General features: G+C 55.2%; 47 protein-coding genes (1 of these 47 running past the window's edge). 30 read left to right on the top strand and 17 right to left on the bottom strand.

Annotated elements, in window-relative coordinates; all coding sequences use genetic code 11:
- The 7 genes from EXE48_RS18485 to EXE48_RS14240 all read left to right on the top strand — a co-directional run.
- A partial coding sequence (locus tag EXE48_RS18485) for a hypothetical protein (RefSeq protein WP_158295135.1) occupies positions 1-399 on the top strand: 399 nt, incomplete at its 5' end.
- 521 nt (positions 400-920) lie between these two features.
- On the top strand, positions 921-1,799 hold the full coding sequence (locus tag EXE48_RS14220) for a hypothetical protein (protein ID WP_137711871.1): 879 nt from the start codon (positions 921-923) through the stop codon (positions 1,797-1,799).
- A gap of 312 nt (positions 1,800-2,111) precedes the next feature.
- The gene (locus EXE48_RS14225) at positions 2,112-3,404 is read left to right on the top strand and encodes an RNA-guided endonuclease TnpB family protein (RefSeq protein WP_137711872.1); all 1,293 of its coding nucleotides are present in this window, start codon (positions 2,112-2,114) and stop codon (positions 3,402-3,404) included.
- Positions 3,405-3,511: 107 nt separating this feature from the next.
- On the top strand, positions 3,512-3,673 hold the full coding sequence (locus EXE48_RS18490; protein WP_158295136.1) for a hypothetical protein: 162 nt from the start codon (positions 3,512-3,514) through the stop codon (positions 3,671-3,673).
- Between the two features lie 1,009 nt (positions 3,674-4,682).
- Entirely contained in the window at positions 4,683-5,024 is a 342-nt protein-coding gene (locus tag EXE48_RS14230) for a DUF7344 domain-containing protein (protein ID WP_137711937.1), read from the top strand.
- On the top strand, positions 5,024-5,710 hold the full coding sequence (locus EXE48_RS19150) for a hypothetical protein (protein ID WP_241992017.1): 687 nt from the start codon (positions 5,024-5,026) through the stop codon (positions 5,708-5,710). Before EXE48_RS14230 ends, EXE48_RS19150 begins: the two co-directional genes overlap by 1 nt.
- Complete coding sequence (locus tag EXE48_RS14240; RefSeq protein ID WP_137711873.1) at positions 5,707-6,753, top strand: restriction endonuclease; 1,047 nt, start codon at positions 5,707-5,709, stop codon at positions 6,751-6,753. The genes EXE48_RS19150 and EXE48_RS14240 overlap by 4 nt, the downstream gene beginning before the upstream one ends.
- Positions 6,754-6,798: 45 nt before the next feature.
- On the opposite strand, the gene EXE48_RS14245 is transcribed toward EXE48_RS14240, so the two are convergent.
- Complete coding sequence (locus tag EXE48_RS14245; RefSeq protein ID WP_122106947.1) at positions 6,799-7,080, bottom strand: helix-turn-helix transcriptional regulator; 282 nt, start codon at positions 7,078-7,080, stop codon at positions 6,799-6,801.
- 248 nt (positions 7,081-7,328) lie between these two features.
- Here EXE48_RS14245 and EXE48_RS14250 point away from each other — a divergent pair, with 248 nt between their 5' ends.
- Positions 7,329-7,721 carry a hypothetical protein gene (locus EXE48_RS14250; RefSeq protein WP_137711874.1) on the top strand — a complete coding sequence of 131 codons (393 nt, stop codon included), beginning with the start codon at positions 7,329-7,331 and terminating at the stop codon, positions 7,719-7,721.
- Positions 7,718-8,605, top strand: coding sequence for an SDR family NAD(P)-dependent oxidoreductase (locus EXE48_RS14255; RefSeq protein ID WP_137711875.1), 888 nt, complete (start codon positions 7,718-7,720; stop codon positions 8,603-8,605). The genes EXE48_RS14250 and EXE48_RS14255 overlap by 4 nt, the downstream gene beginning before the upstream one ends.
- A 227-nt stretch (positions 8,606-8,832) precedes the next feature.
- Here the strand turns inward: EXE48_RS14255 and EXE48_RS14260 are convergent, their stop codons facing one another.
- Both EXE48_RS14260 and EXE48_RS18830 read right to left on the bottom strand, forming a co-directional pair.
- Positions 8,833-9,246, bottom strand: a complete 414-nt coding sequence (locus EXE48_RS14260) for a TRAM domain-containing protein (RefSeq protein WP_394348059.1) — start codon at positions 9,244-9,246, stop codon at positions 8,833-8,835.
- Positions 9,247-9,299: 53 nt separating this feature from the next.
- Positions 9,300-9,452, bottom strand: a complete 153-nt coding sequence (locus EXE48_RS18830) for a DUF7837 family putative zinc-binding protein (RefSeq protein ID WP_199236403.1) — start codon at positions 9,450-9,452, stop codon at positions 9,300-9,302.
- A gap of 263 nt (positions 9,453-9,715) precedes the next feature.
- Between EXE48_RS18830 and EXE48_RS14265 the strand changes: the two genes are divergently transcribed.
- Entirely contained in the window at positions 9,716-10,600 is an 885-nt protein-coding gene (locus tag EXE48_RS14265; protein WP_137711876.1) for a hypothetical protein, read from the top strand.
- 1 nt (position 10,601) lies between these two features.
- Here the strand turns inward: EXE48_RS14265 and EXE48_RS14270 are convergent, their stop codons facing one another.
- Together EXE48_RS14270 and EXE48_RS14275 are read right to left on the bottom strand one after the other, a co-directional pair.
- Complete coding sequence (locus EXE48_RS14270) at positions 10,602-10,901, bottom strand: DUF3006 domain-containing protein (RefSeq protein ID WP_137711877.1); 300 nt, start codon at positions 10,899-10,901, stop codon at positions 10,602-10,604.
- Positions 10,898-12,328 carry a lamin tail domain-containing protein gene (locus tag EXE48_RS14275; protein ID WP_137711878.1) on the bottom strand — a complete coding sequence of 477 codons (1,431 nt, stop codon included), beginning with the start codon at positions 12,326-12,328 and terminating at the stop codon, positions 10,898-10,900. The genes EXE48_RS14270 and EXE48_RS14275 overlap by 4 nt, the downstream gene beginning before the upstream one ends.
- Before the next feature lie 247 nt (positions 12,329-12,575).
- Here EXE48_RS14275 and EXE48_RS14280 point away from each other — a divergent pair, with 247 nt between their 5' ends.
- Entirely contained in the window at positions 12,576-13,820 is a 1,245-nt protein-coding gene (locus EXE48_RS14280; protein WP_137711879.1) for a hypothetical protein, read from the top strand.
- Positions 13,821-13,859: 39 nt separating this feature from the next.
- Here EXE48_RS14280 and EXE48_RS14285 read toward each other — a convergent pair whose 3' ends face one another.
- The 5 genes from EXE48_RS14285 to EXE48_RS14305 form a co-directional block, all read right to left on the bottom strand.
- A complete protein-coding gene (locus EXE48_RS14285; protein WP_241992018.1) occupies positions 13,860-15,881 on the bottom strand; it encodes a tRNA-guanine transglycosylase in 2,022 nt (673 codons plus the stop codon).
- A gap of 73 nt (positions 15,882-15,954) precedes the next feature.
- Complete coding sequence (locus EXE48_RS14290) at positions 15,955-17,505, bottom strand: ATP-binding protein (protein WP_241992019.1); 1,551 nt, start codon at positions 17,503-17,505, stop codon at positions 15,955-15,957.
- A complete protein-coding gene (locus EXE48_RS14295) occupies positions 17,506-18,747 on the bottom strand; it encodes a tRNA-guanine transglycosylase (protein WP_241992020.1) in 1,242 nt (413 codons plus the stop codon).
- Complete coding sequence (locus tag EXE48_RS14300; protein ID WP_137711880.1) at positions 18,747-19,205, bottom strand: DUF6884 domain-containing protein; 459 nt, start codon at positions 19,203-19,205, stop codon at positions 18,747-18,749. The genes EXE48_RS14295 and EXE48_RS14300 overlap by 1 nt, the downstream gene beginning before the upstream one ends.
- Before the next feature lie 471 nt (positions 19,206-19,676).
- On the bottom strand, positions 19,677-20,309 hold the full coding sequence (locus EXE48_RS14305; protein ID WP_137711881.1) for a vWA domain-containing protein: 633 nt from the start codon (positions 20,307-20,309) through the stop codon (positions 19,677-19,679).
- Positions 20,310-20,660: 351 nt separating this feature from the next.
- Here EXE48_RS14305 and EXE48_RS14310 point away from each other — a divergent pair, with 351 nt between their 5' ends.
- The 9 genes from EXE48_RS14310 to EXE48_RS14350 all read left to right on the top strand — a co-directional run bounded on the left by EXE48_RS14310 (position 20,661) and on the right by EXE48_RS14350 (position 41,067).
- The gene (locus EXE48_RS14310) at positions 20,661-21,686 is read left to right on the top strand and encodes a PDDEXK family nuclease (protein WP_137711882.1); all 1,026 of its coding nucleotides are present in this window, start codon (positions 20,661-20,663) and stop codon (positions 21,684-21,686) included.
- 69 nt (positions 21,687-21,755) lie between these two features.
- On the top strand, positions 21,756-26,381 hold the full coding sequence (locus EXE48_RS14315) for a homing endonuclease associated repeat-containing protein (RefSeq protein WP_137711883.1): 4,626 nt from the start codon (positions 21,756-21,758) through the stop codon (positions 26,379-26,381).
- A gap of 132 nt (positions 26,382-26,513) precedes the next feature.
- Positions 26,514-31,172, top strand: coding sequence for a DEAD/DEAH box helicase (locus EXE48_RS14320; RefSeq protein WP_137711884.1), 4,659 nt, complete (start codon positions 26,514-26,516; stop codon positions 31,170-31,172).
- Entirely contained in the window at positions 31,169-32,101 is a 933-nt protein-coding gene (locus EXE48_RS14325; RefSeq protein ID WP_137711885.1) for a hypothetical protein, read from the top strand. Before EXE48_RS14320 ends, EXE48_RS14325 begins: the two co-directional genes overlap by 4 nt.
- The gene (locus EXE48_RS14330; protein WP_137711886.1) at positions 32,098-32,937 is read left to right on the top strand and encodes a hypothetical protein; all 840 of its coding nucleotides are present in this window, start codon (positions 32,098-32,100) and stop codon (positions 32,935-32,937) included. The genes EXE48_RS14325 and EXE48_RS14330 overlap by 4 nt, the downstream gene beginning before the upstream one ends.
- A gap of 1 nt (position 32,938) precedes the next feature.
- The gene (locus tag EXE48_RS14335) at positions 32,939-35,824 is read left to right on the top strand and encodes a P-loop NTPase family protein (protein WP_137711887.1); all 2,886 of its coding nucleotides are present in this window, start codon (positions 32,939-32,941) and stop codon (positions 35,822-35,824) included.
- A complete protein-coding gene (locus EXE48_RS14340; protein WP_137711888.1) occupies positions 35,814-36,494 on the top strand; it encodes a hypothetical protein in 681 nt (226 codons plus the stop codon). The genes EXE48_RS14335 and EXE48_RS14340 overlap by 11 nt, the downstream gene beginning before the upstream one ends.
- Before the next feature lie 81 nt (positions 36,495-36,575).
- Complete coding sequence (locus EXE48_RS14345) at positions 36,576-40,652, top strand: DEAD/DEAH box helicase (protein WP_137711889.1); 4,077 nt, start codon at positions 36,576-36,578, stop codon at positions 40,650-40,652.
- Complete coding sequence (locus EXE48_RS14350) at positions 40,624-41,067, top strand: phospholipase D-like domain-containing protein (protein ID WP_241992021.1); 444 nt, start codon at positions 40,624-40,626, stop codon at positions 41,065-41,067. The genes EXE48_RS14345 and EXE48_RS14350 overlap by 29 nt, the downstream gene beginning before the upstream one ends.
- A 130-nt stretch (positions 41,068-41,197) precedes the next feature.
- Here EXE48_RS14350 and EXE48_RS14355 read toward each other — a convergent pair whose 3' ends face one another.
- From EXE48_RS14355 to EXE48_RS14365, 3 genes are all read right to left on the bottom strand, one after another.
- Positions 41,198-41,824, bottom strand: coding sequence for a hypothetical protein (locus EXE48_RS14355; protein ID WP_137711890.1), 627 nt, complete (start codon positions 41,822-41,824; stop codon positions 41,198-41,200).
- Between the two features lie 65 nt (positions 41,825-41,889).
- On the bottom strand, positions 41,890-42,615 hold the full coding sequence (locus tag EXE48_RS14360; RefSeq protein WP_137711891.1) for a DUF8169 family protein: 726 nt from the start codon (positions 42,613-42,615) through the stop codon (positions 41,890-41,892).
- A 6-nt stretch (positions 42,616-42,621) separates the two neighbouring features.
- Positions 42,622-43,680, bottom strand: coding sequence for a DUF8098 family protein (locus tag EXE48_RS14365; protein ID WP_137711892.1), 1,059 nt, complete (start codon positions 43,678-43,680; stop codon positions 42,622-42,624).
- Between the two features lie 225 nt (positions 43,681-43,905).
- Between EXE48_RS14365 and EXE48_RS14370 the strand changes: the two genes are divergently transcribed.
- The 5 genes from EXE48_RS14370 to EXE48_RS14390 all read left to right on the top strand — a co-directional run bounded on the left by EXE48_RS14370 (position 43,906) and on the right by EXE48_RS14390 (position 51,407).
- Positions 43,906-44,589 (top strand): hypothetical protein, encoded by a 684-nt coding sequence (locus EXE48_RS14370; protein ID WP_137711893.1) that lies wholly within the window; start codon positions 43,906-43,908, stop codon positions 44,587-44,589.
- A gap of 450 nt (positions 44,590-45,039) precedes the next feature.
- A complete protein-coding gene (locus tag EXE48_RS19290; RefSeq protein WP_158295137.1) occupies positions 45,040-45,708 on the top strand; it encodes a transcription initiation factor IIB family protein in 669 nt (222 codons plus the stop codon).
- 83 nt (positions 45,709-45,791) lie between these two features.
- Complete coding sequence (locus EXE48_RS14380; RefSeq protein WP_137711894.1) at positions 45,792-46,301, top strand: hypothetical protein; 510 nt, start codon at positions 45,792-45,794, stop codon at positions 46,299-46,301.
- Positions 46,302-46,427: 126 nt separating this feature from the next.
- A complete protein-coding gene (locus EXE48_RS14385; RefSeq protein ID WP_158295138.1) occupies positions 46,428-50,786 on the top strand; it encodes an AAA family ATPase in 4,359 nt (1,452 codons plus the stop codon).
- Positions 50,787-50,981: 195 nt separating this feature from the next.
- On the top strand, positions 50,982-51,407 hold the full coding sequence (locus tag EXE48_RS14390) for a hypothetical protein (RefSeq protein ID WP_137711896.1): 426 nt from the start codon (positions 50,982-50,984) through the stop codon (positions 51,405-51,407).
- A gap of 163 nt (positions 51,408-51,570) precedes the next feature.
- Here the strand turns inward: EXE48_RS14390 and EXE48_RS14395 are convergent, their stop codons facing one another.
- Entirely contained in the window at positions 51,571-52,230 is a 660-nt protein-coding gene (locus tag EXE48_RS14395) for a queuosine precursor transporter (RefSeq protein WP_137711897.1), read from the bottom strand.
- A gap of 180 nt (positions 52,231-52,410) precedes the next feature.
- Between EXE48_RS14395 and EXE48_RS14400 the strand changes: the two genes are divergently transcribed.
- The 3 genes from EXE48_RS14400 to queC all read left to right on the top strand — a co-directional run bounded on the left by EXE48_RS14400 (position 52,411) and on the right by queC (position 54,450).
- Positions 52,411-52,872 (top strand): 6-pyruvoyl trahydropterin synthase family protein, encoded by a 462-nt coding sequence (locus EXE48_RS14400; protein WP_137707636.1) that lies wholly within the window; start codon positions 52,411-52,413, stop codon positions 52,870-52,872.
- Positions 52,872-53,648, top strand: a complete 777-nt coding sequence (locus EXE48_RS14405) for a 7-carboxy-7-deazaguanine synthase QueE (RefSeq protein WP_137707637.1) — start codon at positions 52,872-52,874, stop codon at positions 53,646-53,648. Before EXE48_RS14400 ends, EXE48_RS14405 begins: the two co-directional genes overlap by 1 nt.
- 112 nt (positions 53,649-53,760) lie before the next feature.
- Entirely contained in the window at positions 53,761-54,450 is a 690-nt protein-coding gene (gene queC, locus EXE48_RS14410) for a 7-cyano-7-deazaguanine synthase QueC (RefSeq protein WP_137711898.1), read from the top strand.
- 47 nt (positions 54,451-54,497) lie between these two features.
- On the opposite strand, the gene EXE48_RS14415 is transcribed toward queC, so the two are convergent.
- Positions 54,498-54,827: a hypothetical protein gene (locus tag EXE48_RS14415; protein WP_137711899.1), complete on the bottom strand. Its 330-nt coding sequence runs from the start codon at positions 54,825-54,827 to the stop codon at positions 54,498-54,500.
- Between the two features lie 244 nt (positions 54,828-55,071).
- Here EXE48_RS14415 and EXE48_RS14420 point away from each other — a divergent pair, with 244 nt between their 5' ends.
- Positions 55,072-55,254: a ribbon-helix-helix domain-containing protein gene (locus tag EXE48_RS14420; protein ID WP_080508614.1), complete on the top strand. Its 183-nt coding sequence runs from the start codon at positions 55,072-55,074 to the stop codon at positions 55,252-55,254.
- Positions 55,255-55,310: 56 nt separating this feature from the next.
- Here EXE48_RS14420 and EXE48_RS14425 read toward each other — a convergent pair whose 3' ends face one another.
- Together EXE48_RS14425 and EXE48_RS14430 are read right to left on the bottom strand one after the other, a co-directional pair.
- Positions 55,311-56,291 (bottom strand): ADP-ribosylglycohydrolase family protein, encoded by a 981-nt coding sequence (locus EXE48_RS14425; protein ID WP_137711900.1) that lies wholly within the window; start codon positions 56,289-56,291, stop codon positions 55,311-55,313.
- 387 nt (positions 56,292-56,678) lie between these two features.
- The gene (locus EXE48_RS14430) at positions 56,679-57,500 is read right to left on the bottom strand and encodes a CBS domain-containing protein (RefSeq protein ID WP_049932903.1); all 822 of its coding nucleotides are present in this window, start codon (positions 57,498-57,500) and stop codon (positions 56,679-56,681) included.
- A gap of 114 nt (positions 57,501-57,614) precedes the next feature.
- Here EXE48_RS14430 and EXE48_RS14435 point away from each other — a divergent pair, with 114 nt between their 5' ends.
- Positions 57,615-57,671: the 5' end (the start) of a DUF8165 family protein gene (locus tag EXE48_RS14435; RefSeq protein ID WP_137711901.1), read on the top strand. Its footprint extends 300 nt past the window's final position; 57 of the gene's 357 nt are visible here — the first part of the coding sequence; it begins with the start codon at positions 57,615-57,617; its stop codon lies off the right edge, out of view.

Here is a 57,671-nt window from a genome sequence, read left to right on the forward strand (position 1 = left end):
CGTCACATCCAGACAGGCCTCCAGCGCAGCCGAGCGAAGCACGCTTCGCTCGGCTGCGCTGGAGGCCTGTCTGGATGTGACGGACGAGTTGGAGCTCACGGAAGACGGAGAGATGCGCCCCGCAGAGAGTTTCTACTCTCCGTTTTCGAGTGGAGAGAGATAGACAAAATGCGTGGTACATATCCCCTTGATCAACCGGAGTCCGCAGCAGCGGCGCGAGAAAGCGCGGACTACGGGGCCTTCGAGGTCGTCGTCCTCGACGCAGATGGCAACGAACTCGGAACGCTGGATCGAACGTTCTCCAACGACTTCGACGCGACGATGGCGGCGCGCGAAGCCGAAATCCCCGACATCGGCGTCACAACGGAGATCCGAGACACCGCGGGCGAAACGTACTGAGGGAACTCGTCTTGTCAATTATTTCAACGCAGACGGTCGGTGCGATTGACAAGACGGAACGAGTAGCGCACTGGCTGGATGTCCAGCTGGGCGCACAGCCGGGGAGTTTCTATTTCCCGGAGGAAGTGAAGGAGAATCAGAGGCAGGCACTCAGGGAGGTGTCCAACTTGGCTCGTCGAGAGCTGGGAATGAGCACATCCCGCCTGTCTCCCCTTCGAGCGTCCGACCTGCGAGGTTTGTATTCCTCGGGGGTGGGCGAAGGGGAACTCGGATTCTCTTCGATCAACGGTGTTCATGTCGTCGTCTGCGGTGAGGATGACAGCGAGCGCCGCCGCGTACCCTCTGTCCAGGTGCGTGGGTTGGGGAATTTATATACCCAATTTGGGGTAGGGGGAGAAGAAATCGAGGCAGTCCAGACAGACTGTCTCGGTGCGAATCCCCAAACGGCAGATGCGGTTGCGGTCGACAAAAAATTCTAGTGATACACAATGTCCACAGAAGCATCCCAGAACGGCGGTAGCATGGCTGAGACGAACACCAACGACGAGCTCAACGTTTTCGTGGCGGCACTCGGGCTCACTGGAAACGACCGGTACGTCCGGGACATGGACGCACTCGCGGACCGCGCTGAGGAGGGCATCAAGAAGATCGCGGCGATGGCCGACCAGCGTGTCGACAACGTCGTGGTTCGCGGGAACTACGCGCTCTCGCAGCTCCTCGAAGAGCGATTCGACGCCGACGTCTTCCCGAACGTGGAGTACTACTCGATGGACTGGCGGATGTTCCTCGACGACCCCGCGGAGGACGGTGACAACTACTCCGTGGAGGGCGTGATGACCGGAGACGATGTCCCGGTCGGCGAGCTGATGGCCGCCGAACACGGCGTCGACGCGAGTGCGTTCGACCTCAGCGATCGCGATGATCGCAACGACATCGACTACTCCCTCCTCGAGCAGTCCCGGATCAACCGCGCAAAGGCGAAGGCCATGGGAAAAACCGACGAGCGCGTCTATAACGACTTCTTCGATACGGTCACGACGGCGACCCACGCGGTGTTTTTGCATGACGGCACCGACCGGGGTATGGAGGCGATCACGACGGCGCGTGGAACGAACCCCTGGGTGAAATTCGCGACGGCGCTCAGCGGCGACTACGTGGACGTTTCAGCCAACAAGGACGGCGACGAGATCCTCGACTGGGCGCGCTACCTCGTGGAAACTTCGCGCAGCGATGTCGAAGCCGAGGACCTGACGGACGGGCAGGTGGCGGACCTGCGTGCCCGACTCAGCCCGGACGACCTCGAGTACCTCGGACTCAAGCCGCAGGCGGCCCCGGAAAACGAGCCGGAGCCTGAGGCGGGCGCGGCGGCGAGCGAGGTCACCCCGGCCAAGGCCGACTAACCTAGTCCGGCCCTCCTGACGACTCCAGCCTGCCACTGAAGGGCTCGTCCACCCTTCACCATTCATACACTAATTCAACATCCCGAAATCGGACCGTACAGCTACGTCTGTTCCCGTACTCTCGCGGTCGGACGCACCTAACCACCCTGACGAAGCGCCACCGAGAGCCAGAGCCACACCACCGTGCGAGTGTTTCTACAGATTTCGAGGCAGAGTGCCTCGGGGCTTGACCCCGAGGGTGAATGCCGACAAATATTATGTGAATCCATCGGAGTCGGTGGCTTTACAAGAGAACATGTCGTATTACTGATCATGGAGGCGGATGGACTCACACACACTCTCGATTTCCAACTCGACATTCGAGAAGGTGATCCATCCCTCCTGACAGACGGTACCCTCGAATCCCGGCGAGTCGTCAACGAAGTGTTCCGTCTCGATAAGGAAGGCTGGGATTGGGACGACATCGAAGACGCCGTCGTTGACCGCAGCGACCACGTCCAAAACACCACTCAACGACTCGTCGCAAAAGCGACCACCGCACTCGGAGAATACTATGGCGACGAGGATCACGACTACGGACGCCCGAACAATAACCTCCGCGAACCATTCCCCATTCGGATGAATCATGGAGAGGGATATGACCTATCTCTCGATGGGGACACCAATGACATCCACTTCAGAGTTAGCGCACTCAAATACAAACATGTTCGCGGCGTTCTCGAGGGCAGTCCCGATCACGTGGAACAACTCCAAACCGCACTTCAAGATGAAGATGATGAGTGGCGCGTCGGCACCGCAGAGGTCGTTCCAGTAGACGACGGCCACGAACTACACGTGAACGTCACGCGGACAACTGCTTACGTAGCTCCCAAAGAGGACGCTCAGACCGTTGTTGGCGTGGACATCAACGAGGACTGTGTCGCACTCGCCGCGCTGGATACCAATGACATTATTGACTCCGTAGTCATCGACTATACGCGGATCAAAGAGCGCCGCCACGAGTTCTTCACGATACGGAAGCGAATGCAACAGAACGGGCAAACTGCGTTCGAGACAGTCCTCAAAGACCGTGAGAAACGATACATCCACGACCAACTTCACAAAGTATCACACGACGTTGTGGAGTGGGTCAGTCAGTTTGAGAGTCCAGTTCTCGTCTTCGAGGACTTGACCGACATGCGTGAAGACATTGAGTATGGGACTCGAATGAACCGGCGGTTGCACTCGCTCCCGTTCGCCAAACTCCGTTCGTACATCACGTACAAGGCGGCTTGGGGGAGCATCCCGTCGGATGTGGTTGATCCAGCGTACACGTCTCAGGAGTGTCCGAGAACGGCGTGCGAGCATCGGACTCGGGCGAATCGGCGTGGAAAGCGGTTCAAATGCGTTGAGTGCGGGTGTCAGGACCACGCAGATCGTGGTGCCGGCATCAGCATCGCGAAGAAGTGGATGTCAAAGGAAGAAAGAAATGTGCCTCTTCTCAAGACCCTGCCGGGATTCCAGCAGGTGCGACGAGAGGCATCGGGGCGTGTGGACTGCCCGACTGCGACCCTGCCACTCGCTAGAGGTCACCAGGCCGAGAGTGGCACGGGAGTGTTACGCTAAGCCGCAGGAAGAAGCCTCGGGGCTTGACCCCGAGGCAGTTCACTCCTCGAGTTGGGCGCGAGGAAGATGATCAACATACCACCAGCCACCAGCGGAGACCGATAAGCATGGGAGAACAACCACCAGTCCTCGGTATCCACGACGGGGACCGAACAACCGAACTCAGTACGGACGAGAGCGACGTTTTCGTCTGTTACGACCCGGAGGACCCGCAGCCAACGCTGCTCCAAGGAGGGACGCTCCACACGCCGGGACCGACACTCCGGTGACGGCGATCGAGGCCACACCCAGCCCACCAGCACGAGGCTGGTGCCAGCAGTCGGGCGTTCCGGGCCACACGGCCAAGGAAAGCGAACAGGCAGGGCCAAGAGCGCGATGCGACTGGGGCCGCACCAGGCTGGGTGCCCCCTACTGCTCGGTGCCCCCAACAACCAACGACGGCGAGTTCTGGTGCCCTTCGTTGCTGGGTGCCCGCAACAGCCGAGACCAACAGAGCTCGGGTGCCCTCTACTGCCCGGTGCCCCCAACAGCCGAGGGACGGCCAATTCGGAGCAATCGGCCCTGGCCAATTCAGTACGAGGTGTGGCCTATCGGAATGTAAGGCTTGACACCGGCACCGAACTGGCCCCGGTGCCCTCCGTTGCCCGGTGCCCCTCGCTGCCCGGTGCCCCTCGCTGCCCGGTGCCCCTCGCTGCCCGGTGCCCCTCGCTGCCCGGTGCCCTCCGTTGCCTAGTAATCAACCACTCTGGTGCCCTCCGTTGCCCGGTGCCCCCTACTGCCCGGTGCCCTCCGTTGCCTCTAGACCCACTCAAACGACTGTATCCGGGGATTGTCTAGTCACGTCAACTACCTTTGTTTTTTTAACCACCGGTGGTGGATGGAGTATGATTTAAGAGACAATTAAGAACGGAAGCAAATTCCCACTGTAGAAGCGCTCAAAAGGCAAAATAACCGACTCTAGATTTGTGACACTCACATAAAAGTCACAACCGATTCTCTTCAACTCACGCACGAGTCCTAACGGAGCCCTCCGGCGCTCAGACGCCGGAGGAGTCGTGCTGCCAGCCAATGACAGCAATAAATCCAAACAGGGTCAGGAGTGATAACTCTGTTTTTCAGAGTACTCCACTCGGAATTGACCTACTGACATACCGCGTCGCACAGCCCAATTTCAACAGTCCGTCGAACCGTCACCAGCGATCTGTCGGTCAAACAATCATCGCGGGGGCGATCTGAGTGGCCGATGCTACTGACGATCCGACCGTTTCTGCCATCCCGATGGATCCAGAGAGTGCGTTCAATGCAATCGCAAACAGCCGGCGTCGCCGCGTCTTGCTCTCACTCTCACAGTCGCGTGGAGAGATTTCCGCCGGTGATCTGGCCGTCGAAATCGCTGCCATCGAGAATGCGATCGACCCCAGTAAAATCGGGAGCAACGAACGCACCTCGGTCTACATCTCTCTGACTCAATCGCACCTCAAGACGCTTGATGAGTGCGGTGCAGTCGCGTTTAACAACCGATCGAAGTCCGTCTCTTCGACAGACGCGACCGAACCGCTTGCCGAACACATCCGTCGACTCCAGACTGCGTGTTACAAACCGGACTCGGAGGGCGCCTGATGGCTGACTCCCAGCGTGAACTGGAGACGCTCAGAGAGATCGACTCCAACTTCCACCGGTTGTTCGAGGCTGTCAACGATGGTGACGATGTCGTTTCGATGCCGGGTGGCGATCCACTCGCCACCCTGCGGCGGGCACGGGCACAGATCGACGCCGCACTGTTCGCGTTTCGTCGCCGTCGCGATGACGTCACGCTTGCTGACGACGGTGCCTGCCTGATTCAATGGAACCCACCGAGTGCGCCACCGCGTCGCCTCCGCTTCGAACCCGACAGCACAGGCGAGTCCTGGACACGCCGTGAACTCGAGTGGACTGGCGCGGAGTGGCGCTCCTGTGGTAGCGACCGTGTCGAGGACGTCGCGATACGCGCGCCAGCAGCAGCCCGGTACCCTGATCCCGTCGACCCGACACCGCTCGAAACGATGGTTGAGTGGATCCGTGACAGTTGGGCCCGTCCGGATCCACCAGCGCTCGTGTTCGCGAAGACGGCTACAACTAAACAGGGTGTGATCGTCTCTGTCGACGGCGAGCTCCGCTACCGCGAGCGCGACAGCCCACAGTGGTATCCTGCGACGATAGACGAGTTCTACCACCACCTTCGCACTCACGGACAGCCAACGCTCCGACCGCTCTCAGAAACCGCACTGACTCGCCACGATTTTACTCCCAGCCCGCTCTCTCAATGACGGACCAATCACTCTCGCTTCCACCCGGCTTCGATCGTGGACTCACCAAGCTTATCGGCGCGACTGAGGCGTTCCGGGACGCTCTCTCAGATGAAGAGACACTCACGACCGTCCAAACTGTCACCACACGGCGGCGGTTGTTTCTCGCGTTGTACGCGCTCAAAACGACCCGTCGACAGATTGGGGATATAGAGCATCCCCCGTCCCAAGACGATTATGAGGTGGTGACGTGGGATGGCCCTGCTCAGGCACTCTATCATATCGAATTACGTCTCGATCGGCTGCTTGATGATCTCTCCATTCAGGGGTACGACCAAACCTCAGAAGAGTATTCGATTGAGCAAACACTCGAAACGATTCGAGACCACATCGTCATCCTTCAGGACGCACTTTTTGAGGAGTCGACGGACAACACCACGCAGCTTGAGAGGCTCTCTACTCACCGATCTGTCTATGCAGACGTGGCTGGGCGTGGGGTTGGCGATGGGCGATGGCTTGAGTATCAACTCCAGCGCGCGTTGATGCGGTGGGGGTATCGAGCAGAGACGCGCCAGCACCTGTTCGGTCTTGAGGTCGATGTCGTCGCCAGCCGGAAGCCAAAACAACAGAAGCCGACTGATTGGATTGTCGCTCAGTGTAAAGACTGGACAAGCGACACAATCACGCCATCGACAATCTTCCGGCTGTGTACGATAGCGTTTGCCTGCCGGGCAATGCCGATCCTCTGTCACACGACTGAGATCGCACCTCGGGCTGAAGAGCTCGCCCGTCATTTCGAAGTTCGAATTCTCGATCTGCGGGATCTTGAACGAGGTGCGCTTCCTGCGCCTCAAGTGTACAAGCCGACGACTGAACTCAACGAATGGCCTCCACAGTACAACGCTCGTGTTGATCGGGGCACTCTCCCCACGATGTTCTCCTACGGAGAACCTGGCAAACGGTTCAGCTACGTTCCTGGCTTCACTCCCGTGGGGATGGACTACGACTACGAACCGATTGATACCGATCGAGACGACGATACGCATCCTGCAGCCGGGCACTAACTCAAAGGCTAGCGGCAGTGTCGGGCTGTTCTCGATCGCGACGATTCAGCCGTCGTGGTCGATGTACTCGGCTTCCCATTCAGCTCGCGCCTCGATTTCTCTGGTGCCTCGACGAGTGGTGGTGTACTCGTTAGTTCGCCGATCGCGTTGACTTTTTTCGACAAGTCCCTTCTCAACGAGCGTGTCGAGATTCGGATAGAGCCGACCGTGGTGGATCTCTTTTTCGTAGTAGTCTTCGAGTTCGTCTTTGATTGCGAGCCCGTGTGGGTCATCCAGACCGGCAATTACGTACAGCAAGTCGCGCTGAAAGCCCGTGAGATCATACATACCCTCTCTTACGTATTCAAGATTTGAAATACTACTGATCTTCGAAATGATGTACTATTGACGGCTTCTCAGTCAGTACCGGACACAGTGGCGTAGTAGCACAGGATATCACAGCATCTAAATTAACCAACGCACACTCTTTTCCTCTAAATCTGTTGGTTAAGAGTATTTCGCGGCCGCTATGGTAATGTGTGAGACCTATCCCGTCGGCACCAACTCTTAAGCACCGATAGAGCGAAGGAAGGCGTATGCTACGGCAGTTCCTCGGCGCGCTCGGCATTCTCACGGCGCTCATCCCGGACCGAATCGTGGACGTATTCGAGGCGATTGCGGTTGAGAACCCCGAAGAAAACACCGCCCATTCGTGGTTTGGCCCGCTGATTCGGGCGGAAAGAGTCGTCATTACGCTCGCCGTGCTTCGTGACGGTCGCCTCTACGCGTGGCTGCTGAATGTCACCGGAATCGTTGGTGCCGTCTTGCTTTTCATCCCGCGACTGTACGAGCAAATCGCGGGGGCGCTCGTGTACGAAGAACCCGAGTCGGTGGAATGGAACGAACACCTCACCGACGGCGTCCGCGTGATCGGTGCGGTGTATGTGCTCCTCGCGCTTTTGAGCCGTCGACGTCGAAACGGGGTATGACCCACGATCTCTCCGACCGCACGATCCTTCTCACCGGCGGAACGAGCGGGTTCGGGCGGGTGGCAGCGGTCAACCTCGTACGACGAGGTGCGACCGTCGCAGTCGTCGGCCGCGACGAGTCGAAGGGAGCCACCCTCACAGAACAATCCAACGACCTTGCCGGAACAATCGCGTTCCATCAGGCTGATCTCGCCTCCCAATCCACCATCCGGTCTCTCGCAACAACCGTGAAACGCGAGTACGATCGGATTGATGTCCTCGCTCACAATGCTGGACTCTCGGCTGGAACACGGCGTGAGAGTCCGGACGGAATCGAACTCACACTCGCGGTGAACCACTTGGCTCCCTACCTCTTGACATACGAATTACTCGAGCATCTCCGTGACGCACCCGATCCGCGTGTTGTTGTCACCGCCTCGGACATCCATCGACGGGCGACACTCGATCTGGACGACCTCCAGCTGACGGACGAGTACGACTCACTCGACGCGTACGCTCGCTCGAAGCTGGCGAACATCGCGTTCACGGTCGAACTGGATGACCGACTCCCAGATGACTCTGTGGTTACGGTCAACTGCGTTCATCCGGGGTTCGTTCCGTCGACAAACCTGTTCCGTGAGGCGTCGTTCCGAACGCGGCTGCTGGTTCGGATCGCGGGGCTGGTTCCGGGTGTCGCCACCTCAAAACAGGCGGCCGCTGAACGCCTCCAAACGCTTCTGGTGGAGCCGACGTATGGCTCTGTGAGTGGGCAATACGTCGGCAACGATGGTCCCGCTGATCCCGCACCCGAGGCAACGAACCAGGCGGTGCGACGGCGGCTCTGGCGAATGAGTGCCGAGCTGGTCGGTATTACATCCAACTGGCCGACGTCTAGCACCAACTAAGATTCTTTCACCGTTAGCATTGGTAACGATCACAGTATCCCCGTCATTGGTGTATCTCGATGAGACAGAATCCCAGTACAACTCAGTAGTTGTACTTGTTCCGCATCCAGTATGAAGTGCTCTACTTCGTCGGGAGCAGGCTCGAACCCTACGGGGATCGTATAAGTGAATCTCCTGTAACGTTCACCCGGACCCCGTCCTCAGACGAAGAGAATGAACGCTGCAAACTACTCGTAGTAGCTAACGCGGTCTACAACTTCCGCGAAGGCGACATTCTCCCGGACATCGGTGATCTCGATAGTGACACGCTCGCTCTGTTTGGTATCGGGAACAATAACGACGAACCCGCGCTCAACTCGGGTGATGCCGTCGCCTTGGTCACCAATGTCTTCGATTTCGACAGTGCGTTGTTCTCCTTTCTCAACAGGGGGCGTCTGTGACGCCTGCTCGGGCTGTGGATCGGCGCCAGTAGTGGTGGACTCGCTAGTGGTGGGTGACGGCAACACAGCGACACGGTACGTTTCGTCTGCCTCTAGGTCGCCCAGGTGGAGCTCTTGCTCCGGTACCTCAATCACATATGATCCGTTCCGCTCTTCGACTTTCCCTGAGAACAGACACCGAAGTTGATCTGAGATCTCCATTATAGACTGTACACTCCCATACGCGACGAACCACACATTATTCTGCTGTCTCCCTACTCCGGCGCTACAACGTTCTCACACGCCGGACACTCGGTCCACACGCCCTTTGTGCCGTCGTCTTTCTCGTACTCAACGAGAATCCATGCTTCGGATATATCCTCACCACATTTCGGACACCGACCGAGGAACGATTCATCAGCGTTCATACGAAGGGGTGGAAGGAGCGTGTGACAGTGTTCCTTCCAAATGGATATCTGCTGGTCTTGAACCTAAGCCTTTGGCGGCTTTGCGGGCCAAACACACTAGGTTTCCGGTGGATGTAGGCTACTAATCTGATTAACCAACATGCGCTCTATCTCTACTTTGTTGGTTAAGATTATGCTCGATCGCTATCCAACTTCCGAATATTTGGCCCCCACGAGTGGACCGATCTGTTCTTTTTTATTTGCTCCTAGACAACCTCACGTGAATGTCTCGACGACAGGGACCCCGAACCTCAACCGACGCGGTGGAGATTGCCATACTCTCTGGGGTAGTTGGTGTCCTCGTCACTGTTCATTTCTTCCTCCCCGAAACACTCCACTCGCAGTTCCTGTTCACGTACGGCGAGCCCACTGTAGTCTCGGCATGGACCGCGGCAATTCTCCACGATAGCGTTTCGCATCTAGCGTCCAGCGTCACGTGGTACGCGATCGTGATGGCATCAGCGTACGCACTCTCTATGACATGGACGCGTCGATGTCCGTTCTGGTTCGCTGTAGTCGGGTGTCTTGTGCTCGCACCGCCGATGACAAAGCTTGGAGATTACTGGCTGCTGAAGGTCCAGTGGAATCTTGTTTCGGACGCGACGACGGCACGCGGATTTTCTGGAGTCGTGAGCGCGTTCGGTGGATTGCTGTACGTCTCACTCGCACGTACAGTGACCGCGAGGTATGGCTATACCGCCGGCGTGGCGACGACTGGAACAATTGTTCTTGGAGCGCTCTCCGCGCTCGCATTCACGTCTGCTGTGTTGTCTCCGTCTGTAGCTGTCGTCCTTTGTGCGATTGTAGCCTTCGCGATCGGAATCTGGATTATCAGAAACAGGCCTAAAATCCCAACGTGGCAGGCATGGGCCTGGTCACAGCGTGATGGACTCCTGCCTATCGTAGTTGGCTGTGTAGTAGTGGTCGTACTCCTTTCGCAGCTATTCCAAGTCCAACTGGATGAAACGGGACGATTTGTCAGCGTAATCGCTCATGGAACAGGGTTTGCGACCGGCATGATCGTTACTGTACTCGTGCTCATCGCGGAGTACGTCGGCCACCGATCGACTAAGAAACCGGGTAACCGCATGGGGACACCAACTGAGTGATCTACGAATCGTCTTCCGACGGCGGCCGTTTCGAGAGCTGATCAAACCGATTCTGGGCTGCGTCTTTTCGCTTCGTGGTCTGCTCGGGTTCGTACTGTACTGTCCCCAAGTCGCCGTCGACGACGGTGACTGTGAGGATCGCATCGGCGTGGTGCCCGTCCTCAGGGAGTCGATCAGCTTCCAAGACAGCATTCTCTACCTCCTCGCCGTCTCGTTCGAAAAACACGGTAGCGAACCCATCTTCGATCGAGTCCACCACGGCTGTGTATTCGCCGTTGTCCAGATCAACTAGATCAGTCATGAATATGTCTCCTCTAGGACATGCTCCCCGTTAGGAGTACTGACGATCACGGTATCCCCGTCGTTGTTCCAAATCGGCGACCCAGAACCCCAGTACAACTCAGTAGTTGTACTTGTTCCACTTCCTGTGTGTAGTGTCACTGTTTGGCCGGGAGCAAGCTCGAACCCCTCGGGAACAGTGTACCTCTGGCCTGCTTCGTCTTCGACCGTCCAGCCAGACAGATCCAGCGTCTCGTTACCGGTGTTCTCAAAGACGACGTATTCATCATTGAGATTGTCTCGGTCATCACCAGCCGCGTCCGCGTGGATTTCGGCGACTGTCAGGCCAGCCTCAGCCGTCGTCTCATCAGTCTCGCTGTCCGTCTCGTCGGGAGTGTCGTTGCTGCCGGTGTCGATACTGGTTGTCCCATCGCTCTCAATGCGGGCCCGGTCACTAACAGCATCAGGCGCTCCAACGTCGATCGGATCGCCCTCACGGAGCGTACTCGGATCAGTCGGGGCATCCCGCTGGGTTTGGACGGTAACGTTCTGTCCGTCACTGGTCAAGATGATGTTGCCGTGTGTTGCGGTCCAATACGCTGGGAGTGATCGCTCAGCGAGTCGTTGGAGGACCTCCTCGTGGGGATGTCCGTATTGGGAATCATACGCGCTCGAGATTACGACTGCTTGCGGATCGACCGCATCAAGAAACGCTCCACTTGACGAGCTCGCAGAGCCGTGGTGGCCGGCTTTCAGAATTGTCGACTCCAGCTCTGACCCGTATTCGTCGACAAGGTATGCTTCTTGGTCGTCTTCGGCATCACCTGAGAGCAGGACGCTCGTTTCGCTGTGGGTGAGTTTGAGGACAATGCTGTTCTCGTTGCGATCTTCGTTTTCGAGGTACGGATCCGGTGGGCCGAGGACATCGACGTCGACATCGCCAAAGTCGATCGTGTCGCCTTCGCGCGTTTCGTACAGTGTCACGTCGTGTGTTTCGATCGCGTCGAGATACTCGGCATAAGTTTGTGTGCTTGATGCGATACCGGGGTCGTACACCGCGCCGATCCCGTCGGCTTCTGTTTCGTAGTACTCGATGATCGCGGCGTTTCCACCGATGTGATCCGCGTCACTGTGTGATGTTACGAGGTGATCGATTCGTGTGATGTCTTGTGCTTGGAGATACTCGAGGACGTGTTCGCCGTCATCGTTGTAGTGCCCAGTATCGACGAGCATCGTCTCACCGCTTGGATTCGTAATGAGCGTACTGACGGATTGACCGACGTTGATATAATGGATCTCAACACTCCCGTTTGTGGTGACTGTTGACGAATTGTTGGCCGGTTCCGGATTAGCAGGAGCTGGGTCACCAGATATCCCACCGGCACATCCGGCGAGGACAACCATCCCAGCGATGATGAGAAGAGCAGTGAGTTTCCGTGGCGATTCCATGTTTTCACTCGACACCCCTCGCGTGTAAAGTTGCGCGACTCCGACAAATAGTCCATACTCTCACACGAATTCACAGACTTTGGATCGGTAGAAGATAGGTAAGGATATTGAAGCTGGGAGTCTATGAATAGTAGAATGGGCTCCGTTATATTAAGTCTGAACACTCATATATCGATCTGACTCACTATTGATCCTAAGCTGGACACCACTACGGGTCTATTTGATGCTGGAATAGCTCGCATTGTATATGGGAACACTGTCATTGACTGAGCCCGAGGTGCTAGCAACGACAAAAGAGCAGTTATTTACTGGACATGAGGCTGGAACAGGATACACTGTTGTCGACACACAGTTCTCAACCGACTATTGGTTGAATGATGTTCCAATCCCACAGGAAATAACCGAGACCCTAGCGCCATTCAATCACGTACGTGTGGGTACAGGGTATCCTGATCTTGTTGGCGCTGGTTCGATTGAAGATGACATCTTTCGTGGTCACCACGGAGATATAGGCTCTCCACCTCTAACTGTCGTTGAAGCGAAGGGAGATAGGTCGACTAGCCAGGTTGATACAGAGACGGGGATAGTTCAAGCTCATGACCGGCTACAGGAGGCGAATCTCGGGTTTTTAGCTGCTCCTCGCAGCTCTATCTCGTCAGAAACCCGAGCTCTTGGTCGAGAATTAAATATCGGTGTTCTCGGAGTAACAGAAAATCAATCGGTAGAGGTACTTGAGAAACCGCGAGTAGTTGGCACACAAGTGGGCCAAGAAGCATCGACGATACGTTTCCAGGCTGGTCCACAGCGCGTTGCCGACCAGTCATTTCATCTCAACCGCCCAAAAAACTATCTTGGGTATCCGTTCTGTGTCTACCACCCTGAATCGACTAGGGATGTTCTCGAAGAATACGTGGTGAGAGATTTCAAAAGTGCCAGAGACGGTGCTGTATTCCTCGGGTTGATAGAGAAGCAACCGGACGGTTCTGATGTTCTATCCCCTTTGGGTGAGGAAGTGCTTCGATTCGGATTACAAAAACACGAGCAATCATTGGAATCTACGTTAAAAGAGTTCAAATCATGGAAAGGTGAGAAGACGAGACTCACTCAGCTAGCACCTGACTGGGCGTTAATTGCCCGACGGGTAGTGTTCGGTTTTCCCGCAACACAGATGCTCGTAAAACATATTCAAGAGCTTCAGAACAACGAACAGCCGCCGACTCTGCCTACCGTTGTAGAGCATCTGTTCGATACCTCGCCCACGTTCGCGGTCGAGTTCTTTATTCGAGATACGGAAGAGGCACGATCTGCAGTACTGACTGGTGACGGTGACTTAATCACAGCCTCACTGTTAGAATCCCAGGTGTATCGTTCGGTGGTCGCGTATCAATTTAAACAGATGCTGTACCATTCTGGCATCCTTTCGGAGTCCGGATCTGATTCGAGTAATCTTGAACCACAGGAGAGCGACTGGCGATTGGAACAACCGATCTGAGGTCTGGGAATCTCGAAGGTATCAATAGCGGCCCAGCAACTACTGGGATGGTGTGGATGAGAGCACGTCATCTAGGTGCTCAGATAGCTCTTCAAGATTAGTTGTTCTGAAGTGTTCAGTGAGTGCGCGTATTTTCGGGTCTTTTGGGAGGACAACGCCATCTCCGTACTCGGAGAACGCTTGCTCTATTACGGTGCGATAGGTTTTGCTGGTCGCATAGCCAACGATGGCATCGAACTGTGAACCGTATTCTTCGAGGTAGGAGACCAAACGGTTCACGACGAGTTGTTGGCGCTGTTTCTCAGCGTTTGTCAGCACGTACTCGTATGATTTGATCTGTGATAGACTTTCGTACTGTTCGGGCACAGGGCCGTACATGCCAGAGACAGTCACTTTGTGGATCTGATCGTTCCACTCAGCGGTTGCGTCTGCCACGACGCGGTGCGTTCGGGAATTAGAATACGGCTTCGTTTGGCTACACGGGATAACGAGCAGCACGCGTTCATCATCGACCCGGTAGTCATTCCGTTGAAGAATGTCGAAGTCTTCAGGTGTATGCTCAAGCGAAATCTCTTGATCATCGACCGGGATATCCAAATCAAGCCGTTCCTGCTCTACATCGTTTTGATCGGCGGTGAGTCGATTGTAGCCGCGCTCACGGAGCTGCTGTGCCAATTCACGGTCTCGGACTGTTGCCCGCTTTAATGCCCGCTTGATGTTCCCGACATCGTTTCGAGCCATCTTGGCAACGTATTCAAGCAACTCCCCGTCACCGTCGTTGATCAGCTCCCGCACGTGATTCATTTCGTCTTGGTAGACACAGAAGTTATGATAGCTCATTAGTGCGTAAAAATCGCTCTTCATGTACTCGCCGTCTCGATCATACGACTTGCTGTCGTACATTGTGCCCTGTAGCTGCTCGAAACCTATCCGTCGTAGCTGCTCGCATGCGGGACATTGACAACCCCAGTCCTCGGGAATTTGATCCGCAGTGAATTTCGACCAGTCCGCTGCCCATCTTGCGTCGGCTGTCCGGTCGACATCGACACCAAAATCACCTAAGTCGTGTGTCGAAGCGTTTGGGTTCCGAACGAGTTCCTCGTCTGAAACTCCGATCTCTCGATTGATGAATTTCTTGAACTGTGCTGCTTGCATGTAGCTTGACGAGTCAAATGAGTCCGCGCCAAGAAGGGCTAGAAGCGCTGTGAATTTTCCACTAATCCCGAATAGGTGAAGCCCGAGATCCTCTTCTCGGTCGTCAGGAATCGCATCCTTCGCACCTTGCACGATGTCAACCAGCATTTCGACGTTCGTTCTAAGCGGGACGAGTGACCCGATTGCAAATCCTTCAAATGACTTGTCAATATGCGTCGCACGGTCAAGGAACGTCCCGACGTACCAATTGATAGTTTCGTAGTCGTGACCGTGAATAGCGATATATACCGCAGGCGGGTCTGGTTGGTCCTCTAAGAGTTCGAGACAGCGAATGGCGCTGTCGATACTGTCTTCCATTCGTTGGGTCGTCTCCTCATCGTTCAGGTTCGGCGGAATCGGATAGTCAAGGGTAGCGATGATGTCAGCGCCATAATCGAGCTGTAGATCCAGAATACTCTCTGGATTCGTGTAAATTGCCCAGTCATTATCATCGCCACCCTCCGTTGGCGGGTCGCCGAAGGTATCTGAGTTTAGAAGCTTGAATCCGCCTGAGTCTACGAATAACGGCTTAGTAAAACTCTCTGGCTGTGAGTGATACGGCTTGACCGGATCGTGATCAGTGAAGTGGTCGTGGATCGGTTTCGAGCGCCAGTTCTCAAGCGATTCGGGTGTGATATTGAAATCTAAGAAGCTCATCGCTTGGAACATCGCGCCTTGAAACTCGGGTTCTCCGAAGAGATGATTCCGTAATCGACTCCAAATTCCGCCGGATTTCTCGTTAGGCCCACCGATAAAATTGACTACAGGGAAGAATGCCGGTGTCTGAACGTCGCCGTGCGGTGTGTGGATTGTACCGCGACGTGCGTTGCCAGCATCGTTAGTCGCGTCGGTCTCAAACGATGCCATTCTCTACGCGTTGTTAACGATGGGATGTGATAAGTTCGGTCGTTCCGCGATGAGACGATCTCAATAAGATCTGCTACAGTCTGTCTTGAACTGTGACGATATGGATATTATGCCGACGACCATTGTTATAGATCAGTCGGTCGTTCTCAAGGTCAATCGTGACTTCTCCACTATGATACCCTGAGCGCTCAAGTTCGCTCAGCTCGTCGCGGTCGCCGTACGACCAACAAACGATCTTATCGACGCTCTCAAGCGGTTTATCCGCCTCAAAGTGATCCGTAAGCCGACGGTGAATCGAACTCGCATAGAGGTTCGAATCCTGACGAACCAGCGCGTTGACCTCCGCACTTGGGTCGTAATCTTCAACCGTGATCTCCGGTTCAGCCCCAAAGCGGTTCGAGCGTTCCAACCCGAGCACGACCTCGGCGTCGTTGGATGGCGTGAATCGGTTTCGGTCTTGAATCCGTTGCTCACGCTTTTCGATAGATGATTGTTGGGACTCTGCGCGACGGGTGAGTTTCGCCTTACGACGGTGAGACAAGTAGTCTTTAAACCACGGATCTGATGCAATCTTCGAAAGGTAGTGGCTGAGCTCTTCTACGATTGCCTGATATACCGGGCTAGACTTATTCCGTATCTTTTCGCGGTTTGCCGACAATTCGAGGTCTTGGCAGTTTGCGATGAAGAAGAAATGGAGGAACTCGTTGTCGTGTGAGATGGTGTCGTTGACCCGCTCAACTTTGATATGGTCTTTTGCCAGCCAGACACCGAACTGTGCCGAGTGCTTTCCATAAGTGGGGAGTTCGTTACGAGCGTCTTTGCCTCCCACCATTCCAACCACCTCTACAGTGGTTTCAATCCCATTTTCGGTCTCGACCGTGAGTTCCCGTGGCGGGTAGTGTTTACACATCCGAGATTCAGAGAACTGTCCCTCACCAGGCTCAAGCTGCTCGGTCGGGAACTCAAGCTTGTTGTTCATCACCAGTTGATCCCGTGTATCATCGATCTCGTCGCCGAGAGTGACCGTTATCTCCATCTCTCGGAAGTCGTCGGTGAAGAAGTGCCCTGTTGACCCGGCAAGCGTCTTCCATTTCAGGTAGTGCTCGATTTTGTTGTAAGTGAGCGATGCTGGCGAGAAACCGTGGCCGGATTTGAACCCGGTAATGCGAATGTGCGTCCCGGAGTTCCCTTCTTTGACTGCTTCCTCGTTCAGTACGTACTCGGGCATGGTCCGGCTATTGAGCTTTTCCCACGGCTGCTCCATCTGTGCGCGTAAATTGGTCCCGTTCTTCGTGGTATTGACGAGTACCTCCTCGCTTTTGTAGAAAATCTTCGTTCCGTGACCCTTGTACCCGATAGAGCCGTTTTGACGGCCGCGTTTCGTGGAATTTCCCAGATCGAAGAACGACTCGAGGTCAGCGTGATCCATCCCCTCCCCGTCGTCTTCGATGACAATCTCCGATCCAATCGGTCGGTCTCGGATGGTGATCTCGACTTCCGTCGCACCGGCATCATAACTGTTCGACAGCGACTCGCGGATCACTTCAAGCGGATCCTCAAAGTCGCTAGCGATCTCTAGAAATTCGTTTACTTCGTTGACTTGTGGCGTTTTTGTCGTCGACATTCAGAAGTACCCTCCGAGTGATTCGTTTACAACGCGATGCGCGTGCTGTTGCATCGACTTTTCTCGACCCAATGACTGTTCGATATATGACCTCAACTCTTCCTCTCCCGGTGTTTGGATCGCGGATTGGATCCGTTTTATCTCTTCTTTCTGGATAATCAGGTTGTGCATCGCAACGGCACCGAGTTTGTCTTTCTGGTACTCCACGTTCCCTTCCATCCGATCGACTAACACGTCATCACTACAGACCTGACAGTCGCATTCCGTAAAGTCGACTTCGTCTACGGGTTCTGAGTTGTATAATGACGTATCGTATTTCCCGTTAATGGCGGAGTGAATGTACGATGATGAATCAAACGTGTCTGCACCGACTGCAGCCAAGAGAGGGATCGCACTAGACGAGATCCCGAGTACGTGGAGGGGAAGTTCCTCGAAACCCCAGTCACTAAGCACTTCACGGCAATCACTTACAGCAGTGATCAGTTTTCCCTTATTGTCTTTGAGCGGGACGAGACTCCCGAGGGCGACACCATCGAATTCACGATGAACACGGTCCCGGCCGATGGCTTTCTCAATTTCCGTGAGAAACGTATCGAGCATTGAATAGTTGTACCCATGGAGTGTCAGATACCGCGTGTCGTCTTGGGTAGTTAGGTTGAGGAACTCGTCGACGTTTTCGGCCGTCAGTCGCGCTTTTTCGACACGAGTAGAGTAGTCGTCGTCCGGCTCAATTGGTCGGTCAAGATTTACGAGGACATCTCCCCCCAATCTCCGCTGTATCTCAACGATCGCCTCCTGATCGACGTCCACCTCAAAATTGCTGCCATCTAAAGTACCGTCGCCCAAGAATTTGAATCCACCTGAGTCAAGAAAGAGGGTACCGTTAAAATCGAACACATCGCGTTCCCTGATCGGTGCGGCAATGTAGTCTTCGTACCGTTCTCTCGAGATGCCGTAGTCAGTGAGTGACGCAACGGAGGTCATCACACCATCGAAATACCGACTGTAATCCCCACCGTTTATGACCTCGTCTCCATTCATGAATTCCTTGATTGTCCGGTGGATACCACCGCCGTATAGGCTGGAATCAGTGCCACCGGCATAGAAGTTCACTACCGGTAGCAAATTGGGCGTCTCTAGCTCGGTATCGTTTATACTGATCACCCCACTTCGAGCGTCTCCAGCCTCGTCAATAATCTCAAATATTCCGTCATCAAGGCGCTGTGAGCCAGAGGAGGCCATCAGGCAATCACCGAGGGAACAGTATCCGACCGGACGAAACGCTTCAGCTGTTTCCCCTTCTCCCCGATACCTCCACCTTGGACTGTCAATATGTCGATATCGTATCGGTCAGATAAGTCGTTAACCGCTTCTAGGTACTCCTTCCCCAAGTTTAGGACTACCTCGTCGTATCTCTCTTCTTCGATACGTTTGCGAATGGCACCGGTCACCTCCTCACGGAGTTCCTCAGCACGAGAAGCGGTCATTCGCCGGTCATACGTGGTAATCGTGTCTTCAGCGTCGATAAGTCCGTATTCTGCAGAGAGAATACAAATATCAATGTCGGAATTGAAGGCCTCCTCTCGTTTCGCCTTTTTGATTATTCTGAAGAAGTATCCATCGTAGACGTCTAGTGCCCGTGTCGGCTCTGTCACCTGATTCTTTGTGGCCGAGCAGGACTGTACCAGCAGCGAAGGCATTGAAAGCTTATCCAACGCGGGGGACCTAAAATCTTCCCACGTAGCGGTCCGGCGACTAATTCAAGAAGCACGCTCACTCATACTGCCTCCACAAGAGAGTATTTCTCTCTCTCCGCTGACTATACCAGTCAACCAGGTGTTATTTTTGAGAAAATGGAACCTTAGATAGGCAGTCCATATGTCACAGCCGATGTAATTCGAGCTGTCTGTCGCTCTAGTTGGTCCGAACTCCTCGAAAGGGTTGAGGAATACCTCTAGAAAAGACTCTTGAGAAAACTGGTGCCCTTCCCTGTCACGCTCTCCACTTGCTATGTCGTGTCTACCAGCGCGTTTCACAAACGCTGACTCAGATACCGTTAGACGAGGATCAATAACTGCCCTACTGATGGATGCCCTAGTTGCCTTCAACTACTCTCACATACTCCGGCATCCGAACCGCGATTCAGAGACGAGATGGAATTCCTGCCTGAATCAACGATCTGCCTCATCCTGTCTCAAGCGATCTTCATCAGTGAAGTTCGACATCGTTCCAGTCGAGCGTGCATCACTAATACGCTGAGACGTCGAGTCGTATGCGGCTCTAGCGCCGTCCCCTGAATGAGCCATATCAAGAGATTTGTCTGTATCAATACCCATGCTATCAGCAGTTAGTGTAGCATCTTGGTTCGCGCCGATGAAGAGGAACTCCCATTCATACTCCTGCTGTCTCGTTTCGATCTGCTCCTGGATAACATCCTGTGGCGTTTCGGAGGCGTTCTCCTTACCGTCAGTCAGGATCACGACGATGATCGTCTCGGGTCGGCTCGCAGGGGCGATACCATCGATGAAGCTAGCAGTATCTTCTATGGCAGTCGCAATCGCGTCGTAGAGTGCGGTCCGACCGCTTGGCGTGTACGAATCTTTCGACAACTCGGGAGCGCCTTCGATCGCTGTTCCACGATACGTTATATCGACTGTCGAATGGAAGTCGACGAGAGAAACAGTTGCACTTCCTTCCTCGTTACGCTGATCAGCGAGAAATGTATTGAAACCGCCGATGGTATCCTCTCGAATGGCCGACATTGACCCCGACGAATCAAGGACGAACGTGACATGCGCATTCATGATGCACTCAACTGAGATGGCCTATTCCTAATAAAGAGATATTGATCACACCAACGTAGTGTTCGTAATAAGTTAGCTATCTGAGTCCGTGAGCAAAGGTACGAGCTGTCATTGTCTGCGCAGAGCCTCTTCCGAGTGTAACTAGTGTGTACAGCAGGCCAATCTGAATCAATCTGTCTCAAGTTTCGACAGAGACAGTTATGCGATTCGCTTGTCATCTATGGAGGTCTTACTAGATTGAATAGTACTAGAGCGGGTTAGACATAATACGAGTTAATTTAAATACGTTTGAGACAGACTCTTGTGTCTAGTTGAGAATGCACGACTGTACTTCATCTTGTGAACTGTGATATGACAGAGAATACCTTCCCAGCCGCCTATCGGCAAGAATACCCAAGCTTAGCGAGAGTGTTCGACGAGAGTGCAGTTGTTAACGACTCTGTATTTACTACGTATTTGCAGGCAAAACGAGACGAACGCCTACTGATAACACTCGTTGAAGATATTTTCAGACTACTTGAGTATTCACTAATCCCAGTTGACTCATGGCACGATGAGTTCGATATTGTAATTCGAAAAGGAGATTCTACGTATCCCATTTATGTGACCCAGGAGGGGAAACCGAGTCTCACCGCATTGCAAGAATTAACGGCCGCCAACACGAGCTCAACGGTCCCACATTCCATCCTTGTCAGCGCTGCCGTACCAACGTCGGAGCGGACAAAACGCGTTGCTAATCATGATGGAGTCAGAGTGATTGATTGTGATGAGTTGCGGGAGCTTGTACAGGGTGCGATTACACGGCTCAGTGAACCGGCACCCTCACCGGAACCTGAGAAACGTAAGTCGTCTACGAATTCGATTAAAACAGGGACCAAAGTTGATCATCAAGAGGGGGCTTCACCTCAAAGTCAGGTCAAAAATCACGAGGTGCCGGATGGCGTTGATAACCCATCTGCTCCGGATTCAACAGCTACGGAAAAAACTCAGCTCACAGACTCCTCTACTTCAGACCAGCCAACTGAGATCGAGCCGGATGTGTCGGAGTCGTCTTCGTTCGTCCGAAGCGTAAAATCAATTGAAGATACGTCACAGCATTCATCACCAGTCATGTTGAAAATTTCTGAACATCTTATGGAAGACAGTCGACGGCACGTTTTTCGAGCAAAGACTGTTGACGGGGAACCGGTGCAGCTTGACGTGTGGGACCGACATTTAGGTGAATTTGACTGGGAGCCAGATACATGGTATCTCTTCGAAGCACTACGTGGCCAGCATTGGACCGTAGACGGTGAAGCAGGAGTCACAGTAAGCACAACACCGCATGTCACCGTTACGCAACGTGATTCGTTACCGGACTCTGACGTGACGACTTGATGGCGGCACCGGCGATACTGTTTTATTTGCTGGTCGGTGACAGGTGGGCAAGCAGTCTGCCGCTCTACCATGGATCCGTTCAAAAATCAGGTTGATGACCGGACTTCATACACGGATCTTGACGAACAGTTCTACGACGCGCGGCTCTCCAAAGACTCGTTGACACAAGGCGATTGGCCGTCACAAATCGACCGGGCCGCGATTGATGTCACATACGGCGTCGCGCTCGGAACCACGGACTCGGCGTTCGATCAGGGGGCGACGATCGGTCGCATGGACTTCGGCACCGCGTGCGGACCGCATTACGTTGACGGGTTACAAGCGCTTGCTGGGGACCAATCAGACCTCCCACAACTCATTAGCGAGCACGACGCAAGCGATATCGGCGACCTGGCCTTCCGGCTAAACGAGCTGCGTGTCGAACTCACGAAGCTCGGGTTAGACGACAGCGAAATCGGAGGTCTCAATCGCGCGACCGAGGCACTCATCGAGAAACTCATCACGCAACATGGCGACGAAGTGTTATCTCGACAGCCACTACAGCAGCCAGAAGCTGTCGCTGACCTACTGTATCAACTGTTCTCCGACCCGGCCGTGACAAACTACGCAGACATTCTCATCGACTCAATCACAGCGGACACTGGAAACAGTATCGGCGGGGATTCCCTGTTAACACACTTAGACCGCCCGCAAATGGTCACGCCGCTGTGGGACCATCAGCGACGCGCCATCACAAACTGGGTTGCCAACGGGACGACCGGATACGTCAACATGGCGACTGCAACCGGGAAAACTGTGCTCGGCCTCGCCGCCATTGCGCACCTGTTCGGCGACTTACACCCTACAGACACGGCTGACATCCCGGCAGCAACACGGTCACCGACGGGCCGTGCAACCGTGCTTATCGTCGCCGGACAGGATTTACTCCTTGAACAGTGGCAAAGCGAGTTCGACGAGCATCTGAACATCCCACGGAGCCGTACCGAAACAGGCAGTGACGGTGACCGGCACATCGAACTGGCGTGGGGCGACATCGAATTCCGCACCGCACAGGAACTCCTCGCAGCCGACCCCGGACTGCACTACGACCTCGTCATTTTAGACGAAGCCCACCGATACAGCAGCGGGCGGCGTGGCAGTCGCGGGTGGCGTGACTTATTCGATGACCTCACGACGAACGCCGACAGCGTCTTGGCGATGTCTGGGTCGATCGATGACGAGTGGCTCGGTGACTCCGGCGTTAAAGACGCGCTCGAATCGAACCTGGCTCAATGTATCGAGTTCGGTATCACCGAAGCCCGCGAGCAGAACGTCATTGCGGATTTCCGGTGGGACGTGTGTTACGCCGCGAGTAACTCCGGCGACACGCTTGCCGGAGTCGCAGACTCGACCACCACGCTCACACCGACATACGACACCGACACGCACAAATTCACGCCGCAGGAACTCTCCGGTGACGTCCCAGCCACCGTCCCGAACACGTTCGAAACGCTCCGTGACCTCCGGTCGTTCGCGCAGAGCAAAGACGGAAAAGACGCGCGGGATCAGTCGGAAGCGTTCGACACGTTCGCCACCGCCGCGTTCTCCCGCCGACCGAAACGCTGGCAACTGAACCCGCCGCACGACACGATCGGGCAACTCCTCACCGAACACGTCCCGGACCGGAAAGCAGTCGTGCTGGTTCAGAGTTACGCGCAAGCCGACGCCGTCTCGGAATATCTTGTCGATTACTTCGACGCGAACACCGTGTACACGCCGGCGAAAGACGAAGCCGCGCCATACGACACGATCACGGCGTTCAAACAAGCAGATGCCGGCGTGCTCGTCGGACCAGGAGACGTGCTCGGCGTCGGCGTTGACCTGCCCGACGCCGGGATTGCCGTGAACCTCGCTAAAGGCGGGGTGAACGCTTCACTCATTCAACGAATCGGCCGGATCCTCCGGAACCCGACCGGTGACAAGCACGCGCACTTCTACCACGTCGTCACCATCCCGGGCGAGACCGACGCGCGAATCCCCGGCGAAGACGGCCGGCGACTCCTCCGCCGCGCCAGCGAATTCCGCGCACTCGGTTCCCGATTCCGTGAACACCCCGGGTTCGTCGCCGTCAGCGACACCACCAGTCAAATACTCCGGGAACTGGAGACTGCCGGAGCACGCGCCACTATCGCCGACAACCGCGACACAAGCGACATGGTTGACGACGACGTCTCCCGCGCTTTGTTAGATGAACTGATCGACGAGATAGAATCGACACTAGACGAAGCTCGGGAGCAACCTGTACTCACAACGTACTGGCAGCCCGAATCGCTCACTCCTGGCATAATGCCCGTCCAAGACTCTGTCAGTCATACCGTTACTCCGGAACCCTCCGAAGCCATCGCCGACTCTACTCCGACACGTCTCACCGTCACTGTAATTGACACCGATGGTGAGGCGATTAAGAACGCCGCAGTCATCGCCGAAACCACCACGGACTCAGCCGAGCAGATTACCGACGCGGACGGCACCGTTACCATCACGCCCCCCACCTCCGGAAGCGACCCGTGCCTGTTCGTTTCCCGGGCCGGATACCAGAACCAAACACACGATATTCCAGGCGAAGAGGACACGGTCACGATCACGCTACCGAATGCAAGCCACACTGCTCTGAGCGCGCACACGGCCGAAAAAACGGCATCCGACACCACCACAGAACCCGCTGAGTCGTCCGACGAGCCGAGAACTCTGAGCAGAGACGAACTCCGTACCGAAATTCAGCGTGTTGACGGTGTCCTTGCCGGATATCCAACCCTCAGTGAGATGGACACACACAGCAGGTACGCGTCCGCACGCTACACGGACGCGTTCGAATCGTGGACCGATGCGCTACACGCCGCCGGAATCGACCCAGACCAACGTGTAATCAGTGACGTACAACGCGTTGCTGACCAAGTCGACGGCGTCCCAACGATGGGAGATATCGCCACGCACAGCCACTTCACACCAGCCACACTCGGCGAACATTTCGGAAGTTTCGACGCCGCGATCGCTGCCGCCGGTGTCCATGACTCGGGACAGTCTCCAACACCGTCGACTAACACTGGCCCCGAACCCACAGAGAGCAACCCTACCACTGCCACACAAGATGTAGACGAGACAGCGGACACAACTAGTACATCGTCCAGTACCTCGAATCCCGACACGACCACCACGAGAACAAGCAGCGAGACCTCAACGCGCGATGACCTTATCAGCGAACTACGGGAGTTAGCCAGCGACTGGGACGAGATCGACCGAAAGCTCCTTTACTCGGTTGGTGATCACCATCCGGACGAGTACAAAGACGCTTTCGGGAGTTTAGACGCCGCACTCGTCAAAGCAGGTGTGGCCGACGAAGACACAGTGGAAACGTTCAAAATAAGTCAATCATCACTAACAGAGGAACAAGAGGAGCTCATCACCGAGCTCCAAAACCTTGCGAGCGACTGGGACAAAATCGATCGAAAACTTCTGTATTCCGTCGGCAGTTACCACCCAGATGAATACGAAGATGCCTTTGGAAGTATAGAGGATGCACTCACCGAAGCAGGACTTGTTGACGCTGAAACAGTAGACAAAGTAAACACGAGAAACTCAAAGCGATCACAACCACCGGATGACCATACCGGTCCGGTCACAGGGACTACCGGGCACCGCGAGACAGACCAACCGGTGTCTGATAAAACGACATCCTCCGCATCCTCGACGGTTTCGCTGCCCGACGGTCGCGTCGACAAAGTAACTATCACCGTCCTCGAAATTGACTCGAATCCCGGTAGCAAACGCGACGCCTGCCTCCAAGTAGAACTCCAAGACGGCAGCGAACTGCCGCTTGACATCTGGACAACACATAACCTCTCGCTGGACTGGACCATCGGGGCCACATACACAATTGAGCAAGCTCGGCACAAAAGATGGGAGACAGATGCCGAGACTGGTCAGGAGCTCAGTAGCACGAAAGATTTCCAAGCCACACGAATCGATATCAGCTCACGTAACGGCAGGTCTGATTCCGGTTCATCGTCATCGCCAAGCGAAGACGCAACATCGAGTAGCGGGGAAACCACCACAAGAAGCAGCGGTACTCCAAGCCGCCGTGACCTCCTTGACGCAGTTCAAAACGTTGCCGAAACACTTGATCGACCGCTCAAGGCGACTGACGTAAGCGACACTACACAGTACTCAGTTAACGATATCACTCGGGTGTTCGGATCCTGGCAGAATGTTCTTGATGCGGCCGGGGTCGACAACGAAGCCCGACTTATTGACGATCTACAACGAGTGGCCAACAAACTCGGTCATCAACCCACCACTGCTGAAATGAACGAACATGGCCATGTGACTGCCGGTACCATCGCCAACTACTTTGATACGTACACCGCAGCCACCGAGCAAGCCTTTGACAAAACGAAATCCTCCCAGCCAACGTCGGAGACCACCACGGAGGACAATTCAGAGACTTCCAACGGTCATGACGTCCCTACAGACACGACTACCAATTCAGGAGAGCTACGAGACGTAAATGGTGTCACTGATAGAATTGAACAATCGCTTCGTCAATCAGGGTTGGATACGCGAAGCGAACTGAAGAAGGCATCAGTAGACGACCTCGCCGAGGTTGACGGAGTCAGCAAACAGGTAGCGATGCGAATCAAACTAGATGTCGGCGGGTAATCAGGAGACGGAAGAAATACAACCACAGAAACATCTCGTAATAACTACTCTAACTTTCTAATGCATTCACCCCAGCGAACACTCGACTCCGCGATTGACCGTGCGGCAGAGATCACTTGGTGGAACCGCCAAATGACTCGACTCGATGAAGTAGTCGGGGATGAGGAAGCGACATCGTTCATCCGGAACGAAATCGTCGAACAAAAGGGCCCATACGTTGAGTTCGTCGACGCTCCGAAGTTCCATGAGCGGTCAGCGGCAGAGTTCCTCAGTGATCTTGACTACAGCGACGAACTCATTGACGCGATCATCGGTGACCTATTTGACGGCGACCCGAGCGGGTCGCTTTACGAACATCAGGCAGAGACGATCGAATCGATTTCGGCTGATTCGAACGACAACGTCTTGGCGGTGCCAACTGCGACGGGGAAGACGGAGTCGTTCTTTTTCCCGATCCTTGATCACTGTATCTCCACGGACGAACCGGGGTTGAAGTCGCTTATTGTCTATCCGATGAAGACTCTCGGTGTCGACCAGCTCAATCGGTTTATTTCATACCTCGATCGGATTAACCGCCACCGTGACCCCGAAGACAGGATCACGATCGGGATTTGGGATTCCGACACACCGACTCGGATAGGCACTCGTGAACACGAAATCGAGGAGGGCTCGTACGTTCGAGGACTCGAATGTCCGCGAGAGGAGGGTGAGAAACTCCGGATGCTCGGCGACATGACGGTGGGGACGGAAGACAACAAATATTCGTGGATCCGGGTAACGCGGGACGCTATCCGAAACGGCGCAGATATCCTGCTCACGAACCCTGAGGCGCTCGACCATATGTTCGTGAGCAACAACTCCGAAACGCGTCAGATACTCGGGGAAGACCCAGGCCAGCATCCCGTGGAGCACGTCGTTTTCGACGAAGCCCACGTTTGGAGCGGCATCTCCGGTGCTTCAGTTCGGCTCCTTTCGGAGCGGCTCAAATCGTTTTACGCCGAGAGAGATCCCCAGATCACGATGGTCTCTGCCACCGTGGACAACCCTAGGGAACTCGCACACAAACTCACTGGAACGCCAGAAGCCGAAATCAACGCAATCGATTTCACGCCGCGGAAGTTCCCGATCCAATCATCGCCCTCGTTCGATCGGTTTGCGCCGTGTGACCTCGGTGAGATCGCCGCTGTACTCGCCCTTGCCGACCTCGGTGAATCTACCCTCGATGACCTCGCCGAAGCCGGCCTCAAGGATGCATACGAAACGGTCAGTGAAGTCGGTCTCGTGTCTGTCAGTGCTGCGGATGTCGTAACTCTTCCAACAAGCCTCGATTGGGTTCGGAACCCTCTCACTGACGAAGTGGATGCTCTCCTCGCGGACGACACGTTCGACTCGGTGGCGGAGATTGCATCCACTGAATCCGGGCAGAACCATCTTGCCGACACGCTGCTTGAGACCGGCGGCCTCGATAGCGAGTGGTTCGATTTCGTCAGCTCGCAGGTCCCCGAGGCTGCGGCGTTCGCTAGCTGGTTCGACGAAGGGACGACCGGCGACGTCGGGTTCAGACACTATGACGGACTCCTCGCAGAGCTCGCCGACGAAGGTGTCGACGAGACTGCCGGAGTGCTGGACGCGGTGATGGCGTTCGGCCGCCTTGCGGGGATGGTGACGGAGAAGTACCACGTCTTCCTGAAGCCGCCGACCCAGGCTTACCTCTGTGAGTCTTGCAGCGACGTTACGCGGGATAAACACTGCACGTCGTGCGATACACGAAATGCGGAGATCCAGTTCTGTAAGCGGTGTCACTATCCGTTTGTCGAACACGATACGGCCGACGACGAGGAGAGCTTCCGACCGTTCGACCATGCCGCCCCCGTCGACGACTGCCCGGGCTGTGGTCAGTGGCCCCGGCTCACAGATATCGGCGTGCCAACGACCAGCCTCCTGTCGTACATGTTGACGGAGGTTTGCCGAACGAGCCCGTCGAAGAAGACGCTCGTCTTCTCGGACTCCCATAGCGCCGCCGAATCTGTCGGTGACAGTATCATCGGGACAGAGTACGGCTTGATGGCCGAAACGCTCTACGTACAACATCTGATCGAGAACGGGGGCAGCGCTGGCAACTACGAGGCGTTCCGTGCAGTCGCCGACGAGCTCCGAGAAGCGTACTGGGAGCCGCTCATCCAGAACGAGATCGACGAGGACGGGACGGCGTACAACTTCCTCCGTACGCTTCTCGACGATATCGAAGCTCACGCGATGCTTCACAACGCGGAAAACCTCCTCGATAGTGCCCTCGTCACCGCGGAGCCTGTCATCCAGTTCGACGACCCGGTCGAACGGGTCGTCGCGCACGAGGCTTACAAGCTGTTCGTGAAGGATCCTCGGGTGGGTTTCTCGAAGAACACCATCGACATCGAAGGGCTCTCGCTCCCCAAGATCGCCGAACGAATTTCGTCGCGCTCTGGCTACGATACCGAAACCGTCCATAATGTCCTCCCTGAAGTTCTTGATGCATTGCTCGACGACTCGATCGTCGTCGAGCAATCGTGGGAAGAGGTGAGGCAGACGATAGCGAACGCGAACGTCAGTGAGGACCGGAAAGAGGAAACCGTTGAATACGTTGAACGAGTCCGCGACGAGTTCAACGAGGCCGGAATTCGTGACGAGGAGTCAGAAACGGGAATTCTCACCCGCGTTGTGCGCCGCGACAATTCGACGCTTACGCTCTTAGAGCGGGCGTCATTCTGTACGGACTGCTACCGCTCGTACCCCGTCGGAGACGCCTCACTCTCGGAATGTCCCGACTGTGAGACCCCGATCGAATCATACCAGCGGTTCACTCGTGACGAGGACGGAACGCTCGTCGTCGACCCTGGATATGCGGACGTCGACTCCGGCTGGTCGTATGCCGTCGACCACTGGGCTCACGATATCACGACGCCGATAAGGAATGGAGCCGATCCCGAGTTCATCAGTGTCGGTATTCACAAGGGAAACGTTCCACACACGCTTCGCGGAGCGATCGAGGAGGGATTCCGTAAAGACGACCCAGATGTTAATATCGTCAGCGCGACGCCGACGATGGAACTGGGGGTCGACATCGGTAGCCTCGATACTGTCGCCCAAGTGGGTATTCCACCAACGCTTACGAACTACGTCCAGCGAAGCGGTCGAACCGGCCGGACCCGCGGGAGTTCCTCACTGGTCGCCACCGCCATTCGGGGTGAACACCCGGTGGACGGGCACTACTACGGGAATCTCGAAACGTTCCTTGATGACTTCGAACCCGTCCGTGTCCCTGACCCTTACGAGTTCGAGGAGCTCCTCGCTGGCCACGTCGTGACTGAAACGTTCGCGTATCTAGCCCGCAACCCACACCCATCCAACGTTTTCGAGAGGAAATACCTCCTAAACGAGACCAACCAGAACTTGGACGCGTTCGTCCACAGTGTTGAGGAGAGCCTCGATATTCTCCAAGAGTTCCTGCTTGCGGAACGCCGAGAAGCACTTGAGCGACATCTGCGGTCCATCTTCGGTCAACGGGGCATCGACGCGTTCGAGTCCGTGTTCGTCGACAGTGGACCTCTTTCGATGCCTCACCGTATCGAGAAAACGTTCTCACAGATCATATCGATGTCGGGGTCGGCGGAGACCAACAAGGCGTTCACCGAATCGAACAACCGCCTCGATCAGTGGCTGGGCCGCCTCGGTTATCTAGCGAACTACCGCAGCTTCGGCCAGCAGTTCCCCGTGAAGTTCTCGGGGCGTTCGGAGGGGATCGAGTTCGAAGGGTCCGGTCGACTCTACGATATGTTCCCCGGCCCGGAGAATGACTTGGGATCGCTCGTCACCCTCCACGGTACGGACTATATCGTGGATGATGTCCGCGGAAGTTCGACGCCGCTCACGACGGTTATGGTGTGTACGAACGAAGACTGTGAGCGTCCGTTCGAAAGCTACGAACTTGACACGGAGCGGTGTCCGTACTGTGATACTCCCCTCGAAGAAACGAACGTTCATGGGGTGAGTTCGGTCGAGTGTAAACCGGCACGTGGCGGACAGAAGCGGTACAATACTCGGGGACTGATGACGACCGCCGTCTCCGATAGCGACGTTCCCCCCCAAAAGACAGCCTCGATGACTGTGTTCGGACTGGACTGCGAGGCGAGCTACGGGGAACTCGACGTGACGGACTTCGTGTACGCGTTTGAGCGCCGCCACTCGTCGAGTCCTGATAAGTCGGTCCTCCGATCACAAGCCCTCATCGAGCGCGATCCGTCTTCGTCGTCACCCGTCAGTGGTAAGTCGTGGGAGGATCGCCTCGAAGAAAGCGAGACCGAAGAGTACGCACCGGTCGGCCAACAGTATCACACGCAGGGTCTGACTCTCGAGTTCGACCAGAATGACGTTGCCGGCCGACTCGATGTCGGTGACGATGTGGAGATATGGCCACAGGCGCTCGTTAGCCTGAAGCAGGCCCTAGAGAAAGCGATTGCCGTCGTTGCACAATGCGAACGGTCGGATTTCCGAGTCGATACAGACAAGACTGAATCGACGATCACCGTTCACGTCGTGGATAGCCGCCAGGGTGGGAACGGGATCGCTTGGCAGGTCTGGAACGCGCTCGATGACATCCAGGCCCGGGTCCGAGAGGTCGCCGACTGCGATCGATGCGAGGACTACTGTGACGAGTGCTTACTCCTTTCGCGCACGCCTGCCTACTACCTCGAGAACGACTTACTCGATAATCAGGTGCTCAGTAGCCTAATCATCGTTCCCTCCAACGCATGACGGAGCCATCGACGTTCAAGCGGCTCAGGAACGCCGATATCGCGGCCATCTACGACGACACCGGACAAACGTACTGGTGGATGCTTCGATCGCTCCCGGCCATCAACTACCTAGGGTTTCAGACGTTCACCTACCCTACGTCGTGGCGCTCACTCAACACCGGTGGGGAGTTCCCGTCGTACACGCACCAGTACGACTACCTCGACTACGACTACAAAGTCCTCGGCCAACTCGAGGAGGACGCGTTTCGCAACGATTTGGTCGTCACGACGAGCGAGTATTATGAGAGCGAAACTGAGTACTCAATCGATCATCTAATCAGCCGCTACGCAGCTCGTCCAGAGACGCTCATCGTGGTCACTGACTCACGTCGGTTCACGCCACGCGGTGGACAGCGTCCGCTCTACCAGGAACAGTTCGTCGAAAACGTTGGCTCCTATCAGCGTCTGTACACCGGATTCGAGCAGGTGTATAAGAACGCCGGGTGGGACCTCCCGCTACTGGACACAAAGAATCTCTTCATCCACGACAACGCGAACCTCTATGAGTTCATCACCGGGGAGGAACTCGAGGATACCGAAGACCTGTTCAAAGTTCTTCCCGATGCACCGTTCCTGCCGCTCTACGCAGTATTCGGGCAGATATTTGCGCGACCAGACGAGTACGGCTCCGTTCCACTCGACGAGGACGACGTGACGGGTCTCGAACGGTGGCTACGCAGGCGCATTGAGTGGGACCGGGAAACCGCGTCCGATGTCGCTCGAAGCCTCAACCGTGCGGTGAGCGACGATGGACAGACGTTTGACCCGTCTTACGCGGCACGGACGCCGGTAGTGAAGAACGCCGCAGACAGAGCGGCCGAGATTGACCCCGACGAATCATCAATTCATAAACGATACCATGCCTGGTTACAACAGCCTAACAGATGAGTAGTAGCGAAGGATATCTCCTCAACGCGATTCAGACGCCAGGGCCACTCCTCCCGGTATATCGATCGATCAGTCAGGGGAGCGAGACGAAGTCTCACATCAAGAGCGACACCCAAATCGATTCTGGGCTTGATTCCATCCTAGACGGGCTTCGGCTCCTCCGCATGATCGGCAAAGAGGAGGAAGCGTACTACGCTCGTGAGTATGAGTGGGATGTCGGAGACGAGCGCTGGAACTTCCGACTAACCGTACTCCACAACCTTGTACAGGAGTGCCAGTCGAATGACTGGGGCAAGCAAGCCGCTGTCTTGCTCAATTACAAGTTCTTACTCGACAAGGACATCCAGCATTTCGAAAATAACGAAGAACCGATCTACACCGATATCGACGACTGGTACGCCGAAATCAATTATCGGCCACAGTCCCAGCAGGGATTAATAATGCATAATGATAACAAGTTCGCAAACTGGACGCGCATCGTCCATTTCCTCGGACTGGTACACAAAGTGAGTGGCCGGGAGCATACTGTCTACCCTGATCCAGCATTAATTCGATACTCACTTGATCTCGCTGCTGAAGACAGTGCGATAAATATCGATGGGACACCCGGCATCGTGATTGAGCAGTATCTCCGCTGGCTCCGTGAGAATCTGCTCTATGTCGAAACGACGTCTGACGGTGCGATCCCAGAAGGGATTGCTCGTGTCCTGTTCGAACTCATCCGAGATGATGAAATACGGATCGTTGAGTACGGTGATGCCGGCGCCGTTACCCTTGGCGGTATCCCTCCGTATGATGGAATTGATAGCCAAGCAAACGCGATTAAATTGATCTAAGATGAGTACGATTCAGCAAGACTCGGAGCTTCAGTGCCCGCACTTCGAGGCAGTCGACGAGAAGACGCTCCGACAATTGTTCTCGAAAGTCGCAGCGGTACGCTCAGACAACAAAGACCTGTTCGAGTTCACACACCGGCCGATCGAGGTATTCCGGTCGCCGCAGGGGACTCGATCAGAAGAGGAAGTCGTCGGAGAGAAGGAAGTGTACCGCGAGTTCACCGACCAGCGAGTCGGGAATTTCTCGGTCGTTATCGAGGGAGAGGTAGGGACCGGGAAGTCAGAGTTGTGTGCTTTCTTATCACACCAACTTGAGGAAGACGGTCGACCGATCCTGCACGTCGACAAGGACGACGACCTGATGACGCTCCTCTCGGAACGAATCCCGGAGTTCTACGAGAAGCACTTCGACGAAGAACTGCCCGGCGCATCGAATTTTCAGCAGCTCCGGGAGGACCTCAAGAAAAACGCGAGTGTTGTCGCCAACAACGCAACATCCGGCGCGATTCTCAACCTCAGTGCGCGCGGCAACGAAGTTGACGCACAGGGGAAAGAAGAAAAGATCCGAGAATTTGTTCAGGACCAACTCTCACTTCTCGTCGAGAAGGGTGAATACGCGAAAGAGATCAAGTTTGTTACCGAGCAAGCGTACCGCCGGAACGATTTCCTGCAGGTCATTGAGGATTCTATTGATGTCGAAGACGCCGTTGAAGCGTTCAACGAGGAACTCTGGCGGGAGATCCGGGAGCGCTACCAGACGGCATCCCTCGGCGATGTTCTTGAGCGGGTGGGGGACCGGTTCACGGATACGCGCCCAGTAATCATCTTCGAGGACTTCGCTATCACGGCAATGGAGGGGAAGCGGCTCCGGAACTACATGGAACGTGATAAACCAAGCGACAATTGGGACTTCGTGGTCGCTGGCACTCGAGACTCAACGGACGTTCTACACACGCAGACTGCTGAGGACCGTTTCGAATTTTATCGAACGAACCGCCAGAACTCGAACAGCGTCCTCTTCCTCGACGAGGACTCCGCTGTCGACTTCATCCGGCCGTACCTCGGCTACTTCAAGTCCTTCGACGGGAGCGTGGAGTACGACCGTAGTGGAGATGGGCTCGACCTCTCGTTGAATCCCGCTCCTTCTGAGTCAATCTGTGACGACTGCGGGTTCTGTGATGAGTCATTCCGAGACCTCTTCCCGTTCAACGAGCCGTTCCTCGAACGCGTCTATGCTGGGCTTCAAGACGACGAGCAGTCCCCGAGAGAGTACGTTATGGCCGTATTCGATGTGCTCCGTGATTACTACGAAGGGTACGTCGACGCCCCGTCGAGTGCTGACCGTCTAACAGTGTTAACTAACAATGTTGATCCAGCCACCCCAATCTATGAGAGCGCAGAATCTCTCGCAAACCTTGCGCGGTGGTACGGAGTTCCGACAACTGACGGGATCAAAGTCGACGCTAGGTTCGTCGACGCCTTCGGAGAATCTGAAGCAGTGGAGGGAACTGACGGGGTCACTCGTTCGGATGGTTTCGTCACAGTCCCGACTGATATCGGGTCCCCGGGTCCAACCGGACCGGGACCTACAGGGCCGGGACCTACGGGACCGGAACCTCCTGAACCGCCACAGCTCAGCAAAGCCGAACGGTTAATCCAAGACCTCCGACCGAACGTCCAGCCGTGGCAGAGCAATCCGGGGGAGTTCTCTGATATCACCCGATACCTCCGTATCGGGCTGACCGATTCGATCAAACATCTCACCAACGACTTGGAACTGTTCGATGGGATGGGACTGCGGTATAATTTGAGCAGCCAGAAGGATCCGTTCGTCTTTGCGAGTCAACAGCGGTCGCCTGATGACGATCAGATCGTGATCGATCCACAAGAGTTCCGGCTATCCGATCTGAAAAAACTCCTCAAGTTCGGGATCTACCGGGAGGAAGAGAAATCACAGGCGGACTTCGACGAGTTGCTCAGAGGCCTTGGAACACAGTTGACAGGGTATGCACGACAGTGGCAGCAGGAGATCGTCGAACATCATCTTCGTTCGGACCTGAAATTCTTCAAAAAGAACGCAGATCACACATTCGAGGATTTCGCTCTCGCGGGCTACGCGTACGTGGTTCTTCTAAGTTCTCCGTTCGAGGAAGTCACCGCCGAGCGACTGAGTGAGCGATTCAGCGAATCTGGCTCCTACACGCTTGATTCGGAACTTCGAGAAGCACTGAGGCAAGAGGTCTCGAAAGATGGGTTCGATGACCTCGTCAAGTTCATGAACCAAGCCGACCGGTTCGAGGAGATGGTCAGTGCCTTTTATGGCGCTAACGCGAACACGCTCGATGTGGCTCGTGTCCGTGAGCGGCTCGAAGAGCATCCTCCTACTGCCGTCTTCGAAGGGCTTGGTCGAGGTCGAATCCAGCGTGTCTCGTCTCGTGTGCGCTTCGATACGGACAGCAAGATTCGGGATATTGCGGATATCTCGTACGACCTCAACCAATTGTTCGAAGAGATGGAAGGCGAGTATAGAGAGGAGACGGTCACCACAGTCTCCGACGAACTCGCCTCAGTCTCTATCTCGAATATCGATGGTATTCTCGAAACGCTCCGGACGTATGACCACGTGGACACCGACATGGTCGAGTCACTCGGTAAGTTCGTGGCGTTAGATCAGCAAGCTATCGACGAGGCGGCGGACGCCGCTCGTCTCGCTGGTGACCTTGAGAACAGATCGGCTGACGAACGGCTACAAGCGATACTGATCAGCATGAAACTCACGAAAACCAACGTCTACGAGCGTTACGACGATATTTCGATTGTCGGCGGTGGCACCGAATCCGACTTTGCAAAGAACTTCCTCGAGATCGGAGGCTACTATGTCGACTGACAGTGAGTCGCTCGAAGCCAAGCTACAAAGCGTACAGAAGCAGTATCGACGTCAGCATCTCGCTGACGAACTGGACGAACTAGCGGAGACGATGGAGGAAACACTCCTCCAGCGTGAACTCGCAAGTGCGTTCTTCGACGAACGTGTCGACATCGACACCTCGGCACGCCAGTCTGTCGACGAGGTCATGGATTTGCTCGAACGCGGGGAATACGAAACCATTGAGGAACGTCTCCCGGCGCTCGAATCAGAGGTAGAGAGTGCAGAGACGACAGTACAGAACCGGATTCAGGAGCTTCGACTGAAGCACAATTCAACGGTTACCGCGATGCAGCGGTTGAACGACCGGGTTGAGCGCGTCAACGAGTTACGCCTCCGGGCGCTTGGCGGTCTCCTTGACGACTGGCGGTGGAAGGAGCACGTCTATTCGGAGGAGGACGTGAAGTTTGAAGAGTTAGCTCAGAATGCCCGCGAATACGGTCAGGAGATGCGTGAGGCGTTTGATGAACTTCAAGAGACGCTGTTTGGCCACTATCCTCCGGATATCAGGTCGTTGATTGAGCGGATGATCGACGACGAACGCCTCTCGTACGCCGATCTACAGCCCGAACAGCGGACGCTGCTCGCTGAGTCAGATATCGGCGAATATATTGAGCTGACACTCTCGTAGTCTCTTTCTCTCCCCTCGTTACGAGGTGTTAGTAAGCTTGAAGAACGGGCGGGTGAACGACAATAGTATCCCGTTCTTCTCATGCAATTCGTAGACCGGAACACGAAGTCATCTCGGCTGAACGATGATATTCAGCCGCTGATCGAGGCGATACTTCAGAACCGCCGAATCTTCAGGGCGGATCAGGAAGACCCTCCGTTCGTCACCGAGGCGCTCAAGTACAGGCGTGAGCGGCAGAAGAGACGACAGACGAGCCCGTACACCGGGTCTGATGAGTTTGTTCAAGGGATCATCGACCTGTTTGGATTCGATCCACTAGACTTCCAAGTCGAGAGTTGGCAGACGGTCGATGAACTCGACCGGGAACGGCGAGAGTCGAATCAGAACAAGGCTGCCGTGTTTTCTGCACCTACCGGATTCGGCAAGACGGAGGCGTTCCTGGGTCCACTCTACCAGCTGCTTCGTGATGGACGTCAGGAGTCGACGGCCATCGTCTACCCGAGTCGGGCGTTGCTACAGGATCAACTGGGTCGTGTCCTCGAACATATCCACCAGATCAATTCAAACACCGATGATCAGCTCTCTGTTGGTGTCTACGTCGGTGGCATGCCGTACAAAATGAATGAGGTCGAGGGCGACCGGACCTTCTTCACTGGTGATAGCGGCCGCCCTCGGTTCAAACTAGCCAACTGCTGGTGTGGCGAGGAAGGCAGTCCGAACGCGTTCGAGTACCACGGAACTTCCCAGAGTTACACGCTCCGTTGTGAGGCCAACCCGGACCACTCGTTCACCGATCGTGAGCTGATCTTGTCGCGCCACGACATGGTGTTCAACAACCGGCCCGACATCGTTCTCACAACACTTGAGTCACTGGAAGGGTTCGCTCTCAAGCCACACTATTCGCTGGTCGATGACTTCGAAACAATCGTCCTAGACGAGGTCCACATGAACACCCAGATTCGAGGGGCTCATGCGTCGAAGATCATCGAGAACGTCAACGCGATTACCGAGCAGCCCATCCTCTGGTTGGGGTCGAGTGCAACCATCGACAATGCGGCTCGATTCGGAAAGCACCTCTTCGGTGTGTCGAACGACGACATCCGCACCGTTGAACCTGGCGCATCCGATTTCGATGAGGACCACAACGATTACGAACACTACTACTTCATGCTCGCCGCACCTGACGGGCCGGGGGCGTCGTCGATGTCGATCCAACAGCACCTTCTCCTCGGACACAGCCTCCTTGAGAAGTCCTCCGGAGAGCGTGGGAAGATGCTCGCCTTCATCGATAGTATCTCTCAAATCAATCAAAAATACACGCAGCTCCTCGACGCGGACCACAACCGAGAGCTCTGGCGCTACCACCTCGGCGACGGCGACGATGATGTCGAAGACTGGGCGGCCGTTGCTGAGGCGATGGATCACAGGTTCCTTAACGAGCACCTCTCGTTCATGCCGGTCTCTGCCGAACACGGTTTTGACTCGGGGGACGTTGGTGCCAGCGACGTCCTTCTATCCACGTCGTTCTTAGAAGTTGGAATCGACGTCGGCGAAATTAAGACGATTACACAGTACAGGACGCCTTGGGATCTTTCCTCGTTCAAACAGCGTGCCGGCCGCGCCGCGCGTAAGGAGGGAATGGATTCACACATCGCGGTGATGCTCTCGAGTCTCACCGGGGATTCAAACATGTTTTACCGGGCGGACCGGTTCCTCGACTCTGATATCCGTACACCGCTCAAGACAGACAACGATGTCATTGAATGGGTCCACTCACGGTTCCGTGAGTACTACGAGGTGTCTCTCGGAATCGAAGACCAGCCCAATCTCACCCTTCGTGACCCCGGTGAACAGTTCCTCGACGAATATCTCGGCGATCGACTCGAGTTCGACGCCTACCGTGATCTACTGCTTTCGCCAGGGGAATTCTTTGACGAGGAGTTCGGAGTTGACGTCGCTCCCCAGCCCTTACTCTCAGAGGAACTCGTAGGCGAGGCGCGTACGGCGCTCAGGTCACATCTCGAAGACCAGCGCGAGACGTTCGAGGAGATTGAGTCATTCTTCGAGCTCGATGACGGAAACGTAGTACGGGGCGAGGAAACGGTCAACACCTATGTCCACAAGGTCCAAGATCAGGTACTCGAACTGATCAACGCCTTCTCCGGGCAGGTGTCGGGCTATGAGGACGAACTCGAGGCGCTCGGGGAAACGGGATACGAGGAGGAAGTAGCATCCCTCGAATCGAGTTTAGCAGACCTTCGAGAGACTGCGTCGGAAATCCCTGAGGGAGATACGCAGACCAAGATACGACATTTCGATGACTTACTGGCGGACCTGTTCAGCCTGACTGGTCCGCTGATGAAATTCCGGAGCCGGCTTGATCGTGCTACAGATCGGACGATTCCACAAGTTCGGACAGACAGGCTCAGTGACGTACAAGACGCGGCTATGCAGCTCGACAGTCTAAGCGACGATGAACGGATCAAGGATTACTACCGCACACAGAAACGCATCCACTACCTCATTGAGGCACTCGACGAATTAGAGGAATACGTCGCGTTTAGCAACCCGCACCTCAGTCTATACGCCGTCAAGCGGCTCCTCCGCGGTGCGTATTACTTCGAGCAGTATCTCGGCGTGAACGACCGTAGCCTCGGAGAGGTTTGGTACATCCCTCAAAACTACTTCGGTGGTGCTGGGCGCTTCTTTAGCGTCTTCAATCCCGATAACAGCGACAGCACTGATGAGTCAATCGACAAGCTCGTGAGTACCTACACGCCGTATCGGTCGGAGTACCAATCGGAGACGAACCAGATGTACGCGTTCCTACCGCGTACTCGCGTTACAGAAGACGGCGTCGAACTGGACTACTCCCAGCACGTCAGTGGAGAGATTCAGGACGGCATCCTCATCCCTGATTCAATCGAGCTGTCCGCGATGGCCGATCTGAGTGAGGATGCGATGAATATCGTCCGGTACTGCCCCGTCTGCTACCAGATAATCACCGATATCGATAACTGCCTACGTCACAACAAAAGTGAACTGGGGAAAATCCATTCGAACCCCCAGGTGAGTACGAACGTCGAACTCCGCTCGGAAACGGAGCGGGCGGGTTCGGTAACGCTTGCGGACGTCTCCTCGGAGGTAACACTTGATGGAGTTACGTTGAGTATTCGTCCTGCTCAGTCATGGGGGACAGAGGTGAGTTTCGATCAGCGGGACCCGTTCGAGGTAGAACTCGACAGCCCGGAAGAGAAACTCGGCTTCCAAATCGACACTCGAGGACTCGTGTTCGATCTCGAGTCGTTCCTTGGGAGAGTTGCCGACGACGACGTTCGTTCGCTCGTCGAACGCTACCACGAGTTTGAGGAGATGGACTACGAGTACGTCGCGTATCACACGGCAGCACATTTCTATCTCCAGATCGTCTCGGATATCAGCGCGGTTAACACCTCGATGCTGTTCTACGGCTTCGACCGCGATGCAGGCGAGGTGTACATCTTCGAACGAACAGAGGGCGGCCAGGGAGTTGTCGACTTGGTCTTCGACGACCTATCGAACGATCCCGGGACAGTGCTGGAAGCGATTAATCGGGTCGGATACAACTCACAAGTTATCAACGAACGCCTGTGGGCGAGTGAATCCTTCGTCGACCAGCTCTGTACATCGACCGCAGAACCCGATGTTGAGTCGGCGGTCAGAGAAGCACTCGATACCCCATTCGAGTCAGTGGTGGATCGGGTCGTTCAAGAAGTCCTGTCCAGCGTTGACAAAGCCGAACAGTTCGCAATCGACGAGGAAATCGAAGCTACCGACGCGTTTCGAGTCAAGCAGACGATCGCTCAGAAGCAGGTGGACGGGGTAGACGAGTTCCCCGATACCACCGTCGATGCGCTAAGTGTCGATCTCTCTGATGTCGACCGAGCTAAGACGGTGTTCTTCTCCCCCGATATCGACGGCTGCGTGGAGAATCTCCATCTAGGGGAGTGTATCGCTGCGACGGATCAGAGTGACTCACTCAGTTACGTCCTGCTCGAGGCCCTTCGAGAGGATATTACGGAAACAGTACCTGCAGACCAGACTAGCACCGAGATGTTCGACCGAGAACTTCCCCCAGCAGGTGAATTCGATGACAAGAGCGTTTTCCTTACCTTCTGAGAGCCTCTCGTACTTCATCGGGTTCACGCTGCTGCACTGCGACCCTGTCGTCGTGGTCTCGCCCTGGCTGAGCGACGTCTCCCTCAGTCTCCCGATCAACGACCGGTTCGAGTCTCGGGAAGTGTCTCTCGTTGAAGCGCTGGAAACGCTCTCAGAGAAGGAAATCCATCTTCTGGTGCGTTCTGGAGAGTCACACAACGATTACATCAAACGGAGACTCCCCGAGCACGTCCACGTTCAGGAAATTGACGGCCTCCACGCGAAAGCTGTTATCTCGGACTCGTTCGTCTACCTCGGCTCGGCAAATATCACACGTGGCGGCCTCACCCTCAATCGGGAACTCTGTGAGGTAATCGAGAACGAGTACGGTTCGGCGATAGAATATGTCAAATCAACGCTCAATATTGTTGTGTGACGGCTGTATTTGAGTCTATTAAACATATGACATAAATAGCCAAGCTAGGTTGCGTCGGAGGCGAGTGCTTATTCTATGAATCAATACAATATAGCTCAGTAAATACGGTCAAAAACTACCAAGTTAATATTTAGTTTTCACAAGGACGATAATAAATTGGTGTAGAAAACCCGTATGCGCCATCAGTCGTCGTGAGCTCTGGCTCGCCTCCCCAAACAAGCTCGGAATGGTTTTGCACGAGCTCTCTCATCTTGAGTACAGCATCTCGACATCCCGGACTAATATCACGCAATAGCGTCACATGTTGTTGGGCGGCCCTATTCCCGCTGCGTATCCGCTTTATTAATTCAGGGGGTTCGGTCGAATAGTGTTCATAAGCTGCCTCAGCATCACTACTCCCGACGTATAGTGATAATTCAACAGCATCATGCTCGTTATTCCCTACTTGATGTTCCCAAAAAATCATTTGTCGGACAGCAATGCTGAGGTCAAGATATCCTAGGTCAAGTAAATGCCCACTAACTACGAGATCACGGTCTTTTGATTCTAGGGTTGTGGAATCTCCATTAATTGCAGATTCTAGTGCTTTATTGAACTCATCTTCACTAAACGGAAATCGGATGTGAGGACGAAGAAAACAGTCATTCTCAACAAGCTGATCAAATTGTTTTCGCTGTTTTTTCACATATTCGCCACGACTGAGTTCTTGATCGTTGGAATCCATCGCACCACCCTCTGAGGGATCATTATTTTTCATAGAATATAGTTCAAGTGAACAATAAAAATACCTATCGTTTTGAATCAACCATCTGTAATGAATCGTTAAGTAGAAGAATCGAGTCGCCGAATCTCATCGACGACCGAGAGGTCTTTTGGGTGAACAATTGTGATCGTCCACTCCTCACCCTTCGCGGCTTTGAGAACCTCGTTGATATCGTCCGCGAAATCAAGCAAGTCATCTCGGTCAGTCGTGGCAAACACGCCCGAACTCTCCTCAGCCTCTGCGGACCAGAGCGCAGCATCGCCAACGACGCTTCGGTCCTTGTCGTTCGGAATAACGTCCTGCAACGCGAACAGGACGGTTAATCCTGGCTGTTGGTCGAACAAGCCGTCCGGAACGACTTCATCGGCAAGATAGCTAAGCCGACGTTCGATCGAACGGAGTGCATGGCGGAGGTCACGGAGGATCTTACGCCGGTCATCCAATTGAGCAAGCTTCATCTGGATGTTTCGTACGTGCCGTTCATCGTTCGTTTGAAAATATGGACGCCGTGAGGCCGGGTCATACTCATCAATGTCTTCCGTGTCGTCGATGAGATACGCGAGGAAGTCCTCGTAGATGTGTTCACGGCGTTCCCGGACCTCCTCGAGTTCGTTAGCGACGGTCACTCCGACGACGATCTCGACGTCGTCGCTATCAATCAACGGAGACGTGTGGTCGCGTTCAATAACCCGCTGGGCGTAGTTGAGGAGGACACTCGTGTCAACGAAGACGTTGTCGGGACTCAGTGTCCCCACCCCTGCTTCGTCATCTCCGATACCGGGCATGCTCTCTCATTCGAGATACTGTGTTGATAAATCGCATAGTCTTTCGGACAGGACACTATCGTCGATCGGTTCGTAATCGCCCGGCGCCGGGAGAAGGTCGACCGAAGCGAGATCGGCCGCGATTGTGCTTCGTTCGTCGAGGACGCGATCGTCAAAATCTTCGAAGGCGGCGAGCTGCTCTGCCCGCAGATCGTCGGCCTGTGTGCCACTCGCGGTGTCTATTGAGATGAGGAGACAGGGATACTTCCACACGTAGTAATAAAAGAAGTCCTGAAGACGTTCGATGGCCGACCGGTGCTCAGGAGTGAGATCAGCCGTCGAATGCTGATCGAGTCGCATCACGGCGTCCTCAATGAGGTCAGTTCCCTCAACGACGACATCGAGAGTCTGACTGAGGTCGTCGTGGCGACCAATATAGTAATGGAGGTCAGAAATCGAGAGCTCGATAGACTCCCGAATTGAAGCGATTGACCGTTCCGGGGTACTGCCCTCGATGATGGCATCGATAGCGTCGACGAGGTCCGCGAGATGCGTCCGGAGATGCGTGCTCTCGATGTACAGAAGACGGTACTCGTCGGGAGCCGTCTCTTGGTAGAAGTTCTGGAGGAATCGCATCGTCTGTTGGTGCCAGAGGTCGGGGATCTCTTGGCGGTAGAACGACAGCAGATCGCTTCGGGAGACGTACGCTTCGAGGTCGGACGATGGCTCCGAGTCGAATTTCTCCCCTGACGAGTCGGTAAATAGAATCGGATCGACCGTGCTAACGCTTTCAATCACGTCCTCAGAATCTGTTTCCGGAACTGACGGACTGCTTGGTCCTGTCGGTCCGTCAGCGGTTTGGAGTGCATTCGGACCGATCGACCGATCAGGGACGACAGCACCGGCGAGATACCAGCTATGAGTGACCGGGATCTCGAACTCGTCGATTGCGAAGAACAGGAGCTTCTGTATTTTCGTCTTGTTCGCGTAGCTCTTATCGATTTCCGGGAGTGAATCTATCGCCTCTCCGAGGACATCGAGAAGCTGATCAACGAGTTCGGATTCAGTTTCAGTGAGGTCAATCATCAGTTCTCGACGGTAGTGGCGTTTGTGCCGATAATCGCAGTGAGGGTATGTAGCAGTATATCTCTTCGGTCGTCTAGTCATTCTGATCGGAGGTTTTCGGGCAGGTACCGTTCAGTCAGTCTAGAGCGCATATCCCATTTAAATTGACACCTGACGAAACCCGCTAGTTTTTGACGGCCAGTCTTCTGGCGGGTGGATTATCACCCTGACACGTGTAACGAGAGTATGGCTTCCACATCACCGCTTAATGTCGAATACTGGGCTCTCCAGTACTCTGCTCAACAAGATGACACTGCGACATACACAAACGTAATTCGAGATCGTACGGACGCTCTTGAGCGCGCACGGGCCCTCTGGGATTGGAAAGACCTCAGTCGCGGGGTTGATATCGATGATGTTACCGATGTCCTCACGACTGATGAGCTGATCGACCTTCTTGAAGACAGTCCCGGTGATGCGGTCGGCAAGTTAGCCGACTTACTCGTGGAGCGCGGCGCACTTGCAAACCGGACCGTCGTCACTCCCGCGTTTCTCCTCCATCTCGCTGACAGCGGTCCCGTCCAATACTCCGTTCGCTTCCCGATTTTTGATGTTCGATGCTGGGTCGCGTACGTCTACCTGACGAGACGACGTGACGGAGAACAACCACTTCCAGCGAGTGCAACCCAGTCGCCAACGCGATTCGGCGAATTCAGTGAATTCTTCCAACGAACGATTCCCGAGCATATCGACGGTCGACGCTATGAACAGGCAATATTTCGGTTTGGTGCGTATATTTCTGCTATTCCTTTTGATACAATCAGCGAGATAGACGGCCACCTGAACGAGTTGGAGAACGCGATTACAAGCGTGTACGAATCTTCCGGTTTCGCACTCACGTCTGATTCCGCTCGAGGATTCGAATACTGATCTCGGTTATCAATTTAAGTCAGATACTCTTGCTCTGTCGTACTGGGCGAACCCGGCACAGAACGTGCCTCTGACAATCGCCCACCCTTTCAGGCGTCGATCGAGGGTAAAGCTCAAGAGAACGCCGGACACATACCAAAATAAGCACCGAACTGCTGCATCAGCAGCACCGGATTGTTGGCACCGACAACGAATTCCCGTCAGCCCCAACGTCTCGCCAGTAGTGCAGCTTCGGCCACAACAGCCGGGCCCCAGGTCAAAAGTCGCAGTGAAACGACTTCGGGGATAGAGTGTCCAGATTGCGTCGACAGCGAACTCCTCACCGAGGATAGAGTTACCTATTGTAACGGCTGCGGCGTCGTAGTCGAGGACTCCCCGATCGAGCACAGCGAGCCCCAGTGGCGCGACTACAAAGACCGCCGACTCGGGCCAAAGCAGAGTCAACAGTGGGTGAATACAGGCACCACGATTACTCGATCTGCTCACGGTGACACGGGTCGGCTCAGCCGATACAACGAGCGGCTGCGGAGTGATGAACGCTCACTCGTAAGCGGCCTCCGCGAGCTCCGCGATGTCGCGGCAGCAGTCGAGCTATCTCAGCCGATCCGTGAACGGGCAGCGTACTGGTACCGAAAAACTGTCCAGAAGGAATTATTAAAGGGCCGATCAATTGAGGGGTTCGCCGCCGCGTGTGTGTTTCTCTCGGCAAGAGAGCGTAGACATCCGATGACACTCAGCCGGCTCGCTCCGTACTCTCCGCTCTCGGAGTCGAAAATCCGCAATCACGTGAGTATCCTTCGTGTTGAGTTCGAGCCGACGATTCCTCCCGCCCGGCCGCAGGACTTCCTCCCGCGTGTCGTCTCTGAGCTTGGGTTCGACCCGGATATCGAACACAGAGCAAGCGGGTATCTCACTCGGGCAACCAACGAGGAATTGCACATCGGCAAACATCCGGCTGCAGTCGCTGCGACAGCGGTGTACGCTGCCGCGACAGATCTAGGTTTCTCGATTAACCAGCAGGCAGTAGCAGAGGCCGCCAACGTCTCGACGGTCACTATTTCACGTCACTATCAAGATATTCGGGAACTCTCCCCGCCCGAGGCCAGTCTAGCTCGATAGCAGCTGTAGATGTTCGATGCTGGCTGAACTCGTCCGCGTCCCGTTTATCTATTTAAGTAAGGTGCTGTTCCACTAATATATTGATGACGGAAGATCTATCTCGCTATCCGATCGAGGGGCACCTCACACCAGTTGGTGCACTCACGTTCAGCAAATCCGGGGGATGGTGGCGCGCAATCGTCCATTCCGAGGACGAATACGGAAACGAGAAGATCCGATTGTACCTCTGGCGGGACAACGACACCAAGGGGTGGGTTACGAAGCATAAGTGGAACATCGATCCAGACCACTGGGCAGAGGAACGACGCGTCGTCGAAGACTACGCCGGTACGGCCGTTGATGCCGATACGCCCTACTTTCCCGTCCAACACTACAACGTGGTCGGCGGACAGACGATTAAAAAAACAGACGAGTGGTGGACTGCCGTCGTCCAGTACGAGGACGACTACTCATCGACGCACAAGACGCGCCTCTACATGTGGCAACTCGAAGATAACGAAGCGAAAGGTACCGGATTCAAATGGAACGTTCGCAGCGATACGTGGCCGGAGGAACGTGACGCCGTCGGTCGCTACGTAGAGAACCTCGAGTGACAGCGATAGCCCCGAATAAGAGCCAGCAGACTCTCAGCCCACACATTTCGATCCATGACTAACTCTCAGCGAACGACTGTCAGCTCGAGTGCGATCGCACAGTTCTACAAGCTTCAGCAGTGCCCGATGTACCTGTACCACCGCTACGTCGACGAGAACCTCGGTTCCATTTCGGATATCTCCCTGAGCCCTCTCCTCGCCGCAACAGGCCAAGCGTTCGAAGCTGGGCAGCTCCGCCACCTTCTCGAGGCAGACATCTATAGCATCGGTCCGGCCGATGAGGGCCACCCCTTCGACGAGCGCTGGAGCGGTGACCCGGAGACGGACATCGAACGGCTTCAAACAGTCGTCGAAGACCTTGTAACAGGCGATCGGACGAACCCGATCGTCTTCTTCCAACCACGGATCGAGGGGACTGTCGGTGCGTGGCCCATTCGTGGTGATGCGGACGTCGTCATCGCAAGCCCGGATACGACCGCTCCTGGTCCCCGCAGCGTGGAGGTACGCGTTGTCGAACTCAAGTCCTCGAGTTCAGTGAAAACTCACCACCAGCTACAAGCTGCCATCTACTCGCTTCTGCTTGAGTCTCTGTTGGCGGACATCAATACGAGCCTCTCGGCAAGCATCGTGTCACAGGAACCGGAACGAAACGACCTCGCGGACCTCGTGACATCCACCGGCAATCTCGACCTGCGGCGAGTCGGTACCTTCGATCTGAGCACGCGCCAGAACGATATCCAACTCCTGCTTGAACCTGACGGTGCGCTCGACGCTGAACTCCTCGACGGTGACGAGATGAGAGAATCCGGCGATCCGCCCACCTACCGAATCGACGCTCGTTGTGACGACTGTGCCAAGCAGTCGAAGTGTATTGCACACTCGGTGACGAACCACAACCTCGCTCTGCTTGGGCTCAGTGAGGGTGTACAGGAGTCTCTCAATAGTCTCGACATCGAAGACCTCCACGACCTCGCAACGCTCTTTGACTGGCCGACCGAGGAGCGTAATCGAAGAGCGACTTCTCATGTCCACCCACGCCCCAGGGATCCGGAATTAGTCACGCGCATCCTACGGGAAACGGAGATCTCGAACCTCCGCGATACCGCACAGATCGCCCACCGCTTCCTGCGGCAGATCGATCCTGATTACGAAGATCAGTGGCAACAACGATCCGACAAGGCCGGTCCGTGGGGAGACTACCTCATCGGCTCCGGTCGAAACCTTCCCGATGATAATCCGCCGGAGAACTTCAATCTCGATTATCCTCGGAAGTCGCTCGTGCGAGTCTATCCCTACGTCCAGTACGATTTCGTACGCAATCGGGTCGTACTCCTCGCGGCGAAGGTAACGTCCAGCCGATACGAGGATGAGCACGACACTGGAAAGTTTATTGTCAGCCACCCGGATGAGCTTCCGAACCTAAACAACGAACGTAAAGATCAAGAAGAGCGCCGGTTGATCGAGCGGTTCTTCGAGAGGCTCTCCTCTGCGGTCAACGAGGTTCGCCCTGACCTCAGTGAGGAGGGGTATAGCGATACGGAAGGCTTCGTCCATATCTATCCGTACGGGGACTCCCAGCGGCGGACACTTATTGACGCTGTTAAGCGCCATCCCGAATCGGATGCCGCACAGGCGATTCGGACCCTTCTCGGCTACCGTGAAGAAATCGACCAGACGAGTGTGAGTGTCCTTCGAGACGAGTTCCGCGACAGACACGCGTTCCGATACCCGGGACTGGGCGTCGTTCAAACAGCAGCTCAGTTCTACTCGAGAGATACGGAACTCGACTGGGAGCGTCCACGGGACGCTGAAGAGGTGCCACTCAAGCAGGTATTCGACCTTGGCTTCTTCGAGACGACCGTTTCGTACGATCAGATGGGCTCTCGTATCCTCCTCGATTTCGACGATGGTCTCAAAATTGCCTCGGACCACTTGAGAGGTGAATTCCCCATTCTCGGTCGAAATCAGGACACGCTTCCGCTTGAGTACCTCTACGCTACCGAAGAATTCGATCTCCTCAAACCAGATCTGGCTGAGGATCCGGAGATGCAGTCACAGATCGAGCGATACCGTCACCACACCGATGCGGGGTCATCACGAGTGACACTAGACGACGTTGAGGACGTCGTTCACTCCATTTGTGAGGCCTATGAGCATATCGAGCGCTCGATTCGTGACAAGGACGCGACGATGACGAAAGAGCCTATTGAGCTTGGAGACCTCCGCGAGAATACGCTCGGCGTATCTGAGCTTCAGTCGACCTGTCTGGAGTATCAGGAACTCGAATTCGGTGCGAATCGGCGCGAGCTCGTCTCCCACTACCGGACACCACTCAGTCAACGCACGACGACCGGCCGCGCAATCCCGTTCGAGGTTACTGAACCGCCTGAAGAGGGCGATGATGACTCAGAGCCACGGATGTGGCTCGGTGGGTCGATACTCCGGTCGCTCGGGGACGATTCACAGGATGGGATTCAGGCCGACACTCCCCTCTCGCTCGAGGAGGGGAGTTTCGTCGTAATGACGCCGTTGAAACGTAACGGCGACGGAAGCCTAACTGAGGACGTGAGATCACCACAGCGGATCGCAAATCAGGTGCTGGGACGACTCACTCGTGTCGATACCGAGACGGGTACGGTCCGGATTTCCTTCCTCGGAGCTCAAAGTAGATCAAGGGAGAAATTCAAACCGAACCATTCTGGCTGGACGACCGACGAGGACGACGAGTGGGACCGTCAACTCATCGAGGAAGGGATGCAGTTCGTGCTGGACCCGGCACTCGATGACTTCGTCGCCCACCGTGCTCACGCCGCGCTGCAAAATGCCGGCCAAAACGACGTACATAATCGGCTGGTCAATCTGTACGATGACGAGATCTCGGACGCGCTTCGACGGGACTCCCCGCAGTTCGACCCTACATCGGTCCGATCCTTCCTCGAGGAGTTCGACCAAGTAATGCCTGAATCGACGAACTACGACCAGACGGCGTTCGTCTCACAAACGGACCACACGGTTGCCGCGCTCCAGGGACCGCCCGGAACCGGAAAAACGAGGTATGCGTCTGCCCCGGCGATACTCGCACGCGCTAACGCTTCGACCGGGTCGTTTTCGGGGATCGCAACGGCCCACTCACACAACGCCGTCGACGAACTCGCTAGGTCAGTTGCAGACGCGCAACAACGACTCGCCGAGGATGGGGTACTTGAGAACGCGCTTCTCATTCGGGTGCAATCCGGATCTCTTTCGGGCGACCTCCCCGGAAACGTCCGAGAGTACAGGGCCTACGATGACCGTGACGAACTGCAAGATATCTTCGAGAAATACGTCCTCGGAAACGAGGCGCTAGGTCCCCTCATTGTGTTCACAACGCCGGTAACCCTTCGGAACTTCGTGAACGGTGTGCGCTGGAGTATCGATGAGGACGCCGATTCGGTCGAGGAGTTCATGGCCGATGGCCGCTCTCGGCTCTTCGATTTCGCCCTCGTCGACGAGGCGAGTATGATGGATCTCCCCCTGCTATTTCTCGTCGGCGCGTTCCTCGGCCGGGACAAGCAGCTGATGCTCGTGGGAGACCATCGTCAGATGCAGCCCATCCAAGCACACGATTGGGAGAGCGAGGATCGCCAGACGATTGAAGAGAACACTCCTGCAGTCTCCGCACTTGATTTCGTCCGGTTCCTCCGCGGTGATCAGGACAGTAACTTCGAACAGTTCGATCGTGAACCGCCGACTTGGAGTGAAAAGGATGCGGTACTCCCGATGGACCGGCTGAAACTAACCTATCGGCTTCCTCCCGCAATGGCCCGTTTCGAAACCGAGCTGTTCTACCATCGGGACAACATCACGCTCGAGTCAGCCGGATCGGCACAAACGATCCCGGACGTCCGCAGTGACGATCTCCCTCCCTGGGTGAACGCTGCACTTGACCCGGATACACGTGTAACCGTCTTACTGCACGACGATAACGTCTACACCAAAGACAGTCCCGTCGAGGCGTATTTGGCTGGCAGGATGCTTGATCCGCTTCCAGTTGTCGCCCAAGAGCCCGAATCCGACGAACTGAGCGCAGGTGTTGTGGTTCCCTTCCGGTTGATGCGTCGGCGAATGCAAAACCACGTTGACTTAACTGTCGATACGGTTGAACGGTTCCAAGGCGGCGAACGTGATGTGATGGCGCTGGCGATGACTGCCGGCAACCAAGGATACGTGAATCAGATCTCTGAGTTCCTGCTTGATGCGAACCGGTTCAACGTCGGTGCCAGTCGGATGAAGCGGAAGCTCTTCATCGTTGTCTCAAAATCCCTGTTTCGGGCTGTCAGCAGTGACCCCGAAAAGTACGAGCAGCAGAAAGCGTGGAAGCAGCTCTACCAAGTGCTCATCGCTGATCGAGACCCCGTTGAGACGGTACAACTCTCTCGCGCAGAGGTTCCTGAACTTGATGGGCGAACTGTCTCCGTACAGGTGTACACCGGTTTTCGAGACTGAATAGAATCAAGTCTGTATCTTTACTCCCAATACCGTTGCCAAGTTCCTCTTAATCCCGCTATTGACAAAAATGGTCTAGTAGACGGATTTTATCACACAGATTCTGATTAGGTCTCTTGTTCCTTTAGAATATAGTCTAATAAGAATTTCAATACTACTGAGAAGTCTTTTATAAACTCCCTGATATCGTTAATTGTGGCAGACACTGATAATCCGGATGCACCAGAGGAAGTTGGGGTCTCAACAAATTTCATACCCGGTGGCGGCATAACGAGTTTTCTTCCTGGAGGAGACGAATCTCATCTTGGAATCCCTGGAGAAACAATTGAAAATGGAAAGTATATTGGTCTTGCTCGGATTTGGTCCGGCGATCGTAGAGTTGATATCCGATTTCGAATAACTAATGACGAACTTGAAGAGAAGAGAGACTACTATTACAAGGGAGAGAAGTTCTCCACAGACGACTGGGATGAACCGGCTGCAAGTTGGTATAATAACCATGTTCAACTTCCAGAGGGAGTGACACATTCGTTACGAAGTTATATTGAGCTTTATTTAGAAGGATGGGATATTGATGAAATAGGCGAGCTTTGGCGGCTCGAATACGAAGAGCACAATTGATCTACATATGAGTCAAATCGGCCCAACCTGACTCGCACTCGGTGACATCAGAATACCGAACGTTTGAAACTCATGATTGCGTAATTCTCACCGGAGAACTGTCTTAGATAGAAGATATTCAAAGAAGTCCGTTTCAAAAGAATTCTATCCAGGGTCTGTAGAACTAAGTTGGCCGTTCGATAAATTCTGTGACGGCATAGAACGGGAGCGTATCAATCAACGCGACAAGCAGCTTCACGATGTACTGACCAGCAACAATCGACACAAGCGCCCACCCCCACGTCGGGTCCCCACCGAGGCCGAGTGCCGGAAAGATAGCGAAGCCGAGCGTGATGAACACGACTGTGTCCACGCCCTGACTAACTGCAGTGGAGCCGCAGTTCCGGAGCCAGCGATGCCGACCAGCCGTACGATCCTTCAAATTAGCGAAGAGTCGGACATCGAGATGCTGGGCGAACGCGAGCGCGACGACGGAGGCGAGGATGATCGATGCCGAGCCGCCAAGCGTCGAGACGAACGCGGCTTGCCCACCGTAGAACGGCGCGGATGGCATCCAAATGGCAAGGAAGACGAGCGCATACGCGATGACGAGTGTGACGACGGTGCCGTTGACCACAGTCGCAGCGTACTCTTTCCCGTGGTACTCGACGAGCAAGTCCGAGGCGAGGTACGCGACGCCGAACGCAACGAACCCAGCGGGGACGGCGACACCGCCAAGCCCCGGCAGCTCGATCCACGTGAGTTTCGCTGCGAGGACGTTTGCGAGGACGATTGAGCCGGCAAACACAGCAGTAAAAATCGCACGAGTATCCTCAGTCTCCATCAGCTGTCACCACCGTCTGTGACCGGACAGTTGCGTGTGGTGCTATGTTGCGGCTCGGCCAGAGTGGATGCTGGGGGGCAACGAGAGAGTCGATGGCGAGACGATTGTGAGTGGTGCTGCCGTTCCATCGGTGGAGTATCGAAACTCAATATTTATATATTCCCCGAATATTCTTCGAGTATGGCTCGGAGTATATCAAGAGACGAATCCGAAGCAGATGTGCTTCAGGAAGCAGGCCAACGAACACTCCAAATCGGAGACGACAACCCTATCCGAATTAGCTCGGGCCATCGAATCCTCCACCACGACGGGAAGTGCTCGCGGCCACACGGGCACAACTACGAGATCACCGTCGAAGTGACCGGGGAACTCACCGAGGAGGGGTGGGTCGTCGACAAAGGCGACGTCACGGACGTCATCGACGCGTGGGACCACCGGTTCCTCGTCGAAGAGGGCGATCCGCTCGTCGACGCGTTCGAAGCGTCCGGCGACGGCGACGCGCTCGTCGTCTTGGAGCACCCGCCGACGGCGGAGGTGATGAGCGTCCTCCTCGAACAACGCATGCTCGATGCGTTCCCGGACACCGTCTCGGACGTGTCGGTGTCGGTGAGCGAAACCGGTGAGCTCTGTGCGAGTTACTGATGCCGGTCGCTAGCGATATCGAGGAGCCCGCAACAGACGCTGACACGACTGGTGAGGGCCTCCCGATCAACGAGGTGTTCTACTCGTTACAGGGCGAGGGAACGCTCGCAGGCGTCCCCTCCGTCTTCGTACGGACCTCTGGGTGTAACCTGCGGTGTTGGTTCTGTGATTCGTACCATACCTCGTGGGAGCCGACCGGGGCGTGGCGCGACGTCGACTCTATCGTGGAGGAAATACAGTCCCACGAACAGGCTGGCCACGTCGTGCTCACAGGTGGGGAACCACTCATCCACGAGGAGTCCGTCGAGCTCTTAGAACGGCTTGACGCAGGGGGGTATCACACGACGGTGGAGACGAACGGGACGATCCATCGGGACGCGCCAATCGATCTGGCAAGTATCAGCCCAAAGCTGGCGAGCAGCACGCCGACACCAGAGCGTGACCCGAAAGGAGAGGGCGAGTGGGAGGAGAAACACGAACAGAACCGGATCGACATGGATGCGTTGTCCCAGATGGTCGACGACTACGAGACACAACTCAAGTTCGTCGTGACCGACGAGTCGGACCTCCCAGAGATCACAGACCTGGTTGACCGAGTGCGAGAAGCGACGGCGACGACCGTCGCCGATGATGACGTCCTGTTGATGCCGGAGGGCATGACGCGCGAGCAACTCGACGGGACGCGAAGCGAGGTCGCCGAGCTGGCGATGGAGTACGGCTACCGGTACACGCCACGACTCCACGTGGACCTATGGAACGACGCACCGGGTACATGAGTACGTCACTCTCAGAGACCGGTCGGAAGAGCGCGGTGCCGCGAGTGCGGTGTGAGTGTCGCCTGCGGCGTGGTGAACAGAGCGATAACCGATTCGACGCAACTGAGCAATCATGAGCAACAAAAGCGCGGTAATTCTGGTCTCCGGCGGGATGGACAGTGCGACGGCTGTTTACGAAGCGATCGAGCAGGGGTACGAGCCGTACTTCCTCCATACGTCGTACGGGCAGCGCACCGAAGACAAAGAGTTCGAGTGCGCACAGACGCTTGCTGAGGAGGTTGATGCGACTGATTTCCTCCATATCGAGACGGGGCACCTCTCGCAGATCGGGGCATCGAGTCTGACGGACGAAGAGATGGATGTGGCTGACGCGGATATGGAGAGCGACGAGATTCCGACATCGTACGTCCCCTTCCGGAACGCGAACCTGTTGTCGATGGCGACGTCGTACGCAGAGGCGACTGATTCGGAGGCGCTGTTCATTGGGGCGCACTCCGAGGACTTCTCCGGGTATCCCGACTGTCGCCCCGCCTTTTTCGACGCCTTTCAGAACGTGATCGACGTCGGGACGAAACCAGAGACAGAGATTGAGTTGAAAGCGCCGTTCGTTGAGTGGTCGAAGACGGAGATCGCCGAGCGGGGGTTAGAACTTGGTGTGCCGTACGACATCACATGGTCGTGCTACCGCGACGAGGAGCCGGCCTGTGGGACATGTGATGCGTGTGCGTTCCGCTTAGAGGCGTTCCGGAATGCCGGGTCACGCGATCCGATCGCGTATGCTGAGCGGCCGGAGTTCTCGTAACGCTTCTATTCAAACGACGTAGGAAAAACTAGCTCGGCCTGCTGGGGCTAAGCTTCGTCGGTGATGTCACCTGTAAACTCATCTTCGCCGTTAAGCCGTCCCGCAACTCCATTCATCGCATAGATAAGCGTCGCTGCGACGTCGAACGCTTTTTCTCGTGATAGCCGAGATATCGGCCGTGTTACGAATTCCTCACCATCCGTATTCACGCCGGTGATCGGGGTGACAGAATAGTCGCCATCGCCCATTGTGCCGTCAAGACGGACGAGAATTGATTCATCATCATCGGATCTCCACTCAATGTAGTACTCGTCGTGAATCTCCTCACTCCATCCTGAAGGATAGTAATCAAGGACCTCAGTTTCACTTTCAGGCATTGTGTATATCAGAGTATCATACCCACTTACGATTAAAAATATGTGTTCTGTACTTCAGTTGGGGTGCCCTAGAAAGTCAAGTCAAACGAATCACTTGAAAACGTAGGTTTGTCAGGGTGCTCAATGGTTATCATATCAAATATGTCTCAGGTACTGAAAGCGGGATTCGTGGTGTAACGATCAGTTAGGCGCATCCGATGTCCTGGCCGACACTATGAAGATATTCCTCTGCGAATACTAAGGTATGCCAAAGGTCAGCGTCGAGATCCCCCAAGAACTGCTTGATGACCTCGATGAACACGTCGGTGACGAGGGAAAATTCGTCAATCGAAGCGATGCGGTTCGAGCATCAATCCGAAAGACACTCGATATGCTTGATGAGATAGATAGACGGCACGGACGGGCCGAAACTGATGAAGTAGAGTAGTCAATTTAACCTACAATAGCTCGAAATATCCCCAGTTGTTGGTTAAAGGTTCTAAATTAGGCTTGTAAATCAAATTGGCCACTCGAAAGTTTCTCTACGACTGACTCAGGAAACGAGATTTCCATCGTATCGAGTTGCTGGCCCAATTCTCTGATTTCAGCCGTCTCATCGATTGCCTGGAGCCAGCGATCAGGAAGTTCGGACGCGCCAAACCGTGCCCCCGCAACAGCCCCAGCAACGGCCGCAATCGTATCTGTATCACCACCCAACATTACCGCATCGACGATGGCACCCTCCGCACTCTCAGCAGTCAGTCCGTGGTAGAGTCCCGCTTGAAGTGTTGTGACGACATAACCCGAATTAGCGAGTTCAAGATCTGCCGGAGACTCAGACCCTTCCACAATTGCCTGAACAGCTTCACACGCACTCTGGAGTTCAGCAGGCCCATTCTCTGCGAGATCAAGCGCGGACGCAAGCGGCTGGTCCGTACCGGTAAGCAGGCCAGCAAGCGTCCCATTCAGGATAACACATCCCCACTGACAGCGGGGGTCGGCGTGCGTGATAACCGAGGAAGCACGACTCGCAGTCACGAGTGCATCGGACTCACCAGCAAACGCGATCCCGTACGGGGCACATCGCATGACGCTGCCGTTGCCCGCATTGGATCCCACTGGGAGGTGTTTCCACTCATCGATCCCAGCCTCATCCCACGCGTCACCATCTCGGAGTCGCCTGAGGACTGTGCTAGTGAGTAGTCCAATGTCGAACGGGTCTGATTGATACCACTCGACGAATCGGTCTGCGACGTCAACGGGATCGAAGTGGCCCGAATCAGCGAGGCTTCGAGCCACACACAACGCCATCTCGGTATCGTCCGTGATCGTGCCAGCAGGTTGGCCATGCGTCCCATTGGCCAGCATGTCCATGACGGGGCCGTGCCGTTGCTGAATTGAGGCTGATTGCTGGAACTCCACCGGACGACCGAGGGCGTCGCCACAGGCGAGTCCCAAAAGGACACCTACCGCTGAGTCATCCATACGACAGTGGATACGGCGAAGCGCAATAGTAGTTGGATGTGGGTGGCTTTATGGAAGCACTCAACAGGTGCAAAAAAATGACTTGCTGTGATTACAGGGTACATCCTTTTCAGCAATGCCGGTAATGAAACCGTATGAGAGTTTCACGTAAGGAAGACAAGATGTGGCACTTCACTGAACCAGATCACTGCGGGTGGGCACAGACCTTTACAGAGGAGGATTCGTTTGAGGAGACAATTGAGGTCTCATCGGTAAATGAGGTCGACGATTTTTGTGGAATGTGCCGGGAACGACGCGAGAAATAAGCAATACTCAGCGAACGGCTGTCTCCGCCGGTTTTGGATTTGAAAATATATTTTCAACAGAGCCACGTGGCTGGTTCGAGGACTACTCAGCGGCGGTCGGCGGAGCATACCCACCGTCCTGTAGGCTGGTCAGAATCTGCTCGATGTCCTCAAGGAGTGTATACAGGTTCTCAGTCGTGCGGCCACTACTCAAAAACTGGTCACTGTCCGTGTTCTCGACAAGGAGATTAGCGTGGGCGACATCGTTCCGGAGTTCCGTAATATCGTGAAGCCGCGACTGCGCCTCACCTGTCGTTGAAAATCCGCACTCTTGCCAACAGGCGTCGACGCTCGACACGATTGTACTGAGTGTCGAAAATTGGGCGTAGTGGATCTCTGATAATTCCACGTTGGCCGCTTTGGCATCCGCATACCGGGCTTCGATACCATCGATTTCGTCGGTACTCACAGGAGTCTGCTTCCAATCGGGGACCTCCGCCGAGATGACCTCTCGCAAATGTTCTTCCAGGTATGTGATCCTATCGAAGAGATACATCCTCGCAGGGGGTGTGTTTAGATCTGCACGCGTCAGAATTCCGGTGATCCGGTTGTGGCCCCCAAGGAAATAGACCGGCTCCTCGATTAACGCCGCGAGACTCTCCGCGAACGACGTGTCACCGCTAATCATGTAGTCAATGGTAAGCGGCGTGAGGGCCGCCTCAAGCGTGTCACCAGTATCGTCGGTGTCGACGTCATCTTCGTGGATGAATCCAACTGGGTCGCCGTCCCGGTCAACTGGCGCCGCATCGTAGCCGTTCGTCACGAGCCACTCAGCAGCAGCATCCGGTGCGGTATCGTACGAAACGTGTTCAACAGAGCCAGTTGCGAGTTCTGCCGCGGTGCTCTCGTACAGGGTTCGAGCCACATACAGCGGTGAAACGGGGTGAATAATCAAGCTACGGGCTGCCCGAGTCGCATAGCTTGGTATTGCTTGGCGCCGCAATATTAATGTCTTTAGAGCATATAGTAGAAAGTGATTATGTCCAAAGGGCATTTCTATTCGGCGGGGGCAAGTCTTGAGTACGGGACAGCGGTC

It is taken from the genome of Halorubrum sp. ASP1 (genome assembly GCF_005435135.1).
GTDB lineage: Archaea > Halobacteriota > Halobacteria > Halobacteriales > Haloferacaceae > Halorubrum > Halorubrum tropicale.

Coding starts and splice junctions, on each gene's coding strand:
- EXE48_RS14220 (WP_137711871.1), top strand. CDS start 921: ATGGCTGAGACGAACACCAACGACGAGCTCAACGTTTTCGTGGCGGCA.
- EXE48_RS14225 (WP_137711872.1), top strand. CDS start 2,112: ATGGAGGCGGATGGACTCACACACACTCTCGATTTCCAACTCGACATT.
- EXE48_RS18490 (WP_158295136.1), top strand. CDS start 3,512: ATGGGAGAACAACCACCAGTCCTCGGTATCCACGACGGGGACCGAACA.
- EXE48_RS14230 (WP_137711937.1), top strand. CDS start 4,683: ATGGATCCAGAGAGTGCGTTCAATGCAATCGCAAACAGCCGGCGTCGC.
- EXE48_RS19150 (WP_241992017.1), top strand. CDS start 5,024: ATGGCTGACTCCCAGCGTGAACTGGAGACGCTCAGAGAGATCGACTCC.
- EXE48_RS14240 (WP_137711873.1), top strand. CDS start 5,707: ATGACGGACCAATCACTCTCGCTTCCACCCGGCTTCGATCGTGGACTC.
- EXE48_RS14245 (WP_122106947.1), bottom strand. CDS start 7,080: ATGTATGATCTCACGGGCTTTCAGCGCGACTTGCTGTACGTAATTGCC.
- EXE48_RS14250 (WP_137711874.1), top strand. CDS start 7,329: ATGCTACGGCAGTTCCTCGGCGCGCTCGGCATTCTCACGGCGCTCATC.
- EXE48_RS14255 (WP_137711875.1), top strand. CDS start 7,718: ATGACCCACGATCTCTCCGACCGCACGATCCTTCTCACCGGCGGAACG.
- EXE48_RS14260 (WP_394348059.1), bottom strand. CDS start 9,246: ATGGAGATCTCAGATCAACTTCGGTGTCTGTTCTCAGGGAAAGTCGAA.
- EXE48_RS18830 (WP_199236403.1), bottom strand. CDS start 9,452: ATGAACGCTGATGAATCGTTCCTCGGTCGGTGTCCGAAATGTGGTGAG.
- EXE48_RS14265 (WP_137711876.1), top strand. CDS start 9,716: ATGTCTCGACGACAGGGACCCCGAACCTCAACCGACGCGGTGGAGATT.
- EXE48_RS14270 (WP_137711877.1), bottom strand. CDS start 10,901: ATGACTGATCTAGTTGATCTGGACAACGGCGAATACACAGCCGTGGTG.
- EXE48_RS14275 (WP_137711878.1), bottom strand. CDS start 12,328: ATGGAATCGCCACGGAAACTCACTGCTCTTCTCATCATCGCTGGGATG.
- EXE48_RS14280 (WP_137711879.1), top strand. CDS start 12,576: ATGGGAACACTGTCATTGACTGAGCCCGAGGTGCTAGCAACGACAAAA.
- EXE48_RS14285 (WP_241992018.1), bottom strand. CDS start 15,881: ATGGCATCGTTTGAGACCGACGCGACTAACGATGCTGGCAACGCACGT.
- EXE48_RS14290 (WP_241992019.1), bottom strand. CDS start 17,505: ATGTCGACGACAAAAACGCCACAAGTCAACGAAGTAAACGAATTTCTA.
- EXE48_RS14295 (WP_241992020.1), bottom strand. CDS start 18,747: ATGGCCTCCTCTGGCTCACAGCGCCTTGATGACGGAATATTTGAGATT.
- EXE48_RS14300 (WP_137711880.1), bottom strand. CDS start 19,205: ATGCCTTCGCTGCTGGTACAGTCCTGCTCGGCCACAAAGAATCAGGTG.
- EXE48_RS14305 (WP_137711881.1), bottom strand. CDS start 20,309: ATGAATGCGCATGTCACGTTCGTCCTTGATTCGTCGGGGTCAATGTCG.
- EXE48_RS14310 (WP_137711882.1), top strand. CDS start 20,661: ATGACAGAGAATACCTTCCCAGCCGCCTATCGGCAAGAATACCCAAGC.
- EXE48_RS14315 (WP_137711883.1), top strand. CDS start 21,756: ATGGATCCGTTCAAAAATCAGGTTGATGACCGGACTTCATACACGGAT.
- EXE48_RS14320 (WP_137711884.1), top strand. CDS start 26,514: ATGACTCGACTCGATGAAGTAGTCGGGGATGAGGAAGCGACATCGTTC.
- EXE48_RS14325 (WP_137711885.1), top strand. CDS start 31,169: ATGACGGAGCCATCGACGTTCAAGCGGCTCAGGAACGCCGATATCGCG.
- EXE48_RS14330 (WP_137711886.1), top strand. CDS start 32,098: ATGAGTAGTAGCGAAGGATATCTCCTCAACGCGATTCAGACGCCAGGG.
- EXE48_RS14335 (WP_137711887.1), top strand. CDS start 32,939: ATGAGTACGATTCAGCAAGACTCGGAGCTTCAGTGCCCGCACTTCGAG.
- EXE48_RS14340 (WP_137711888.1), top strand. CDS start 35,814: ATGTCGACTGACAGTGAGTCGCTCGAAGCCAAGCTACAAAGCGTACAG.
- EXE48_RS14345 (WP_137711889.1), top strand. CDS start 36,576: ATGCAATTCGTAGACCGGAACACGAAGTCATCTCGGCTGAACGATGAT.
- EXE48_RS14350 (WP_241992021.1), top strand. CDS start 40,624: ATGACAAGAGCGTTTTCCTTACCTTCTGAGAGCCTCTCGTACTTCATC.
- EXE48_RS14355 (WP_137711890.1), bottom strand. CDS start 41,824: ATGAAAAATAATGATCCCTCAGAGGGTGGTGCGATGGATTCCAACGAT.
- EXE48_RS14360 (WP_137711891.1), bottom strand. CDS start 42,615: ATGCCCGGTATCGGAGATGACGAAGCAGGGGTGGGGACACTGAGTCCC.
- EXE48_RS14365 (WP_137711892.1), bottom strand. CDS start 43,680: ATGATTGACCTCACTGAAACTGAATCCGAACTCGTTGATCAGCTTCTC.
- EXE48_RS14370 (WP_137711893.1), top strand. CDS start 43,906: ATGGCTTCCACATCACCGCTTAATGTCGAATACTGGGCTCTCCAGTAC.
- EXE48_RS14380 (WP_137711894.1), top strand. CDS start 45,792: ATGACGGAAGATCTATCTCGCTATCCGATCGAGGGGCACCTCACACCA.
- EXE48_RS14385 (WP_158295138.1), top strand. CDS start 46,428: ATGTACCTGTACCACCGCTACGTCGACGAGAACCTCGGTTCCATTTCG.
- EXE48_RS14395 (WP_137711897.1), bottom strand. CDS start 52,230: ATGGAGACTGAGGATACTCGTGCGATTTTTACTGCTGTGTTTGCCGGC.
- EXE48_RS14400 (WP_137707636.1), top strand. CDS start 52,411: ATGGCTCGGAGTATATCAAGAGACGAATCCGAAGCAGATGTGCTTCAG.
- EXE48_RS14405 (WP_137707637.1), top strand. CDS start 52,872: ATGCCGGTCGCTAGCGATATCGAGGAGCCCGCAACAGACGCTGACACG.
- queC (WP_137711898.1), top strand. CDS start 53,761: ATGAGCAACAAAAGCGCGGTAATTCTGGTCTCCGGCGGGATGGACAGT.
- EXE48_RS14415 (WP_137711899.1), bottom strand. CDS start 54,827: ATGCCTGAAAGTGAAACTGAGGTCCTTGATTACTATCCTTCAGGATGG.
- EXE48_RS14420 (WP_080508614.1), top strand. CDS start 55,072: ATGCCAAAGGTCAGCGTCGAGATCCCCCAAGAACTGCTTGATGACCTC.
- EXE48_RS14425 (WP_137711900.1), bottom strand. CDS start 56,291: ATGGATGACTCAGCGGTAGGTGTCCTTTTGGGACTCGCCTGTGGCGAC.